The 48,654-nt window shown below is 73.0% G+C and carries 49 protein-coding genes, 1 tRNA gene and 3 pseudogenes; 33 read left to right on the top strand and 20 right to left on the bottom strand.

What is annotated here, in order from left to right; all coding sequences use genetic code 11:
- Positions 1–3 precede the first annotated feature (3 nt).
- Positions 4–1,347 (bottom strand): UDP-N-acetylglucosamine 1-carboxyvinyltransferase, encoded by a 1,344-nt coding sequence (gene murA, locus ABTY62_RS37415; protein WP_352133851.1) that lies wholly within the window; start codon positions 1,345–1,347, stop codon positions 4–6.
- A gap of 238 nt (positions 1,348–1,585) precedes the next feature.
- Between murA and ABTY62_RS37410 the strand changes: the two genes are divergently transcribed.
- The 9 genes from ABTY62_RS37410 to ABTY62_RS37370 all read left to right on the top strand — a co-directional run bounded on the left by ABTY62_RS37410 (position 1,586) and on the right by ABTY62_RS37370 (position 13,115).
- Positions 1,586–2,176 carry a YqgE/AlgH family protein gene (locus ABTY62_RS37410; protein WP_311727390.1) on the top strand — a complete coding sequence of 197 codons (591 nt, stop codon included), beginning with the start codon at positions 1,586–1,588 and terminating at the stop codon, positions 2,174–2,176.
- A 92-nt stretch (positions 2,177–2,268) separates the two neighbouring features.
- Positions 2,269–2,553, top strand: coding sequence for a DUF3039 domain-containing protein (locus ABTY62_RS37405; RefSeq protein WP_311727389.1), 285 nt, complete (start codon positions 2,269–2,271; stop codon positions 2,551–2,553).
- Positions 2,554–2,771: 218 nt separating this feature from the next.
- Positions 2,772–3,182: a hypothetical protein gene (locus ABTY62_RS37400; RefSeq protein WP_352133850.1), complete on the top strand. Its 411-nt coding sequence runs from the start codon at positions 2,772–2,774 to the stop codon at positions 3,180–3,182.
- A gap of 79 nt (positions 3,183–3,261) precedes the next feature.
- Positions 3,262–4,965 (top strand): beta-N-acetylhexosaminidase, encoded by a 1,704-nt coding sequence (locus tag ABTY62_RS37395; RefSeq protein WP_352133849.1) that lies wholly within the window; start codon positions 3,262–3,264, stop codon positions 4,963–4,965.
- 275 nt (positions 4,966–5,240) lie between these two features.
- Positions 5,241–6,140 (top strand): FAD binding domain-containing protein, encoded by a 900-nt coding sequence (locus tag ABTY62_RS37390; protein ID WP_311727386.1) that lies wholly within the window; start codon positions 5,241–5,243, stop codon positions 6,138–6,140.
- Positions 6,137–8,371 (top strand): 2Fe-2S iron-sulfur cluster-binding protein, encoded by a 2,235-nt coding sequence (locus ABTY62_RS37385; protein WP_352133848.1) that lies wholly within the window; start codon positions 6,137–6,139, stop codon positions 8,369–8,371. The genes ABTY62_RS37390 and ABTY62_RS37385 overlap by 4 nt, the downstream gene beginning before the upstream one ends.
- Positions 8,368–10,695: a xanthine dehydrogenase family protein molybdopterin-binding subunit gene (locus ABTY62_RS37380; protein ID WP_352133847.1), complete on the top strand. Its 2,328-nt coding sequence runs from the start codon at positions 8,368–8,370 to the stop codon at positions 10,693–10,695. The genes ABTY62_RS37385 and ABTY62_RS37380 overlap by 4 nt, the downstream gene beginning before the upstream one ends.
- 30 nt (positions 10,696–10,725) lie before the next feature.
- Positions 10,726–11,445, top strand: coding sequence for a response regulator transcription factor (locus tag ABTY62_RS37375; protein ID WP_352133846.1), 720 nt, complete (start codon positions 10,726–10,728; stop codon positions 11,443–11,445).
- Positions 11,442–13,115: a sensor histidine kinase gene (locus ABTY62_RS37370; protein ID WP_352133845.1), complete on the top strand. Its 1,674-nt coding sequence runs from the start codon at positions 11,442–11,444 to the stop codon at positions 13,113–13,115. Before ABTY62_RS37375 ends, ABTY62_RS37370 begins: the two co-directional genes overlap by 4 nt.
- 118 nt (positions 13,116–13,233) lie before the next feature.
- On the opposite strand, the gene ABTY62_RS37365 is transcribed toward ABTY62_RS37370, so the two are convergent.
- The 5 genes and pseudogenes from ABTY62_RS37365 to ABTY62_RS37345 form a co-directional block, all read right to left on the bottom strand.
- Positions 13,234–14,466 carry an ABC transporter permease gene (locus ABTY62_RS37365; protein ID WP_352133844.1) on the bottom strand — a complete coding sequence of 411 codons (1,233 nt, stop codon included), beginning with the start codon at positions 14,464–14,466 and terminating at the stop codon, positions 13,234–13,236.
- Positions 14,467–14,897: 431 nt separating this feature from the next.
- Positions 14,898–15,608: pseudogene (locus tag ABTY62_RS37360) on the bottom strand (ABC transporter ATP-binding protein); the annotation flags it as partial.
- The gene (locus ABTY62_RS37355; protein WP_352133843.1) at positions 15,605–16,756 is read right to left on the bottom strand and encodes a peptidoglycan-binding protein; all 1,152 of its coding nucleotides are present in this window, start codon (positions 16,754–16,756) and stop codon (positions 15,605–15,607) included. The gene ABTY62_RS37355 and the pseudogene ABTY62_RS37360, both read right to left, overlap by 4 nt.
- Positions 16,757–16,782: 26 nt before the next feature.
- On the bottom strand, positions 16,783–17,370 hold the full coding sequence (locus ABTY62_RS37350; RefSeq protein ID WP_352133842.1) for a hypothetical protein: 588 nt from the start codon (positions 17,368–17,370) through the stop codon (positions 16,783–16,785).
- Positions 17,371–17,494: 124 nt separating this feature from the next.
- Positions 17,495–18,337 (bottom strand): DUF1963 domain-containing protein, encoded by an 843-nt coding sequence (locus ABTY62_RS37345; RefSeq protein WP_352133841.1) that lies wholly within the window; start codon positions 18,335–18,337, stop codon positions 17,495–17,497.
- A gap of 117 nt (positions 18,338–18,454) precedes the next feature.
- Here ABTY62_RS37345 and ABTY62_RS37340 point away from each other — a divergent pair, with 117 nt between their 5' ends.
- The 7 genes from ABTY62_RS37340 to ABTY62_RS37310 all read left to right on the top strand — a co-directional run bounded on the left by ABTY62_RS37340 (position 18,455) and on the right by ABTY62_RS37310 (position 23,820).
- Entirely contained in the window at positions 18,455–19,048 is a 594-nt protein-coding gene (locus ABTY62_RS37340; protein ID WP_352133840.1) for an RNA polymerase sigma factor, read from the top strand.
- A complete protein-coding gene (locus tag ABTY62_RS37335) occupies positions 19,045–19,992 on the top strand; it encodes a CU044_5270 family protein (protein ID WP_352133839.1) in 948 nt (315 codons plus the stop codon). The genes ABTY62_RS37340 and ABTY62_RS37335 overlap by 4 nt, the downstream gene beginning before the upstream one ends.
- Before the next feature lie 268 nt (positions 19,993–20,260).
- On the top strand, positions 20,261–20,668 hold the full coding sequence (locus ABTY62_RS37330) for a glycosyltransferase (RefSeq protein ID WP_502997594.1): 408 nt from the start codon (positions 20,261–20,263) through the stop codon (positions 20,666–20,668).
- Positions 20,669–20,690: 22 nt separating this feature from the next.
- A complete protein-coding gene (locus ABTY62_RS37325) occupies positions 20,691–20,999 on the top strand; it encodes an immunity protein CdiI family protein (RefSeq protein ID WP_352133838.1) in 309 nt (102 codons plus the stop codon).
- Positions 21,000–21,054: 55 nt separating this feature from the next.
- Positions 21,055–21,495 carry an NUDIX domain-containing protein gene (locus tag ABTY62_RS37320; RefSeq protein ID WP_352133837.1) on the top strand — a complete coding sequence of 147 codons (441 nt, stop codon included), beginning with the start codon at positions 21,055–21,057 and terminating at the stop codon, positions 21,493–21,495.
- 66 nt (positions 21,496–21,561) lie between these two features.
- The gene (gene sigJ, locus ABTY62_RS37315; protein ID WP_352133836.1) at positions 21,562–22,506 is read left to right on the top strand and encodes an RNA polymerase sigma factor SigJ; all 945 of its coding nucleotides are present in this window, start codon (positions 21,562–21,564) and stop codon (positions 22,504–22,506) included.
- 105 nt (positions 22,507–22,611) lie between these two features.
- A complete protein-coding gene (locus ABTY62_RS37310) occupies positions 22,612–23,820 on the top strand; it encodes an NAD(P)/FAD-dependent oxidoreductase (protein ID WP_352133835.1) in 1,209 nt (402 codons plus the stop codon).
- A gap of 22 nt (positions 23,821–23,842) precedes the next feature.
- On the opposite strand, the gene ABTY62_RS37305 is transcribed toward ABTY62_RS37310, so the two are convergent.
- Both ABTY62_RS37305 and ABTY62_RS37300 read right to left on the bottom strand, forming a co-directional pair.
- On the bottom strand, positions 23,843–24,787 hold the full coding sequence (locus ABTY62_RS37305) for a tetratricopeptide repeat protein (protein WP_352133834.1): 945 nt from the start codon (positions 24,785–24,787) through the stop codon (positions 23,843–23,845).
- Between the two features lie 11 nt (positions 24,788–24,798).
- Positions 24,799–25,260, bottom strand: coding sequence for a MarR family winged helix-turn-helix transcriptional regulator (locus ABTY62_RS37300; protein WP_352133913.1), 462 nt, complete (start codon positions 25,258–25,260; stop codon positions 24,799–24,801).
- A 291-nt stretch (positions 25,261–25,551) separates the two neighbouring features.
- On the opposite strand from ABTY62_RS37300, the gene ABTY62_RS37295 reads away from it, so the two are divergent.
- Positions 25,552–26,622 carry an alkene reductase gene (locus tag ABTY62_RS37295; protein ID WP_352133833.1) on the top strand — a complete coding sequence of 357 codons (1,071 nt, stop codon included), beginning with the start codon at positions 25,552–25,554 and terminating at the stop codon, positions 26,620–26,622.
- Positions 26,623–26,728: 106 nt separating this feature from the next.
- On the opposite strand, the pseudogene ABTY62_RS37290 reads toward ABTY62_RS37295, so the two are convergent.
- The 4 genes and pseudogenes from ABTY62_RS37290 to ABTY62_RS37275 form a co-directional block, all read right to left on the bottom strand.
- A pseudogene (locus tag ABTY62_RS37290) lies at positions 26,729–27,010 on the bottom strand (nucleotidyl transferase AbiEii/AbiGii toxin family protein); the annotation flags it as partial.
- Positions 27,007–27,366 carry a hypothetical protein gene (locus ABTY62_RS37285; protein ID WP_352133832.1) on the bottom strand — a complete coding sequence of 120 codons (360 nt, stop codon included), beginning with the start codon at positions 27,364–27,366 and terminating at the stop codon, positions 27,007–27,009. The pseudogene ABTY62_RS37290 and the gene ABTY62_RS37285, both read right to left, overlap by 4 nt.
- Positions 27,279–27,680, bottom strand: coding sequence for a hypothetical protein (locus tag ABTY62_RS37280; protein ID WP_352133831.1), 402 nt, complete (start codon positions 27,678–27,680; stop codon positions 27,279–27,281). Before ABTY62_RS37280 ends, ABTY62_RS37285 begins: the two co-directional genes overlap by 88 nt.
- Positions 27,677–28,147: a MarR family winged helix-turn-helix transcriptional regulator gene (locus ABTY62_RS37275; protein ID WP_352133830.1), complete on the bottom strand. Its 471-nt coding sequence runs from the start codon at positions 28,145–28,147 to the stop codon at positions 27,677–27,679. The genes ABTY62_RS37280 and ABTY62_RS37275 overlap by 4 nt, the downstream gene beginning before the upstream one ends.
- A 135-nt stretch (positions 28,148–28,282) precedes the next feature.
- Between ABTY62_RS37275 and ABTY62_RS37270 the strand changes: the two genes are divergently transcribed.
- Both ABTY62_RS37270 and ABTY62_RS37265 read left to right on the top strand, forming a co-directional pair.
- The gene (locus tag ABTY62_RS37270) at positions 28,283–28,930 is read left to right on the top strand and encodes a nitroreductase family protein (protein ID WP_352133829.1); all 648 of its coding nucleotides are present in this window, start codon (positions 28,283–28,285) and stop codon (positions 28,928–28,930) included.
- A 77-nt stretch (positions 28,931–29,007) separates the two neighbouring features.
- The gene (locus ABTY62_RS37265) at positions 29,008–29,208 is read left to right on the top strand and encodes a hypothetical protein (protein WP_352133828.1); all 201 of its coding nucleotides are present in this window, start codon (positions 29,008–29,010) and stop codon (positions 29,206–29,208) included.
- A gap of 37 nt (positions 29,209–29,245) precedes the next feature.
- Here ABTY62_RS37265 and ABTY62_RS37260 read toward each other — a convergent pair whose 3' ends face one another.
- Entirely contained in the window at positions 29,246–30,055 is an 810-nt protein-coding gene (locus tag ABTY62_RS37260; protein ID WP_352133827.1) for a class I SAM-dependent methyltransferase, read from the bottom strand.
- A 76-nt stretch (positions 30,056–30,131) separates the two neighbouring features.
- Between ABTY62_RS37260 and ABTY62_RS37255 the strand changes: the two genes are divergently transcribed.
- The 4 genes from ABTY62_RS37255 to ABTY62_RS37240 all read left to right on the top strand — a co-directional run bounded on the left by ABTY62_RS37255 (position 30,132) and on the right by ABTY62_RS37240 (position 34,167).
- Positions 30,132–30,728 carry a TetR/AcrR family transcriptional regulator gene (locus ABTY62_RS37255; protein WP_352133826.1) on the top strand — a complete coding sequence of 199 codons (597 nt, stop codon included), beginning with the start codon at positions 30,132–30,134 and terminating at the stop codon, positions 30,726–30,728.
- Positions 30,729–30,911: 183 nt separating this feature from the next.
- Complete coding sequence (locus tag ABTY62_RS37250; RefSeq protein ID WP_352133825.1) at positions 30,912–31,586, top strand: L-2-amino-thiazoline-4-carboxylic acid hydrolase; 675 nt, start codon at positions 30,912–30,914, stop codon at positions 31,584–31,586.
- 101 nt (positions 31,587–31,687) lie between these two features.
- A complete protein-coding gene (locus ABTY62_RS37245; protein ID WP_352133824.1) occupies positions 31,688–33,841 on the top strand; it encodes a HelD family protein in 2,154 nt (717 codons plus the stop codon).
- A gap of 32 nt (positions 33,842–33,873) precedes the next feature.
- The gene (locus ABTY62_RS37240; RefSeq protein ID WP_311727355.1) at positions 33,874–34,167 is read left to right on the top strand and encodes a DUF4193 domain-containing protein; all 294 of its coding nucleotides are present in this window, start codon (positions 33,874–33,876) and stop codon (positions 34,165–34,167) included.
- Positions 34,168–34,236: 69 nt separating this feature from the next.
- Here the strand turns inward: ABTY62_RS37240 and ABTY62_RS37235 are convergent, their stop codons facing one another.
- From ABTY62_RS37235 to ABTY62_RS37215, 5 genes are all read right to left on the bottom strand, one after another.
- On the bottom strand, positions 34,237–35,034 hold the full coding sequence (locus tag ABTY62_RS37235; protein WP_352133823.1) for a polysaccharide deacetylase family protein: 798 nt from the start codon (positions 35,032–35,034) through the stop codon (positions 34,237–34,239).
- Positions 35,035–35,109: 75 nt separating this feature from the next.
- Positions 35,110–35,808 (bottom strand): formylglycine-generating enzyme family protein, encoded by a 699-nt coding sequence (locus tag ABTY62_RS37230; protein ID WP_352133822.1) that lies wholly within the window; start codon positions 35,806–35,808, stop codon positions 35,110–35,112.
- A tRNA-Cys gene (locus tag ABTY62_RS37225) sits at positions 35,808–35,882 on the bottom strand. Before ABTY62_RS37225 ends, ABTY62_RS37230 begins: the two co-directional genes overlap by 1 nt.
- A 111-nt stretch (positions 35,883–35,993) precedes the next feature.
- Positions 35,994–36,866, bottom strand: a complete 873-nt coding sequence (locus ABTY62_RS37220; protein WP_352133821.1) for an alpha/beta fold hydrolase — start codon at positions 36,864–36,866, stop codon at positions 35,994–35,996.
- Between the two features lie 46 nt (positions 36,867–36,912).
- On the bottom strand, positions 36,913–37,755 hold the full coding sequence (locus ABTY62_RS37215; protein WP_352133820.1) for an SDR family NAD(P)-dependent oxidoreductase: 843 nt from the start codon (positions 37,753–37,755) through the stop codon (positions 36,913–36,915).
- A 105-nt stretch (positions 37,756–37,860) separates the two neighbouring features.
- Between ABTY62_RS37215 and ABTY62_RS37210 the strand changes: the two genes are divergently transcribed.
- Positions 37,861–38,487 (top strand): TetR/AcrR family transcriptional regulator, encoded by a 627-nt coding sequence (locus ABTY62_RS37210; RefSeq protein ID WP_352133819.1) that lies wholly within the window; start codon positions 37,861–37,863, stop codon positions 38,485–38,487.
- Here the strand turns inward: ABTY62_RS37210 and ABTY62_RS37205 are convergent.
- A complete protein-coding gene (locus ABTY62_RS37205; protein ID WP_352133818.1) occupies positions 38,435–39,160 on the bottom strand; it encodes a Clp protease N-terminal domain-containing protein in 726 nt (241 codons plus the stop codon). The genes ABTY62_RS37210 and ABTY62_RS37205 overlap by 53 nt on opposite strands.
- Positions 39,161–39,276: 116 nt before the next feature.
- Between ABTY62_RS37205 and ABTY62_RS37200 the strand changes: the two genes are divergently transcribed.
- The 3 genes from ABTY62_RS37200 (at position 39,277) to ABTY62_RS37190 (ending at position 42,074) form a co-directional block, all read left to right on the top strand.
- Complete coding sequence (locus ABTY62_RS37200) at positions 39,277–40,182, top strand: LysR family transcriptional regulator (RefSeq protein ID WP_352133817.1); 906 nt, start codon at positions 39,277–39,279, stop codon at positions 40,180–40,182.
- A 73-nt stretch (positions 40,183–40,255) separates the two neighbouring features.
- Positions 40,256–40,828: a cysteine dioxygenase family protein gene (locus ABTY62_RS37195; RefSeq protein WP_352133816.1), complete on the top strand. Its 573-nt coding sequence runs from the start codon at positions 40,256–40,258 to the stop codon at positions 40,826–40,828.
- Between the two features lie 31 nt (positions 40,829–40,859).
- Positions 40,860–42,074 (top strand): YeiH family protein, encoded by a 1,215-nt coding sequence (locus ABTY62_RS37190; RefSeq protein ID WP_352133815.1) that lies wholly within the window; start codon positions 40,860–40,862, stop codon positions 42,072–42,074.
- A gap of 61 nt (positions 42,075–42,135) precedes the next feature.
- On the opposite strand, the gene ABTY62_RS37185 is transcribed toward ABTY62_RS37190, so the two are convergent.
- Positions 42,136–42,687 carry a hypothetical protein gene (locus ABTY62_RS37185; protein ID WP_352133814.1) on the bottom strand — a complete coding sequence of 184 codons (552 nt, stop codon included), beginning with the start codon at positions 42,685–42,687 and terminating at the stop codon, positions 42,136–42,138.
- A 299-nt stretch (positions 42,688–42,986) separates the two neighbouring features.
- Between ABTY62_RS37185 and ABTY62_RS37180 the strand changes: the two genes are divergently transcribed.
- From ABTY62_RS37180 to ABTY62_RS47620, 6 genes and pseudogenes are all read left to right on the top strand, one after another.
- Entirely contained in the window at positions 42,987–44,492 is a 1,506-nt protein-coding gene (locus ABTY62_RS37180; RefSeq protein WP_352133813.1) for an MFS transporter, read from the top strand.
- 45 nt (positions 44,493–44,537) lie between these two features.
- Positions 44,538–44,735 (top strand): CopG family transcriptional regulator, encoded by a 198-nt coding sequence (locus ABTY62_RS37175; protein WP_352133912.1) that lies wholly within the window; start codon positions 44,538–44,540, stop codon positions 44,733–44,735.
- Complete coding sequence (locus ABTY62_RS37170) at positions 44,736–45,119, top strand: type II toxin-antitoxin system death-on-curing family toxin (protein WP_352133812.1); 384 nt, start codon at positions 44,736–44,738, stop codon at positions 45,117–45,119.
- Positions 45,120–45,227: 108 nt separating this feature from the next.
- A complete protein-coding gene (locus tag ABTY62_RS37165; protein ID WP_352133811.1) occupies positions 45,228–47,027 on the top strand; it encodes a DEAD/DEAH box helicase in 1,800 nt (599 codons plus the stop codon).
- Positions 47,028–47,401: 374 nt separating this feature from the next.
- A complete protein-coding gene (locus tag ABTY62_RS37160) occupies positions 47,402–48,043 on the top strand; it encodes an IclR family transcriptional regulator (protein ID WP_311727342.1) in 642 nt (213 codons plus the stop codon).
- 295 nt (positions 48,044–48,338) lie between these two features.
- Positions 48,339–48,654: pseudogene (locus tag ABTY62_RS47620) on the top strand (hypothetical protein); the annotation flags it as partial.

Genomic DNA, 48,654 nt, shown 5'->3' with positions numbered 1-48,654 from the left:
GGCTCAGGCGGTCTCTTCCGCGCCCGGCAGCTCGACCTTGGCGCCCAGTTCCACGAGCTTGCTCATGAAATTCTCGTAGCCGCGGTTGATCAGGTCGATGCCGTGGACCCGGGACGTGCCCTGGGCGGCCAGGGCCGCGATGAGGTACGAGAAGCCGCCGCGCAGGTCGGGGATGACCAGGTCGGCGCCCTGGAGCCGGGTCGGGCCCGACACGACCGCCGAGTGCAGGAAGTTCCGCTGGCCGAAGCGGCAGGCGGAGCCGCCCAGGCACTCGCGGTAGAGCTGGATGTGTGCGCCCATCTGGTTGAGCGCGGAGGTGAAGCCCAGGCGCGACTCGTACACCGTCTCGTGGACGATGGACAGCCCGGATGCCTGGGTCAGGGCCACGACCAGGGGCTGCTGCCAGTCGGTCTGGAAGCCGGGGTGGACGTCCGTCTCCAGGGCGATGGCGTTGAGCTTGCCGCCCGGGTGCCAGAACCGTATGCCCTCGTCGTCGATGTCGAACGCGCCGCCGACCTTGCGATACGTGTTCAGGAAGGTCATCATCTCGCGCTGGCTGGCGCCGCGCACATAGATGCTGCCCTCGGTCGCGAGCGCCGCGCTCGCCCAGGAGGCGGCCTCCAGGCGGTCCGGCAGGGCGCGGTGGTTGTAGCCGTCGAGCTTGTCGACGCCGGTGATCCGGATCGTGCGGTCGGTGTCCATGGAGATGATCGCGCCCATTTTCTGGAGGACGCAGATCAGGTCTTCGATCTCCGGCTCGACGGCCGCGTTGGAGAGCTCCGTCACGCCCTCGGCGAGCACCGCCGTCAGCAGCACCTGCTCGGTGGAGCCGACCGACGGGTACGGCAGGCGGATCTTGGCGCCGCGCAGCCGCTGCGGGGCCTCCAGGTACTGGCCGTCCGCCCGCTTCTCGATCGTGGCGCCGAACTGGCGCAGCACGTCGAAGTGGAAGTCGATCGGCCGGCCGCCGATGTCACAGCCGCCCAGGCCCGGGATGAAGGCGTGGCCGAGGCGGTGCAGCAGCGGGCCGCAGAAGAGGATGGGGATGCGCGAGGAGCCCGCGTGCGCGTCGATGTCGGCGACGTTCGCGCTCTCCACGTGGGTGGGGTCCAGCACCAGCTCGCCGGCCTCGTCACCCGGGCGTACCGTGACGCCGTGCAGCTGGAGCAGCCCGCGCACCACCCGCACGTCGCGGATGTCGGGGACGTTGCGCAGCCGGCTCGGCCCACTGCCGAGCAGCGCGGCGACCATGGCCTTGGGCACGAGGTTCTTCGCGCCGCGGACACGGATCTCGCCTTCGAGCGGGGTGCCGCCGTGGACGAGCAGGACATCGTTCGAGCGGGTCATCTGGTCTCGCGTTCCTGGGACGGTCAGGGCCAAAAGGCAAGAGTAATAGCCGAGGAGAGCGCCTCCGCATGCCCGAGGCGCCCACGGAACCGACATGAATGTGTCACAACACGTTCGGTTCAGATCAGAAAACGGACGGTTACGTGCGCCGTTCTTGCTGTCGTACGCCCCGACCTGCACTCACTCGGGACTCGTCTTCCACTCCCCCTCCGGGGCAAACATGCGGGATCATGTGTCCATGACCGAGGTGTCCTCGCTCACAGGACGGCTGCTAGTCGCGACACCGGCGCTGGCGGACCCGAACTTCGACCGCGCGGTGGTGCTCCTCCTCGACCACGACGAGGAGGGGTCGCTGGGCGTCGTGCTCAACCGCCCGACCCCGGTGGGGGTCGGCGACATCCTGGAGTCCTGGGCCGCGCTGGCCGGGGAGCCGGGGGTGGTGTTCCAGGGCGGCCCGGTGTCGCTGGACTCCGCGCTGGGGGTCGCCGTGGTCCCCGGCGAGGCCGGGAGAGCCGCCTCCTCGGTGACCGAGGACGGGCCGCTCGGCTGGCGCCGGGTGCACGGCGCGATCGGGCTCGTCGACCTGGAGGCGCCGCCCGAGCTGCTGGCCGCCGCCGTCGGCTCGCTGCGGATCTTCGCGGGCTACGCCGGGTGGGGGCCCGGGCAGCTGGAGGACGAGCTGTCCGACGGCGCGTGGTACGTCGTGGAGTCCGAGCCGGGCGATGTCTCCTCGCCCGCCCCGGAGCGGCTGTGGCGGGCGGTGCTGCGCCGCCAGCGCAGCGAACTGGCGATGGTCGCCACCTATCCCGACGACCCCTCGCTCAACTAGGGGTGGTGCGTGCCGGGTGGCGGCGACACCGGCCGATGCCGCGGGAGGCGCTGATCCGTCGTTCGCTCCGCGCGTGAGTACCCTAGGGCTGTATGAGCACTCTTGAGCCCGAGCGCGGGGCAGGCACGGGGACCCTCGTAGAGCCGACACCTCAGGTGTCGCACGGTGACGGCGACCACGAGCGCTACGCCCATTACGTACAGAAGGACAAGATCATGGAGAGCGCGCTCTCCGGATCTCCGGTGGTGGCACTCTGCGGCAAGGTCTGGGTCCCGGGCCGCGACCCGAAGAAGTACCCGGTCTGCCCCATGTGCAAGGAGATCTTCGACGGCATGGGCGCCGGTGGCGACAAGGGCAAGGACGGCGACAAGAAGTAGCTGACCGGCTCTGCGCCCCGGCGCCACCCGCCGGAGCCCCGCGCGCGTGACACGCCCGGCCCGCGCCCCCTCATCCGGGGGCCGCGGGCCGGGCGTGCCGTGCCGTGTGGGTCCATATGTTTCCTGTGTCCGCATGCCGCGCGGTCATATTTGGCATATGCCGCGCACCTCGCGGAATACCGCGTCGGCGGCGCGGACCGCGCCGCTAGGGTCGCCCTATGAGCGGGCGCGGGGAGAGCGGTGCCGAGCGGGCGGCCTACCTGGTCTTCGGCGCACGGGAGGTCGACGAGCCCGAGACGGAAGCGGCGGGCGGGTACCGCCAGTTCGAGAAGGACTGGGACGCCCAGCTGGACCGGTGCGCGCGGCTGGCCGCCGAGCGCGGCTACCGGCCGGCGGGCAGCTGTGTCGTCTCGGCCGCGCAGCCCACCCTTCCCAGGCTGCTGGAGTGGGCCGACGAGCCGGGCTGTGAGATCGTGCTGGTCGCCGGGCGCGGGGTGCTGGAGCGGATACGGAGCTGCTGGCCGGACTGGGGGCAGGTGGTGGTCCGGCTGGCGGCGGCGGGCGCCCGGGTGGAGGCCGTGCCGGATCCCGAACCGGGTGGCCCGGGCGGGCAGTTGCCGGGCGGCTGAGTACGGGTTCGCCAGGGCAGCGGAACGTTACAAATGGCGTAAAAGGTCGCGAACATCCGCGAAAGGACGCGTCTCGCCCATGAACTCAACGGACCTGATCCCGGCGCCCCACAGCGCGTACGAGCCGCTGTCCGACGCCCGATACCCCCTGGACCACCGGACCCTGCTGGACGCCGGCCCCGGCACCGAGGCCGCCGCGCGCTGGCTGAGGGCCACCGTCGGCGCCGCGACCGGACTGCCGCTGGCGCCAGGCGAGGCCGACGACAACCGCGTCGTGCTGCGCATCGACCCCGGGATCGGGCAGCGGCTCGGCCCCGAGGGCTATCGCATCGCCGTCGACGGTCACGCGATCAGGGTCGACGGCGGCGGCCCGGCCGGCGTCTTCTGGGCCGCGCAGACCCTCCGCCAACTGCTCGGCCCCGACGCCTTCCGGCGGGCGCCGATCGCGGCCCGGGCGGAGTGGACGGTGCCCTGCGGGGTGATCGAGGACGCCCCGCGCTTCGGCTGGCGCGGCCTGATGCTGGACGTGGCGCGGCACTTCATGCCCAAGGGCGATCTCCTCGCGTACCTCGACCTCATGGCCGCGCACAAGCTCAACGTGCTGCATCTGCACCTGACCGACGACCAGGGCTGGCGTCTGGAGATCCGCCGCTACCCCAGGCTCACCGAGGTCGGCTCCTGGCGCGAGCGCACCAAATTCGGGCACCGCGACTCACCGCTGTGGGACGAGCGCCCGCACGGCGGCCACTACACCCAGGACGACATCCGCGAGATCGTCGCGTACGCCGCCGAGCGGCACATCACCGTCATCCCGGAGATCGACGTCCCCGGGCACTCGCAGGCCGCCATCGCCGCTTACCCGGAGCTGGGCAACGCCGACGCCGTCGACACCGCCTCCCTCGGCGTCTGGACGACCTGGGGCGTCAATCCGAACGTACTCTCACCCGCCGACACCACGCTGCGCTTCTACGAGAACGTCCTCGAGGAGGTCCTGGAGCTCTTCCCGGGCACCTTCGTCCACATCGGCGGCGACGAGTGCCCCAAGGAGCAGTGGCGGGCCTCCCCGGCCGCCCAGGCCCGGATCCGGGAGCTGGGCCTGGCCGACGAGGACGAGCTCCAGAGCTGGTTCGTGGGCCACTTCGGCCACTGGCTCGCCGAGCGCGGCCGCCGCCTGATCGGCTGGGACGAGATCCTGGAGGGGACCGCCCTGGAGGCCGACCCGCCGGAAGGCGTCACGGCCGCGACAAAGGAGGCCGTCGGCGCGACCGGCCTGGCGGAGGGTGCCGTCGTGTCCTCCTGGCGCGGCTACGCGGGCGGCATCGCGGCCGCCCGCGCCGGCCACGACGTCGTCATGTGTCCCAAGCAGCAGGTCTACTTCGACTACCGCCAGGCGCCCGGCGACGACGAGCCGGTCCCCATCGGCTACGTGCGCACCCTGGAGGATGTCTACCGCTTCGAGCCGGTTCCCCCCGAGCTCACCGGCGCGGAGGCGGAGCGCGTGCTCGGCGCCCAGGCGAATGTCTGGACGGAGGTGCTGGAGGACCGGCGGCGCGTCGACTATCAGACATTCCCCCGCCTCGCCGCCTTCGCCGAAGCCGTGTGGTCGCCTCTCCCGCCCCCGTTCGAACGGGACTTCGCGGGCTTCGAGGCGCGCATGACGGCCCACTACGCGCGCCTGGACGCGCTCGGCGTGGACTACCGGCCCCCCGGCGGCCCGCGCCCCTGGCAGCGGCGCCCCGGTGTATCCGGACGTCCGATCGACGGGTCGCCCCCGATCGTGTGAGGCGCGCCGGAAGGTACGCCCCCCGGCGGCGCGCCCCTGGGACCGTGGTCCCCCGGCGCAACCCCAAGTCGTACAAGGGTCCCTGAAACGTGGCAATCCACACCTGGCGGAGACGTCGCCCGAAACCCGTACCATCCCCCTGGTCGGGGACGGATCCATGCTTCACGGACCCTCGCGACGGCGGACTCGGAAGATGTGCCAGAGTTGCCACGTCCGGGCTGTCAGCACGTACCGTACGGCGCAACAGCCGGGACACCGGGGAAGGGGCAGCTGGGTTGACCACGCACGCACCGCAGGCGGCGCACACGGTGACGTTGCCGAGCACGCTCGACGAGGCCGTGGCGGCGCTGGCCGCCATGCCCGCCGCCGTGCCCGTCGCGGGCGGAACCGATCTGATGGCCGCCGTCAACTCCGGGCTGCTGCGGCCCGCCGCGCTCGTCGGCCTCGGCCGGATCAGCGAGATCCGCGGCTGGCGCTACCTGGACGGGCACGCCCTGCTGGGCGCCGGACTGTCCCACGCGCGCATGGGCCGCCCCGACTTCGCCGCGCTCATCCCGGCGCTGGCCGCCGCGGCGCGCGCCGCCGGGCCGCCGCAGATCCGCAACGCCGGCACCCTCGGCGGCAACATCGTCACCGCCGCCCCCACGGGCGACGCGCTGCCGGTGCTCGCCGCGCTGGAGGCCACGGTCATCATCGCCGGACCCGAGGGGGCGCGCCGCGAGATCCCGGTCAGCCATCTGCTGGCCGGGGTCGAGATGCTGCGGCCGGGCGAACTCGTCGGGTTCGTGCGGGTGCCGATCCTGCACGCCCCCCAGGCGTTCCTCAAGGCCACCGGGCGCACCGGCCCGGGCCGGGCCACTGCCTCGTGCGCCGTTGTGCTGGACCCGGCGCGGCGGGGGGTGCGCTGCGCGGTCGGCGCGGTCGCGCCCATGCCGCTGCGGCCGCTGGAGGCCGAGCGCTGGGTGGCCTCGCTGATCGACTGGGACGGCGACCGGGGGCGTCTCGACCCGCAGGTGAGCGCGGCTTTCGGGGAGTACGTCGCCGCCGCCTGCATCCCCGACCCGGCTCCAACGGCGGACGGCTCCGAGCCCGTGCCCCTGCCGCCCGCCGCCATCCATCTGAGGCGTACGGTGGCAGCTCTGGCCCGCCGAGCATTGGGGAGGGCACTCGCGTGAGTGACGAACAGCAGCCGCACCGGCCGGAACCGGGGAGCGGGTGGCAGCCGATGCCGCACGGCCCCGAGTACGACGCGGAGGCCACCGCGTTCGTGCAGCTGCCGCCCGACCACTCGCACCACGACCCGGCCGCCCTCGCGGGCGGCGGGTGGGACCCGCTCGCGGCCCCCGGCACCGGCTACACCCCGCCGCCCATGACGGGCACGCCCGCGGCGCCCTCGCAGGGCGGCCAGTGGCAGCCGACGGCCCACGCGCCCGGAGCGCCCGCCGACCAGTCGGGGACCGGGCACTGGACCATGCCGGTGGATGCCGGCGCCGATGCCTCAGGACAGTGGGCGCAGCCCGGCGCGGGCGGTAACGGCGACTCGGGCGAGTACGCCTACGGGGAACACCAGAACCCGCACGCCCAGCACTCCCCGCACGACCAGTGGCAGCCGCAGCAGCCGGGCCGGACCGGCCAGTGGACGATCCCGTTCGCCGCCGACGACGGCGTCGACGAGACCGGCGTGTACCCGGTCAACGACCAGGCGGCCGCGGCCCAGTGGCCCGTGCCCGAGGCCGCGGCCAACGGCCAGTGGACGATCCCGGCCGCGGCCGACGACGGCGTCGACGAGACCGGCGAATACCGGGTCGACGAGCACCCCGGCCCGGCGACGCGCCCGTACGGCGGGCAGGACACCGCGCAGGACACCGCGCAGTGGACGACGCCCTTCGCGGACGGCGCGCCCGGGCAGCACCCGCAGCAGCCGGGCCGGACCGGTCAGTGGCCGGCTCCGGCGGCCGGTGACAACGGCGCCGGGGGCGCCGACGATTCGGGCGAGTACGCGCTCGGCGACCACGCCGTCCGCAGCGGCCCCGCGCCCGCGGCCCCGCCGGCGAACCGCGGCCCCGCCCGGCGGCGGCTGAGGCTGCCCGGCGGCGCCGATGTGCCCGTCGGACACCCCGGCGCGCCCACCCCGGCGGGGGGCACCGAGGTGCCCGAGGTGGACGACTGGCCCGAGGAGTTGACGCACGGCGCCCGGAGCGCCGCCCCCGCGGCCGGACACACGGCCCAGGCGACCCCGCCGCACGGCGTGGCGCCCGTCGGCGGCCGCGGCGGGTTCGTGGACGACGGTTACGACGGCTACGGCGCCCAGGACGGCCCGGTGGGCGGTGGCGCGGTCGGCGTCGACGACCACACCGGCCCGGGGACCCCGCCGCACGGCGTGGCGCCCGTGGGCGGCCATGGCGGGTTCGTGGACGACGGTTACGACGCCGAGGACCACGCGGGCCGGGCGACCCCGCCGCACGGCGTAGCGGCCGCCGCCCCCGAGGCCCCCCGGGCCCCCGTGGCGGACGAGGCCCCCCAGGCCCCGGCGGAGCCCGACCCCGGACAGACCGCCGAATCGGCCGAGTTGGCGCCGGACGGCCACGGCGCGCCCCTGGTCGAGGAGACGGCCCCCGGGGTCGCCGAGCCGGACGCGCCGGACACACCGGAAGCTCAGGCCACGGCGGACACCCTGGAGGCACCGGACACTCTGGAGGCCCTGGAGGCACCGGACCAGGCCGCACCCGAGGCCGCCGACGCCGCCGAGACCCTCCAGACCGACAGCGAGCACCCCAGCGCCTCCTACGTCCTGCACGTCAACGGCGCCGACCGCCCCGTCACCGACGCCTGGATCGGGGAGTCCCTGCTCTACGTGCTGCGCGAGCGCCTGGGCCTGGCCGGGGCCAAGGACGGCTGCTCGCAGGGCGAGTGCGGCGCCTGCTCCGTCCAGGTCGACGGGCGGCTGGTGGCCTCGTGCCTGGTGCCCGCCGCGACCGCCGCGGGCTGTGAGGTCCGTACGGTCGAGGGCCTGGCCGTGGACGGGCAGCCCTCGGACGTGCAGCGCGCGCTGGCCGCCTGCGGGGCGGTGCAGTGCGGGTTCTGCGTGCCCGGGATGGCCATGACCGTGCACGACCTGCTGGAGGGCAACCACTCCCCGACCGACCTCCAGACCCGGCAGGCGATCAGCGGCAACCTGTGCCGCTGCTCCGGCTACCGCGGGGTGGTCGACGCGGTCCGCGAGGTCGTCGAGGGCCGGGAGGCGGCGGCCGCGGCCGCCGCGGAGGAGGACGAGGCGGCGGACGGCGGGCAGGAAGCCGCCGCCCGCATCCCGCACCAGGCCGGCCCGCCGGGGATGAACGGCACCGGCGACGGCGGCTTCGACGGCAGCGGCAGCGGCACGGGCAGTGGGAGGGCTACGGCATGACTGGAATCGCGGACGGCACCGGCGCCGCCACCGCAACCCCCGCCGCCGGAGTCCCCCTCACGCCCAAGGAGCCGCCGGTCATCGGCCTCGGGGTGTCGCTGGAGCCCGTCGACGCGGCGGCCAAGACCTCCGGCACCTTCCCGTACGCCGCCGACCTGTGGGCCGAAGGGCTGCTGTGGGCCGCCGTGCTGCGCTCCCCGCATCCGCACGCTCGCATCGTCTCCATCGACACCGCGCCCGCCGCCCAGATGCCGGGCGTCCGGGCCGTGGTGACCCACGCCGATGTGCCGGGCGACGCCGCGCACGGCCGCCGCGTCGCCGACCGCCCCGTCTTCGCCAAGGACCTGGTCCGCCACCACGGCGAGCCGATCGCCGCGGTCGCCGCCGACCACCCCGACACCGCCCGGCTGGCCGCCGCCGCCATCGCCGTCGAGTACGAGGTGCTGGAGCCGGTCACCGACCCCGAGCAGGCGTTCGCCGCCGAGCCGCTGCACCCCGACGGCAACCTGGTCCGCCACATCCCGCTGCGCTTCGGCGACCCCGACGTCGTCGGCGAGGTCATCGCCGAGGGCCTGTACCGGATCGGCCGTCAGGACCCGGCGCCCATCGGCGCCGAGGCGGGCCTGGCCGTGCCCCGCCCCGACGGCGGCGTGGAGATCTACACCGCCTCCACCGACCCGCACGCCGACCGCGACCTGGCCGCCGCCTGCTTCGGCCTGGAGCCGGAGCGGGTCAAGGTCGTGGTCACCGGCGTGCCGGGCGCCATGGGCGAGCGCGAGGACCCCGGCATGCAGCTGCCGCTCGGCCTGCTCGCGCTGCGCACCGGCCACCCGGTCAAGCTCGCCGCGACCCGCGAGGAGTCCTTCCTCGGCCACGCCCACCGCCACCCCACCCTGCTGCGCTACCGCCACCACGCCGACGCCGAGGGCAAGTTGGTGAAGGTCGAGGCGCAGATCCTGCTGGACGCGGGCCCGTACGCGGACTCCTCCGCGGACTCGCTGGCCGCCGCGGTCTCCTTCGCCTGCGGCCCGTACGTCGTGCCGCACGCGTTCATCGAGGGCTGGGCGGTGCGCACCAACAACCCGCCGTCCGGCCATGTGCGCGGCGAGGGCGCCATGCAGGTGTGCGCCGCGTACGAGGGCCAGATGGACAAGCTGGCGGCGAAGCTGGGCCTCGACCCGGCCGAGATCCGGCTGCGCAACGCCATGGCCACCGGCGATCTGCTGCCCACCGGCCAGACCGTCACCTGCCCGGCCCCGGTCGCCGAACTGCTGCGCGCCGTACGGGACACCCCGCTGCCCCCGCTCCCCAAGGACGACCCCGAGGAGGAGTGGCTGCTGCCCGGCGGCCCCGAGGGCGCGGGCGAGCCGGGCGCGGTGCGGCGCGGCGTCGGCTACGCCCTGGGCATGGTGCACATGCTCGGCGCCGAGGGCGCCGACGAGGTCTCCACCGCCACGGTCAAGGTCACCGGCTCGGTGGCCACCGTCATCTGCGCGGCCGTCGAGACCGGCCAGGGCTTCACCACCCTGGCCCGCCAGATCGTCCAGGAGGTCCTCGGCATCGAGGAGGTGCACGTCGCCCCGGTCGACACCGACCAGCCCCCGGCCGGGCCCGCGGCGCGCGGCCGCCACACCTGGGTGTCGGGCGGCGCGGTCGAGCGGGCCGCGAAGATGGTCCGCACCCAGCTGCTCCAGCCGCTCGCGCACAAGTTCGGCATGTCGACGGAGCTGCTGACCATCGCCGACGGCAAGATCACCTCATACGACGGGGTGCTCAGCACCACCGTCGACGAGGCCCTGGAGGGCAAGGAGCTCTGGGCCACCGCCCAGTGCCGCCCGCACCCCACCGAGCCGCTGGACGAGACCGGCCAGGGCGACGCCTTCGTCGGCCTCGCCTTCTGCGCGATCCGCGCCGTGGTCGACGTCGACATCGAGATCGGCGCGGTGCGCGTGGTGGACATGACGGTCGCCCAGGACGTGGGCCGGGTGCTCAACCCCCGCCAGCTGGCCGCCCGGATCGAGGCGGGCGTCGCCCAGGGCATCGGCGCGGCCCTCACCGAGAACCTCCGCACCTCCCGCGGCGTGATCCGCCACCCCGACCTCACCGGCTACACCCTGCCGACCGCCGTGGACGTCCCCGACATCCACATCGTCAAACTCGTCGAGGAGCGGGACGTGATCGCCCCCTTCGGCGCCAAGGCCGCCAGCGCGGTACCCGTCGTCACCACCCCGGCTGCGGTGGCCTCGGCCGTCCGCTCGGCGACCGCCCGCCCGGTCAACAGGCTGCCGATCCGGCCCCAGGCGGCGGTCGTCAACAAGACCTGATCACAGCCTGAGTCCGAGGGGAGGAGGCTGTTGAGCGCGCGCATCCTGGTCGCCGAGGACGACGAGAAACAGGCGCGGCTGATCCGGATCTATCTGGAGCGGGAGGGGAACGCCGTCCAGACGGTCCACGACGGCCGCTCGGCGATCGACCGCGCCAGGACCACCCGCCCCGACCTCATCGTGCTCGACGTGATGATGCCGCAGGTCGACGGCCTGGACGTGTGCCGCATCCTGCGCACCGAGTCCCAGGTGCCGATCCTGCTGCTGACCGCGCGCGCCACGGAGGAGGACATGCTCCTCGGGCTCGACCTCGGCGCCGACGACTACATGACCAAGCCCTACAGCCCCCGCGAGCTGACCGCCCGCGTCCGGGCCCTGCTGCGGCGGTCCAGGGCCGGCACGGGGGAGCCGGCGGTCATCCGGACCGGCGCGCTGGAGATCGACACCGCGCGCTACGAGGTGCGGCTCGCGGGCGAGTCGATCGCGCTGACCGGTAAGGAGTTCGCCATCCTCGCCCTGCTGGCGGCCGAGCCGGGGCGCGCCTTCACCCGGGCGCAGATCGTCGACCGGGTCTTCGGCTTCGAGCAGAACGTACTGGAGCGCACCGTGGACGCCCATGTGATGAACCTGCGCCGCAAGCTGGAGCGCGGGCCCGGAGCGCCCCGCATGGTGGAGACCGTCTACGGGCGCGGCTACCGGCTGGCGGACCAGGGCCCGGTCCCTGAGCCGGACCCGGGCCCCGTGCGGTGAGCTTCCGGCTGCGGGCGCTCGCCCTCGTCATGCTGCTCGTGATCGCCGCCACCGCGGCCACCGCCTGGCTGACGCTGCGCCAGGTCACCCGGCAGGCGAACGAGACGGCCGCCGCGGACCGGGCCGACATCAACCGGGTCACCGGCGAACTGCGCCAGTACGGTCTGCGGCACGGCACCTGGGACGGCGTCGCGTCCGCCGTGCGCGGGCTGGCCGCCGACACCGGGCAGCGCATCCGGGTCACCGGCACGACCGGCTCCGGTGCCCCGCTGGCCGACTCGGACATCCTGACCGGCCATGAGCCCCGCAAGACCGGCCCGGGTGCCCCGCTGCTGGTGGACCCGCGCCCCGAACTGCGGCTGCCCGACGGGCTGGTCCCGCTGTCGGCGTCCAAGCTCACCGTGACCGAGATCGCCAACTACCGCTCCGGGACGGCGTACGCGGCGTGTCTGACCCGCGACGGCTTCGAGGTGACGGTCGGGCGGGACGATTACGGCGTGCCCACGTACTCGGCGGGCCGGAAGACGGGAGGCGGCGGCACACCGGCGTCGCGCGGGTCCTGCCGGCGGCCGAAGCAGCCACCGGCCCAGTACGCCCGGTACGACCAGGCCGCGCGGCCCTGCCTGTCGCCCACGGACGAGGGCATCACCCCGTGCCTCCAGCGGGTCTTCGCCGAGCAGATCAGCGACGCCGCCCCGCCGCCGCTCCAGGTCCGCCTCGGCGCCCTCGACGAGCCGCCGTCCGCCCTCGCCGCCGCGCCCGCGGTCACGGCGGCCGTGGCCGTCGCCGTGGCGGCCATCCTCGGCGCGCTGCTGCTCAGCCGGACGGTGCTCCGCCCCGTCAGCGCGCTGACCGCGGCCTCCCGCGGCCTCGGCGAGGGCGACCTGGCCCGGCGGGTGCCCGTGACCGGCCGGGACGAGATCGCCGAACTCGGCCGGTCCTTCAACCGCATGGCCGAGTCGCTCCAGGCGAGCGAGGAGCGCCAGCGCAGGCTCGTCGGCGACGTCGCGCACGAACTGCGCACCCCGCTGGCCAATCTGCGCGGCTATCTGGAGGCGCTGCGCGACGGTGTCGTCGATCCGGAACCCGAGCTGCTGGACTCGCTCCATGAGGAAGTCCTGCTCCAGCAGCGGATCGTCGACGACCTCCAGGACCTGGCGCTCGCCGAGGCCGGAGCCCTCACGTACCACCGCGAGTACATCTCCTTGAGCGAACTGCTGGACACCTGCCGCACCGCCCACCGGGCCCGGGCCGAGCGCGCCGGGGTCGCCCTCACCGTCGAGACGCCGCCCGGCGACCCGGTGTACGCGCACGCCGACGCGGACCGGCTGCGGCAGGCCGTCGGCAACCTGGTGAGCAACGCCGTACGGGCCACCGCGCCCGGCGGCACCGTCCGGCTGTCCCTGGCGCGCGGTGACGCGCGGGCCGTGGTGCGGGTGGGCGACACCGGGCACGGCATCCCCGCCGAGCAGCTGCCGCACGTCTTCGACCGCTTCTGGCGGGCCGACGCCGCGCGGGGCAGGGCCACCGGCGGCAGCGGGCTCGGGCTGTCCATCGTCCGGCAGATTGTGAAGGACCATCAGGGGACGGTCGGCGTGGAGAGCGAGGTCGGCGCCGGCACGACGTTCACCCTCGCGCTCCCCACGGCCGCCGCCGACCCCTCTGCCTGACGGGGTGGGCTCAGACCGGGGCCCAGTGAGTCTGCGGTGAGTATGGGACAGCGACACGCCGACGCTACGGCGTGTCGCTGTCCCGTACTCACCGCAACCCAGGCTTCCGGCGCTCCACTCAGGACCCGGCGAGCGCCTGGGCCGGGGCCAGCCGCCCGGCCCGTATCGCCGGATACAGCCCGGCCAGCGCCCCGATGCCCAGCGTCACCCCGACCCCGGCCGCCGTGGCCCACAGCGGCACCTCGGTCGGCCAGCCCCGCACCCCCGCGTACACGGCCGTGATGCCCGTGCCCAGCACGGCCCCGGCCGCCCCGCCCAGCGCGCACAGCAGCAGCGACTCGGTGACGAACTGCCCCCGGATCTGCCCGCTGGTGGCGCCCAGCGCCCTGCGCAGCCCGATCTCCGGGCGGCGCTCCAGCACGGAGATGACCATGGTGTTGCCCACCCCCACGCCCCCCACGAGCAGCGCGACCCCGCCGAGCCCCAGGAGCAGCCCGGTCAGCGCCGACTCGGCCGCCTCGCGCGCGGCCAGCGCGTCGGAGGGCCGCGAGACCACCACCTGGTCCGGGTGCTCGGGGTTCGCGGTCGCCGCGAGCACGTCGCGTACGGCCGTCACCCGGCTGTCCTCGGTGCGGACGTACACGGTCGACGGGTGGCCGTCGAACCCCAGATACCGCTGGGCGGCGGGCCAGCCGACCAGCGCCGCCTGGTCGATCTCGGGCGCCAGCGGCACCCGGTCCACCACGCCCACCACCGAGAACCAGGTGCCGCCCAGCCACACCCGGGTGCCAGGGGCCGCCACATCCAGCCGCCTGGCCGCCTTCCAACCGAGCACCACCCCGGGGTACTCGGCGGTGGCCGAGTCCAGCCACCTGCCGGTACGAACCTTCCCGCCCACCGCCCCCAGCAGCCGCGGCTCGGCCGCGAGCACCTCGATGCTGCCGGTGCGCCCGCTGGGGATGTACTCGTTCCGGTAGACCTTGGCGTCCTCGACGGCGCCCGTCGCCGCGACCTGGCGCACCGGCCCGATGCGCCGGATCATCGTCGTGGCCTCCTCGGGCAGCCGGGCGCTCCCGCCCTGCGCGGACTGGCCGCCCTGGCCGCCCTGACCGGGCACGACGCGCAGGAGGTTGGTGCCCAGCCGGTCGATCCTGCGGTCCACCTCGGCGCGCCCGGACATGGAGATCCCGACGACCGCGAGCATCGCGGCCACGCCGATCGCGATGCCCAGCGCGGACAGCAGCACGCGCAGCGGCCGGGTACGCAGCCCGGTGCCGCCCAGGCGGACGAAGTCCGCAGGCCGCAGCCGGGCGGGCCGCAGCGGTCGGCCTCCTCCCTGCCGCCGGCTCATGGCCGCCTCCCGGAGGAAGCCCCGTCGCCTGCGTCCGCAGCGGCTGACGGCATCGCCGTGGGCGCCGCGCCCGCCGCGCCCGCCGGGCGGGCCGGACTCGCAGCGCCCGCCGGGGGCGCAGTGCCCGCCAGGGGTGCCGCGCCCGCAGTGCCCGCCGCGCGGGCCGCGCGGGCAGTGCTCGCCGGGTCGGCCGCGCCCGCAGCACCCGTCGGGGGTGCCGAGCCCGCCAGGGGTGCCGGGCCCACAGCGCCCGTAGGGCCTGCCGGACTCGCATCGTCCGCCGCCGCGCCCGCCAGGGGTGCAGCGCCCACCGCGCTTGCAGCGCCCACCGCGCCCGTAGGGCCTGCCAGACCCGCCGCGTGGGCAGTGCTCGCCGGGTCGGCCGCGCCCGCAGCGCCCATCGCGTGGGCCGCACCCGCCGGGCTCGCCGCACCCGCCGCACCCGACAGGGGCACCGCGCCCGCGCAGCCTGTCCCGGTGTCGGCGACGATGCGCCCGTCGCGGACCTCAACCCGCCGGTCCAGCGCCGCGGCCAGCTCCCGGTCGTGGGTGATGACCACCACCGTCGTACCGGCCGCGTGCAGCTCTCGCAGCAGCTCAAGCACCGCCGCGCCCGAGGCCGAGTCGAGGTTGCCGGTCGGCTCGTCGGCCAGCAGCAGTGCGGGTTCCCCGACCACCGCCCGGGCCACGGCGGCCCGTTGGCGTTCTCCGCCCGACAGCTGGTGGGGCAGATGGCCGGAGCGGTGGCCAAGACCCACCCGCGCCAGCGCATCCGCGGCCCTGCGGCGGCGCTCCCGCAAGGGCACGCCCGCGTAGAGCAGCCCGTCGGCCACCGTGTCCAGGACCGGCACCCCGACCGCCAGGTGGAACTGCTGGAACACAAAGCCGATCCGCTGCGCCCGCAGCGCGGAGAGCTCCCGGTCGGACAGCCGGGCCACGTCGTGGCCGTCGATCGCGACCCGCCCGGCGGTCGGCCGGTCGAGCGTGCCCATGAGGTGCAGCAGGCTCGACTTCCCGGAGCCGGACGGGCCGACGACGGCGACCAGTTCCCCGGAGTGGATCAGCAGATCCGCGTCACGGACCGCCGTGACCCCGCCCGGGTAGGTCCTGGTCACCCCCTCGAAGACGACGACGGGCCTCATCCGGGGATCCTCACCTTCATGCCCTCGCGCACGGCGGACCCGCTGACCTCGACCTTGCCGTTCGCGAACAGACCGGTCTCGACGGCGACGAAGCGACCGCCCTTCTTCTCCCCGTCGTCGCCGTCGGCGAGTTCGAGCCCGTGACCGCCCTCGGCGAGCGCCACCAGCGCGGCCACCGGCACGGTCAGGACGTTCTCGCGCTTGCGGCCGACATAGCGGACGGTCACCGGCGAACTGTCCAGCCGCCCCAGCGCCTTCTGGTCGCCGATGCGGATGAGCACGGGAACGGTGGCGCTCTTCGCCCCGCCCCCGCCCCCGCCCCCGCCTCCGCCGCCGCTCCCGGCCGCCCCGCCCCCGTCGCCGCCCTCGGCCCCCGCGCCGCTCCCCGCGCCCTGCGACGCCGGGGAGGCGTCCTGGCCGACCTCGGCCACGCGCCCCTTGACCGCATGGTCGCCCGGCAGCTCGACGGTCACCTGACGGCCCCGCTCCGCCCAGCCGGTGTCCCCGGCCGACGCCTCGACGGTCACCACCCGGGAGGTGCTGGTGTAGCTCAGCACATCCCCCGTGGCCTGGCCCCCCACCCGCCCGCTCGTGCGCGCGACCCGGATCGGGCCGGGTACGTACGCCACGTCCCCGATGCCCACCTTGCCGGTCCTGGGCCTGCCCAGGTCCTTCTGCCAGCGCTTGACGGCGTCGGCGGTCAGCTCCGAGTACGTGTCGTCCACGGTGAAGCCGGAGTAGCCGAGCGCGGCCAGGTTGGACTCGAACTGCCGGACGTCCAGCCCCCGGAGGGGCCGGTCCGCGTCCTCGCCGACCGCCAGCTCCCGGTACATCGGCAGATCCCCGTAGAGCAGTACGACGGGCCGCTCGTCCACCCGCAGCAGCGTCCCGCCGCGCGCCACGGTCTTCTCCGGCTTCGGCAGCCAGGTGATGGTCCCCTCCGCCCGCACCTGGAAGGGCACCTCGGCCCCGTGGTCCAGCGTCCCGTCGACCTCCGTCTCGTCGACGAGCGTGCCCCGCGTGACCCGCACCGTGCCGCCCTCGCGCCCGGAGTCCGGCCCGCCGGACCCCGGACCGTCCTCCCCGCCGCCCAGCCCCAGCGCGCCGACCACCGCCACGGCGGTGACCACCACGGCCCCGGCGCCCACGATTACGGACCTGCGCCCGACGCCCATCAGCCCTTGCCTTTGCCGGGGTCGGCCGGGGCCCCGATGATCGGCGCACAGGTGCGGACGGCCCGCTTGGCGCCCGCCGAGGTCTGGTCCCACACCTTCTCGTCGAAGTAGCCCTCGTCGCCGGTGTCCGGGAAGTCCGGGGCCCCGTTCTCCTGCATGCAGGCCGAGTAGCGCTTCTTGGTCGCGATCTCCTTGGCGGACAGCTCCGGGCGCGTCTCCTTCTCCAGCTCCTCGGGCACCGGGAGCGAGTACTCCGAGCACTTCTCCTGTGCCGCGCGGAACTTCGGGTCCGCCTTCAACTCCCGGACGTCGCCGAACTCGATGCGCCCCTTCGCATCGGGGTCGGGGACGTCGAGCCCCTTGCCCCGCAGGCACTCGGCGTACTTGCGCTGCCCCTCGACGTACCGCGCGACCTCGCCGTCACCCGCCTTGGACCCGCCGGACGAGCGCTTGCCGCTCCGGGCCGAGGCCACCTCGTCCCCGTCCCCGCCGCCCCCACCGCACCCGGCCAGCCCCAGTGCCACCACCGACACCATCACGGCGGGCCACGCCCGGGCCGCGAACCGCCGACGCGCACATGCCTTCATGGACACAGATCCCTCAATCGCTCGTGACCGCCCGTCCGCCGGTGCGGCAGGGCGGGCTCGAACGTATGAGGGGCCCTATGAAGAACCTATGAAGAAGCCATCAAGAACCGACCCGGGAGCGTGGTCACCAGATGTCCGGGGTCGGGACCGCCTGGCCGAAGTCGCCGGTCCGCAGCGCGTCGGTGGGGATCGCCCAGTGCATCCAGCCGCCGTCGCCGCCGAGGGCCCACTCGTCGTGCGAGGACAGCTGAAGCAGATGGTGGTAGCGGGTCGGGTCCTTGCCGATCGGCACCATCGGCGAGCTGCCGGTGGGGAACTGGGGCCAGCCGAAGGCGATGTCCTCGGAATCGAGCGCGCCCGGCCGCTGCGACCACTCGGTGAGCCGATTCTCCACATAGTCGCCGGGCATGGCCCTGGCCATGTCGTCGGCGTCGGGCCCCACATCGAAGCCATTCCAGGCCGGGTCCCAGGTGTCGGGGAACGCGAACCCGGGCGTCGCCGCCCACGGAACCGGATCGAAGACGCTGGACCGGGCGGGCGGGTCGGTCTCGACGGCATGCGCGGAGCGGGCCGCGATGACGCTGCTCACCTCCACCCCGTAGTGGCTGTATTTGGACATCAGATCGTAGGAAACGGGGTCGTGCTGCTCGGATTCGGTGTCGAGGAAGAAGAAGTTGAGCAGGCCCGTCCCGGCGGGGAGGACATCGCCGAGCCAGGGGGCCAGCGCGTCGGTGTCGAGGACGGCGATCAGGCTCAGCGGAAAGCCGTCGCAGGTCGGCCACGGCGTGCCCGGTTCGAGCATCGCGCGGCCCCCGAACCGGCTGTGTCCGGCCGCCTTCCCGGGGCCCTCGGCCTCGGTGAGCGCGAAACCGGGCCGGGCGAGTTCGACGAAGCGGGCGGCGAGTTCCGGGCCCAGGCGTTCGGCGCTGAAGTCGCGCAGGGCGGAGAGTGTGCTCTCGGGATCCATGGCCGCAGTCAAACACCCGGCTCCGACAGGCGGGTGCCCCCGGCGCGAACGCTTATCGCTCCGCCCGACAAGTAGGGGGTGTGACCGTCCACTTCGGCGGTCGGAGACGGAGGCCCTGTGATCAGGGAAGTACATACGGACGCGGACGACGAGCTGCTGCTGCGCTCGCAGCGGGACCCGACGGCGTTCGAGCCGCTGGTGACCCGCCACTCGGCGGCGCTGCACGGCTATCTCGTACGGCGCGCCCCGGGCGCGGCGGACGACCTGCTCTCGGAGCTGTGGCTGCGCGCGTACGCGGGCCGGCACGGCTTCGACGCGGCGCGCGGGACGGCCAGAGCCTGGCTGTTCGGGGTGGCCCGACATGTCCTGGCGGCGCACTGGCGGCGGCTGGAGACGGAGGCGCCGCCGGGCTCGGCGCAGTTCGCGGAGGGCATCGCCAGCGACCCGTGGCAGGCCGTCGACCAGCGGCTTGACGCCGCGGCGGTCGCGCCGGCGCTGCGCCACGCGCTGACCAAGCTGCCGGCCGTCGAACGGGAGTTGGTGCTGCTCATCGCATGGGAGCAGCTCACGCCCACCGAGGCCGCCTCGGTCGTCGGCGTCCCCCCGGGCACCGCCCGCTCCCGGCTGCACCGCGCCCGTACCCGGCTGCGCGAGCGGCTCGGCGCCCTCGTCTCCTCCACCCGGATGTCCAAGACAGGAGAGTCCGCATGACCCGCACCGACACCTTCAGCAGCGACCACCTCGACTTCCCCGGAGCGGAGAGCCTGATGGCGGCCGGCCGGGTGGCGCCGCCGAAGGCCGAGACGGTGGCGGCGGCACAGGCCGTCCTCCGCGCGGCGATCGAGCGGGACACCGAGGCCGCCGCCGTCCCCCCGTCGGCCGTGCCCCCCCGCCGCCGCGCGGGCCTCGCCAGGCTGTTCCTCCGCCCCCGCGTCGTGGTCACGGCGCTGGCCGCGGCCGTCGCCGCCGGAGTCGTCGCGTACCCGGCCCTCACCTCGAACGACACCGCACCGGCGCAGCCCCCGCAGGCCGCCTCGGCCAAGGCGTTCCTCAACGACATGGCGCAGGTCGCGGCCTCCGCCCCCGCCACCAGGGCCCCGTACTGGAAGACCAGCCTCACCGTCAACGTCCCGGCGGACGGCGAGAAGGAGCGCACCCACACCAGGTATCTGGACCGGAAGGGAAAGTCCACCGAGGTCAACCCGGACGGATCCCCCAAGGTCGCCTTCACGGCCCGCGCGTACACCGTCGGCGACCGGAGCCTCGACTGGAACCAGCTCGACAAGCTCCCCACCGACCCCAAGGCTCTCGCCTCGCTGCTGCCCTCCGCCAACTCCGCCGACGGCAAGGCCAAGAGCACCTTCGACAATGCCACCGCCCTCCTCGGCGAGTCCCCGGCCGGCCCCGACCTGCGCGCCGGGCTCTACCGAGTCCTGGCCGGTCTCCCCGGCGTCGAGGTCGTCGGCCCCGCCAAGGACACCACCGGCCGCAGGGGCACGGCCCTGGAGTGGAACACCGCCTCCACCACCGTCCGTCTGATCATCAACCCCAAGACGGGAGACCTCCTGGAGGAGACGGAGACGGCCCCCAGGACCGGCGCCCTCCAGGCCCGCTACACCTATCTGTCCAACGCCCCAGCGGACAGCATCGGCTGACCCCGGGGCTCATGGCGCGGTCGGCGGGTCCACGGTGAGCGGGAGGCCGGCGACCTGCCGGTGCAGGGCGGCGAGCGGCGCGGCGAGGTGTCCCGGGACATGTCCCTGGCCGGAGTCGGTGGATCGCGGGGGGATGTCACCGGTGACGGCCAGGGCGTGCCGCCAGTGGCGCAGCGGGAACGAGCCGGGGCGCGCTCCGCGGCGGAACCGGGTGCGCAGGTGCGCGCGGAACGCCGGGGTGTCGTCGTGGCCGCCGATGCGGGTGTAGGTGCGTACGAAGCGGTCGAGCGCCTCGGCGTGCCGGGCCGGGCTCAGCGCGGTCGGCGACGACGTCCTGGCGGCCGGCGACCTTCCGCACGACTGGCTGTTCCCCCGCACGGCCGCCGTCGTCCACCACGCCGGAGCGGGCACCACGGCGGCCGGGCTGCGCGCCGGGGTACCCGCGGTGCCGGTACCCGTCATGGCCGACCAGCCGTTCTGGGCCGCCCGCCTCCACCGCCTCGGAGCCGCCCCCCGGCCGCTGCCGTTCCACGAACTGACCGCCGCATCCCTCAGCGCGGCGATCACGACCTGCCTGACCGACCCGGCCCACCGCCGCCGAGCGGCCCAACTCGCCTCCCACATCGCCACGGAGGACGGCACGGCTCCGGTGCTCGCCCACGTCGGCGCGGCGTGACGCCCTGGTGAGAGAGTGCCCCATGCCGCCTTACCACCTGCGCTTCTTCTTCGAACCCGGCGTCTCGGGCACCCCGCTGTGGCCGTACGACCTCGACAGCCCGTACGGCTACCCCTGCGAGCTGGAACGACTGCCGATCAGCCCGGCCACGCGAGCCGAATTGGAGAGGCTGTGCGAGTGGTACCAGTCGTCCATCGACTGGGATTACCCGCCGGATCCGTCTCCGTGGCCCGCAGAGGAACGGGAGCTGTTCGGGCAGCAGTCGGACGCGGCATTGGGCGCCCTGCGCCGCGAGTTGGGCGACGGTTGGACGGTCGAGGACCGACGCTGACCGTCCGCCCCGCGTCCGCCGTCCGCTGTCCGCTGTCCGCTGGAATGATGGCGGGATGGAGGACCCAAAGATCACGGGAACGGCCGCCATGCTCGTCAGCAGCCGTGGCGAGTACCTGCTCCACCTGCGCGACAACATCCCGGGCATCGCCCAGCCGGGCGCCTGGGGCCTCCTCGGAGGAGGCCCGGAGCCCGGGGAGTCGCCCGACGACGCGATCGTGCGCGAACTGCGCGAAGAGGCCGGGCTCACCATCCCGGGGCTCACGCCGTTCGCTGTCCAGGAGAACACCGGGGCCGACGGCACCGAGCACTACGTCCAGGTGTACGTCGGCCGCTGGGACGGCGACCCGGACGCGCTGCCGCTCACGGAGGGCGTGATGCTCAGGTGGTTCCCCGCCGCGATGATGTCCCGGCTGACCATGTGCCCCGGGACCGAGAAGGTCATCCGGCGGCATCAGCAACTCGTGGGCGAGGGCCCGGACGGGACCGGCGGGTGAGCCCGTCCGGGCCACCGCCGCCGACCGCAGGCCGCCGACCGCGGGCCGCTAGTAGGATCGGGCCCCATGCCCCTGAGCATGAGCGACGTGGATCGGTTCGAGGCCGCCAGGCCCCGTCTGGAGGCCATCGCCTACCGCCTCCTCGGCTCCGCGAGCGAGGCCGAGGACGCCGTGCAGGACACGTTCCTGCGCTGGCAGGCCGCCGACGTCGACCGCGTCGAGGTCCCCGAGGCCTGGCTGACGAAGGTCCTCACCAACCTGTGCCTCAACCAGCTCACCTCGGCCCGCGCGCGGCGCGAGACCTACGTGGGCCGATGGCTCCCCGAGCCGCTGCTCGCCGGGGACGCGATGCTCGGCCCGGCCGACACCGCCGAGCAGCGCGAATCGGTCTCGTACGCGGTCCTCACCCTCTTGGAGCGCCTGTCTCCCAACGAGCGCGCGGTGTACGTGCTGCGGGAGGCCTTCGACTACCCGCACCGGGAGATCGCCGCGATCCTCGACATCACCGAGGCATCCAGCCAGCAGATCTTCCACCGCGCCAAGAAGCACGTCGCGGCCGGCCAGGCCCGTACCGAGGTCGACGAGGCCGCCGCCCGGCGGATCGTCGAGGAGTTCCTCGCGGCCGCCACCAGCGGCCGGCCCGAACCGCTCGTGCGGCTGCTCACCCAGGACGCCATCGCGATCGGCGACGGCGGCGGGAAGGTCCCGGCTCGCGCCAAGGCGTTCGAGGGCGCCCTCGCGGTCGCGAAGTTCATGTGGGGCCTGTTCAAACCCAGCAAGGCCAAGCGCGACATCACCGGCGGCTCACCCGAGATCTACGCCACGACCGCCAACGGCGACCCCGCCATCGTGGCGGTCATGGACGGCCGGGTCGTCGGCGTCGCATGCCTGGAGGTCACCGCCGAGGGCATCGCCGCGTTCCGCAACCAGGTCAACCCCGACAAGCTCGAGCGCGCGACCGAGCAGTGGGGGGCCGTCGACCACGGAGAACCCCTGTTCCACGCCTTCTGACCCGGTGTGAGGTGCTTCACATCGCGTTCCTGTCAGGAAACGGCGGGCCGCCCGGTTCAAGGGGCGACTCGCTGAAGAGAGACAGGAACAGACAGGAGCAGGGACATGCAGCACCGCATCATCGTCCTCGGGGCCGGATACACCGGAGCCATCGCCGCCGGGCGCCTCGCCAAGCGGCTGCACCGCGAGGACGTCGCCATCACCCTCGTCAACGCCGAGCCCGACTTCGTCGAGCGCGTCCGGATGCACCAGCTGGCGGTCGGCCAGGATCTCAGGCCCCGGCCCTTCGACGAGATGTTCGCGGGCACGGGCGTCGAGTTGAAGCTCGCGAGGGTCACCGGCGTCGACGTGGACCGCAAGACCGTTGCCGTCGTCGATGTCCTCGATGTCCTCGACGCGAACGGCGCCGAGGAAGAGGAACTGGAGTACGACACCCTCGTCTACGCCCTCGGCAGCGGCTGGAACGACCAGGGCGTCCCCGGCACCGCCGAGCACGCCCACGAGATCGCCGGCCGCCCCGGAGCGCTCCAGCTGCGCGAGCGCCTGGCCCGCCTGGACGCCGGACAGCCCGTGGTCGTCGTCGGCGGCGGTCTCACCGGCCTCGAGGCCGCGACCGAGATCGCCGAGGCCCGCCGGGACCTCGCCGTCGTCCTCGCCGCCCGCGGCGGCCTGGGCGACTGGCTCTCGCCCAAGGGCCGCCGGCACGTCCGGAAGGTCTTCGACAAGCTCGGCATCACCGTGCACGAGCACACCGCCGTCACCGGCGTCGAGGCCGACCGCGTCGTCACCGCCGACGGCAAGGCCATCCCGGCCGCGGTCACCGTGTGGACCACCGGCTTCGCGGTCCACCCGATCGCGAAGGCCACCACCCTGGAGGTCACCGGCACCGGCCAGATCGTGGTCGACGGGACCATGCGCTCGGTCTCGCACCCGGACGTGTATGCCATCGGTGACGCGGCCATGGCGATGGGCCCCGGCGACAAGCCGCTGCGGATGTCGTGCGCCTCGGGCACCCCCACCGCCTGGCAGGCAGCGGACGCCATCGCGGCGCGCCTGACCGGCGGGAAGCTCCCGAACGTGTCGCCCCGCTACTTCAACCAGTGCATCTCGCTGGGCCGCAAGGAGGGCCTGATCCAGTACGTCACCGCCGACGACCGCGCCGTCCGGTCGGCCCTGACCGGACGGTTCGCCGCCGTCTACAAGGAGCTGGTCTGCAAAGGCGCGGCCTGGGGCGTCGCCAACCCGATGCTCGGGATGCCGACCCGGCGGCGCCGCGTCGTACGGGAGCGGGTCCAGGCGGGATCGGCGGTCTGAGGGGTGGTCCGAAGGCTCCCGGCTACCGAAGGCCGCCGTGGAAGCAGGTCTCACCGTCGATCCGGACCGGCCGGCCGGGCGGCAGGGGTGGGTCCAAGGGCTCGCCCTCCGGAAGTCCCGACCAGTCGATGAGGAACGACGCGTCCAGGGGCTCGACCGGAAATCGGGTGATGGGCTGTCCCGGTCGGTGGATCTCCAGGGTCAGTTTCAGCATGGTCGGGAGGTCTTCAGGGTCGAAGCCCCCGTTGTCACAGGATTTCAGGGTCTCGTCGGCGTCGCGCCGCGCGGCGTCGACGGAGCCGAAAACGCACGCTATCGAGGACCACTCCGAGTTGCTGATCCGGGCCTCTTCGCGGACCAGGGCGAACGCGAAGCGGCTCGGGGACTCGGTGCCGTCGAGGTCGTCCTCTTCGGGCACCTCCTCGCCGAGCTCGGCGAGGCTGTCGCGCGCGACATGGTCTCCGGGGTCGCGCCGCAGGGCCTCGGCGTACGCGGCGACGGCGCCGTCGCGGTCGCCGGACCAGCACAGGGCGTGGCCCAGTTGGAGGGGCACGAGAGGGTCGCCAGGGTCGGCGTCCAGGGCTTCGCGGGCCGCCTCGACCGCCCGGGCGGTCAACTCCTCGCTGAGACCGTCCTCGTCGTACTCCTCCATGTCGCCCAGGTACGGTCCGTCGGTCCCGTCCGTCCAGGACCAGCCGCAGTCCAGCTCGTCGAGGGCGCACTGCTGGAGGGCCAGCGCGGCTGTCGTCGAGCGTCCGACCGCGACGGTGGCGGCGGTGGCGGCGGTCTCGGCGTCGTCGGGGCTCAGCTTGCGCGCGACGGTGTCGTAGCGACGGGTCGCCTCCGCGAGGAGGTGCGGGACCGTGTCCGTGTCTGTCTCGGCGCCGTACGCCAGCCGCTCACTGCTCTCAAGGAGCAGCGAACTGGCCTTGATCAGCGCAGCGTCCGTCGCGTCATCGTCGGTCATGGACCGGCACGTTACTGCTCCGCGGAGGCGTGCCGGGCGGTGGCCTGGACGAGGCTGCGTTCGATCCGGGTCAGGGCGTCGATGGCCTCGGTCTGCTGGTCCGGGGTCAGGCTGTCGGCGACGGAGCTTTCGAGTTCGGCCCAGATCTCCTCGACCTGGCGGCGCAGGGCGAGGCTGGCGGTGGTGGGTTCGATGTTGAAGGCGCGTTTGTCGGTGGCGCAGGGGCTGCGGCGGACGAAGCCGGCGTGTTCGAGGCGCCGGATGGTGCGGGTCATGGTGGCCGCGTCGGAGCCGAGCAGGCGCACCAGATCGGCCTGGCGCTGGGGGCCGAGGTCCCACAGCTGCATCATGACCAGTTCCTGGCCGGGGTGGAGGCCGACGCGGCGCAGCAGCTGCGCGGCGAGCATGCGGTGCAGCCGGGCGACGCGGAAGATCGCGTGGGTCATGGCGCCGGCCTGGACGGAGGGCGGCATCGGCATATCGGCCGATGCCGCGGCTTCGGCGGCGGCCGACTGGCTGCCGGACGTGTCCTTCGGCTGACTCATACGTCCCTCGCTGCGATGTGTAGCTGCTCGAGCAGGTACGAGCCTATCGCGCCCGATGCCGATACGGCGGTGAGCCCATGTGTGCTGGGGATCGCGGCAGGCGGGGTGGATGGTGACGCAGGCCACAGTTTTGCGGGAATGCTCTGCTGAGATTTACTTGTTCGGACAGGCAATGGCGTCACGCCCCGTGGCGCTCCTCCGTGAACAAGGAATGTGATCATGGCGACGGCATTTGATCCGTACGACCTGGGCGGCAAGCCCCTGGCCAACCGCATCGTGATGGCCCCGATGACCCGCAGCCGCGCGTACGGCGCCGGGGCGACCCCGACGGACCTGATGGCGACCTACTACGCGCAGCGCGCCGGCGCCGGGCTGATCGTCACCGAGGGCACGCAGCCGTCGGTGGTCGGGCAGGGCTACCCCGACACCCCGGGCCTGCACTCCACGGAGCAGGTCGAGGCCTGGCGCAAGGTGACCGACGCCGTGCACGACGAGGGCGGGGTGATCTTCGCGCAGCTGATGCACACCGGCCGTATCGGCCACCCCAGCCTGCTGCCGGACGACCAGCTGCCGGTCGGCCCCTCCGCGGTGGCGCCGCAGGGGCAGGTGTTCACCCATGAGGGCCCCAAGGACTTCGTCACCCCCAAGGAGCTGACCGAAGCCGAGATCACCCGGACCGTCGACGAATTCGCCACCGCCGCGCGCAACGCGGTGGCCGCGGGGTTCGACGGCGTGGAGATCCACGGCGCCAACGGCTATCTGGTCCACCAGTTCCTCGCCCCCAACGCCAACCGGCGCACCGACGTCTGGGGCGGCTCGGTCGACGGCCGTATCCGCTTCGCCGTCGAGGTGGCGACCGCGGTGGCCCAGGCCATCGGCGGGGAGAAGGTGGGCTTCCGGATCTCTCCGGGCAACCCCTACAACGACATCGCCGAGGACGACCTCCAGGAGACCTACGGCGCCCTGGTGGCGCAGCTCGCCCCGCTGGGCCTGGCCTACCTGCACCAGATGGAGGCCCCGGGCGTACGCGACCTGACCCTCCGCCTGCGCAAGGAGTGGCCCGGCACCTTCATCCTCAACCCGTTCACCGGCACCGACCCGACCGGCCCGGACGAGCTGGGTCTCGTTGAGGACGGCACGGCGGACCTGATCGCCTACGGCGCGCTGTACCTCGCCAACCCCGACCTCCCGGCCCGCCTCGCCGCCGGCGGCCCGTTCAACACCCCCGACCGCGCCACCTCCTTCGGCGGCGACCACCGCGGCTACACCGACTACCCCAGCCTCGGCTGACTTCCTGCCCGAACAGCTAAGCGTGTCGTGTGCGGCGGGCGCCCGCCGGGTGGCCATTCCCAGAGCGGAACACTTTCGGGCGCCCGCACCCCCGGCACCACGGCAACTGCTCACCGCTGGCAGGGCCCGTGGCAACGAGGCGACCGGACAGCGGATCTATGCCGATCTCCCTCACCTCCCAGCCGCGCGCGGTCAGCCCGGCGGTGACGGTGCGGGTGATCTCCTCCATGGGGGCAGGGTTCTCCGTCGCGACGTCGAGATCCTGGCTGAGGCGGTCGACCAGACCGTGCGCCTGCACGGCGTGCCCGCCGGTGATGACCAGTGGGTAGACGGCGCCGATGGCCAGGACGTCGGATAACAGGCGGCGGTGTAAGTCGCTGAGGTTCACGCCGCGGCTGCCGGGCGAGCGGAGGCCGGCTCGGAGAAGGCGGCCTCCCACACATCGCGGATCGTGCGGCTGATCAGCGTGCGAAGGACGGGCCATTGACCGATCAGGAGGTCCCGGTTCAGCAGGGCGATGAGGTCGTTGTGCTGCCCTTCGGCCAGCACCGTGCGGTACATGTTCATCCGCGACCGCGGCCTGTCGAGATCGAACCGCGTCAGCCCGGACCAGGCCACATGCAACGGCAGCTGAACGGAGCCATGCGCCGGCCCGGTCAGGTCGCTGAGCGAGCCGGGAAGCCTTCTCGTATAACGCTGTCGCAGCACCTCTGCGGCGGGCAGTGGCGGTTCGGCGGCAGACATCGTGGACCCAGGTACGGACCGTCGCTCTCGTGCTCCCAGGACCAGTCGCAGTCCAGCTCGTCGAGGACGCACTGCTGGAGGGCCGGCGCCGCTACCGCCGAGCGTCCGACCGCGACGGTGGCGGCGGTAGCGGCGGTCTGCGCGTCATCGGCACTCAGCTTCCGCGCGACGGCGTCGTAGCAGCGGGACGCCTCCTGAAGCAGGCGCGGGACCGCGTCCGTCTCCGCGTCGTCGATCAGCCGCTCGTTGCTGTCGCGGAGCAGCGAACTGGCCTTGATCAGCAGCGCGTTCGTCGCGTACTCGTCATCCGTCATGGAGCTGCACGGAGGAGTTTGCCGAGGATCGTGCTCAGCTGGCCGCGCTCGTCGGGGGTGAGGGCGCGGAAGGTGTCCTCCAGGAACGCGGGGATCGAGGCCTGGGCCTCGGCGAGCCGTCGGCGGCCCGGGTCGGTGATGGTGACGGCGTAGGAGCGCCGGTCGCGGGGGTTGCGCTCCCTGCGGATGTGGCCCGACTGCTCCAGGTCGTCGCAGATGCTGACCATGACGCTGCGGTCGATCCGCAGTTCCTCGCTGAGTGCCTGCTGGGAGCAGGGGCCGACGGCGTCGAGCATCTGGAGCACGAGGTGTTGCCCGACGCCGAGCCCTTCCCCGGTGGCGTGCGCGTCGGCGGCGCGGGACACGGCGGCCGAGGCCCGGCACAGGGCGATGTCCAGCCGCTCGGCGGCGAGTTGCGCGAAGTACGCGGGCCGGGCGCGGTCGGCCGCTCTGTTCGTCGTCGCCATCGCTCTCCTCTTCCGGTGATCCCTCAGGCTACAGCAGCTTAATCTACCCGAAGATTGTTTGACAGCAGATGATTGACGGCCATACGGTCCAGATCGTCTGCCCGTCAATTGTTTGCATCCAGATGGAGGCACGTCATGACGCTGGATCTCACCCCTGATGAGCTGCTGAGCACGACCCGCGCGGTACGCAAGCGCCTGGACCTCACCCGCCCGGTGCCCCGGGCCCTGATCGAGGAGTGCGTGGACCTGGCCGTGCAGGCGCCCACCGGGCGCAATCGGCAGCGCTGGCACTTCCTCGTCGTCACCGAGCCGGAGCAGCGGCGGGCGGTGGCCGACATCTTCCTGCGCGCCCTGCCGCTGACCACCGGGCAGCCGCTGACCGAGCGCGACATGTGGCGGATGAACTATCACGCGCGCTCCACCGAGCGGGTCTTCGACGGCCTGCGTCACCTGGCCGACAACATCCACCGGGTGCCCGCGTTCGTCATCCCCGGCGTGGAGGGGCGGACCGACCGCGCCCCGGTGGCCGTACAGGCGGGGGCGTGGGGGTCGATTCTGCCCGCGGTGTGGAGCTTCATGCTGGCCGCCCGGGCGCGCGGCCTGGGCACGGTGTGGACCACCGCGCAGGGGCCGCTCGAACGCGAGCTGGCTCAGGTGCTCGGCGTGCCGTACGAGCAGGTCATGCTGGCGGCGTTCATCCCGCTGGCCTTCACCATCGGCACCGACTTCAAGCCCGCGCCGCGCATTCCACGGGAGAAGGTCCTGCACTGGCAGCGGTGGTGAGCGAACAGGCGCCCGGACCGTGGCGGGCCAGCATCGCGGACTGGGAGGATTCGCGGACCACAGGAGAGGGAGGGGGCATGGGTGTGACCGTGCTTGTTTTGTCCGGCATCGTCGTACTCGCCGTCGGAGGGTGCGTCTGCGTCGTGTGGGCGGCGCGGGGCGGCCCGCGCTGGGTGCGCGCGGCGGCTGCCACGACTCTGGCGGCGGGCGAGTTGGTGCGCAAGGCGGAGCGTAAAGACCGGCGCCGGAACCAGAGCGAGAGCTCAGGCGACGAGTAGGGGCACGCGAGGGACCGGCGCCGGACCGTGAGCCGGGTCAGGCGGCGCCGGTTCGCGCCGCGGTGACCACCACCGCGGCGTACCGCATCGTGAAGCCGCCGCCCATCGCGTCGATCGCGGCCCCGGTGCCGGTCAGCAGTTCCTCCAGCTTGCCCGGTGGCATCTGGCTCGCGTCGCCGCCGGTACGGAGCTGATCCAGCCACTCCTCCCGGGTGTAGGCGCGCTCCCAGTCGAACCGCCGCTGCTCCGGCTCGCCGAACGCGCCCGTCTGCCGTATCCCGTCGACCGCCCTGGTGAACAGCGCCGAGTAGGGGTCGAGCGCGGGCTTCGCCCAGGGGTTGCGGGGCGATTCGGGCAGGACCTGGCGGTAGACCTCGGCGAAGGCTTCCGCGTTGTCGGGCGAGGGCTGGAATACGTTCCAGAACACGGCCAGTTGGCCGCCGGGCCGCAGCACCTCGGCTGCCTTGGCCGCTCCGGCGACCGGGTCGATCCAGTGCCAGGTCTGGGCGGCGATGACCGCGTCGAAGGTCCGGCCGGCCGGGTCCCAGGCCTCGAAGGCCGCCACCTCGACATCGAGCCCGCCGCTGCCGCGCGCGAACTCGGCCATGCGGGCGTCCACGTCGACGCCCAGCACCGTGCAGCCGGCCGCCTGGAACTGGCGGGCCGCGATGCCGGTCCCGACGCCGACGTCGAGGACGTCGGGTCCGGGGCTCGCGGCGGTGATCGCTTCCACCATGGCGTCGGGGTAGCGGGGCCGGGCCCGGTCGTAGCGTTCGGCGTCCGAGCCGAATGACTCCGCCATCTCGCGGGCGTGATGGGGCTCGCGTGGTGAATCTTGAGTGGGCATGTGCCCACTATGAGTGGGCGGTCGCCCACTCGTCAACCGGGTACAGTCCCACCGAGGCGAGGAGGAGGTGCGGAGGATGCCGACGGGAGTCGCTCTGCGCGATGCGCGCGAGCAGCTGTTCGGCGCCGCCGAGCGCGTCCTGCTGCGGGACGGGCCCAGCGCGCTGACCAGCCGGGCGGTCACCACGGAGGCGGGCTGCGCCAAGGGGGTCCTGCACCGGCACTTCGCCGACTTCGACGCCTTCCTCGCCGAGCTCGTGCTCGACCGCATCGCCCGGCTCGACCACCAGGCCGCCGCCCTGCGCGAGTCCGCCGGGACCGGCACCGTCGCCGACAACCTCACCCGCGCGCTGACGGAGCTGTTCGGGTCGGTCGCCGTGGCCGTCGTCGGCCTCGTCATCTCCCGCGACGACCTGCGCGCCCGGCTGCGCGAGGCCAGGCCGACCGGGATCCCGTTGCTGACCGAGGCCGCCGCCATGGTCGCCGGCTACCTCGCCGCCGAGCGCGACCTGGGCCGTGTCGTGGCGGACGCGGACGTCGACACGCTCGCCCCCACGCTGATCGGGGCCGCGCATCTGCTGTTCGCCGACCGTAAGGGCACCCCGCCCGAGGCCGACGCCGTCCGCAAGGTCGTGATCACGGTCATCGCCGGGCAACACCGGGCGACTGCCTGAACGTTCGACACGTCAGCCGCGCCTGTGCGACGATCGCCGCGACAGAATCCATGAGGTTCGTCGACGCCAGGTTGGTCGGTGGAGCGCGTCGGCGTGCTCGCTCGTCGCGAGCACGGCCCGGCTCCGCCCTGCGCGTTTGTCAGGTCGTACTCGGGACCGAGCCCGTCCCGAAAAGGACCATTCATGACCACCGACCACTTCGAAATGACCGACGGCGACTACGTTCCCGATCCCGAGCGCGATACGGCGATGCTCATCGCCGGATTCTTCGACCACATCTCCGCGAGGCTGCGGCAGCAGGAGCTTCCCGAGAGCCTCATCTCCGCGATGCGCGAGCAGCACGCGGAGCTGGAGGCGGAGAACGCGCACATGGTCGTCGACGAGCCTTCGCTGTACAACCTCCGCATCACCGTGGCGGTGATCGCGGCGTACGAGGAACTGCTCCCGCACCTGGGCAGCGAAGCCGCCGTCCGCGCGGTGCGGGACGCGCTGGTCGAGCCGCTCGGCGACGCGGTGTACGCGAGCACCCGGGCCATGCTGGACGTCGCGCCGGATCCGTTCCGGGCGATGGTGGACGTGTCGCGGGCCCGTGAGAAGTACGCCTTCGGGAAGACCTTCACGTTCCGGCGCACTGCCGATGACGACCGGCGATATCTGCTGGACATTCACCGGTGCTTCTATCACGACGTGCTCAAGGCGAATTCCGCTTCGGAGCTGACACCTGTCATGTGCGCGTTCGACGGGAACTGGATCGAGGCGATCGACCCGGATCGGCACGGGTTCCGCTTCGAGCGTGACACCACGATCGGCCTGGGCGGTTCCCACTGCCCGTTCCACTTCACCCGCACGGCGCCGTAGGGGGTCTCCGGGGGGCTGATCGGTTCAAGTAAGTCAAGACTTACTATCTCGGGGATTCAACCGCATAGTGGTGCGGCTGAATCCCCGAGAGGAGCCCTGTGTTGTCGCAGGCCATCGACACCGCCGTGCGGCGCCAGGTCGAGTCCGAGCAAACCCATGTGTCCGCCCTGTACGAACTGATCGACAAGCGGATCGCCGAGGCGCAGGCGCAGCTGGCGGAGGTGCTGAAGGCACCGGCCGACAGCGCGGGCGAGGTGTACGAGCGCGAGGTCGCCGCCGCGCGGCTGGCGCGGGAGGTGAGGCGGCTGGAGGGGGCCGATGAGGGGCTGGTCTTCGGCCGGATCGACGGGGCCGACGGCACCGCGCTGCGCATCGGCCGCCTCGGCCTGCACCCGGACACGGACACCGAAACCGAAACCGGCGAGGACGACCTGCCGCTGCTCGTGGACTGGCGCGCACACGCGGCTCGGGCCTTCTACGAGGCGACGCCGATCCACCAGATGGGCCTGCGGCGCCGCCGTCATCTGCGCCTGGAGGGCCGCACGGTGGCCGCGGTGAGCGACGAGCTGCTGGACGGCTCCGAGCCCACCGCCGACGACGTCGTGGGCGACGGCCCGCTGACGGAGGCGCTGCGGGCGCGGCGGACCGGCAGGATGCGGACGGCGGTCGCGACGCTCCAGGCGGAGCAGGACGAGATCGTCCGGTCCCCGCACCGGGGGGTGACGGTGGTGCAGGGCGGCCCCGGCACCGGCAAGACGGTGGTGGCGCTGCACCGGGCGGCGTATGTGCTGTACGCGTTTCCGCGCGCTGCCGAGCGCGGTGTCCTGGTGCTCGGGCCGAACGCGCGGTTCCTGGACTACATCTCCCAGGTCCTGCCCTCACTCGGCGAGAACGATGTCGTCCTCGCCACATCCCAGGAGCTGGCCGGAGCCGACATCGTGCCCAGCGCCGTGGAGCCGCTCGACACGGCCCGCCTCAAGGGCGGCCCCGCGATGGCCGACGCGCTGGCGGACCTGGTGCGCGCCCGGCAGGCTCCGGGCGGTGACTTCACCGTGCGCGTGGGGCAGGAGTGGGTCCGCCTGGCGGACGCGGACGTCGCGAGGGCGCGCGACGCGGCCGTGGCGGCCGGACTGGGGCACAACCCGGGGCGCCAGGTGTTCAAGGAGCTGTTGGCCGACGCCGTCACGGACGAGCTGGAGCGCAGCGGGGCCGAGACCATGGAGCGCATCGATGCCGAGGTGGCGCAGCTCACCGGCCTCGACCTCGACAAGGCCGCCGCGGCCGACCTGCGCCGGCTCGGCCTGGACGACGCACCGGCCGGGGAGTCGGCCGACGAGTTCGACGCGGCCGCCGTCCGGGCGAACCTCCTGGACGACGCCCACTTCGACCGCGCCGTGGAGTCGCTGTGGCCGCGGCTCGCGCCCGACGAGCTCGTACGGGCCCTTCTGTGGCAGGTGCTCGGCGAGTGCGCCGACGACGAGCGGTCCCGGCTGCTGCACGCTCCGGACGCGGACGCGGACGCGGACGCCGACGCCGACGCCGACACGGACGCCGACGGCCGACCGTGGACCGACGCCGACGTGCCGCTGCTGGACGAGGCGGCGAGCCTGCTCGACGGCCCGCCGGAGCGGACGTACGGGCATGTCGTCGTCGACGAGGCGCAGGAGCTGACCGCCATGCAGTGGAGGATGGTCGTACGCAGGTGTCCGGCCAGGTCGATGACGCTGGTGGGAGACTTTGCCCAGGCGGGCCCGGTGTCGACGGCGCGTGACTGGGAGCAGGCGCTGACCCCGCATGTCGGCGCGCGGTTCACCCTGCATACTCTGACCGTCAGCTACCGCACCACGGAGGAGATCCTGGCCACCACCCGGCACCTGCTGGCGCGGATCGCCCCCGGCCAGACGCCGAGCCGGTCGATCCGCCGTGGCGAGGCACCCCGCACCCGCACCGCGCCACCGCACACGCTCGCCGCCACCGTCGCCGACGAGCTCCGGGCCCAGGCCGCGGCGCACCCGGACGAACTGCTCGGGGTGATCTGCGCGGACACCAGGCTGGACGAGCTGACGGCCGTGGGAACCGAGACGGGGGCGCGCCTCGTTCCGGCGTCGGAGGCGCGCGGCCTGGAGTTCGACGCGGTCGTCGTCGTGGGCCCGGAGGAGATCACCGAGGCCCGCCCCGGGGGAGAGCGGGACCTGTACGTGGCCCTCACCCGGGCCACCAAGCGGCTTTGCACGATCGCCATCCGGCCCGTGTGAACCACAAAGCACAACCCATAGAAGAGAGCGAAATGGCAACCGATTACGACAACCCACGCAAGACCGAAGAGGCCGAGGCCGACAGTATCGAGGAGCTCAAGGCCCGGCGGAACGACTCGTCGGCCTCGGCGGTCGACGTCGACGAGTTCGACGCCGCCGAGGGCCTGGTGCTGCCGGGCGCCGACCTCTCGGGCGAGGAGCTGGCCGTCCGGGTGCTGCCGAAGCAGCAGGACGAGTTCACCTGCATGAGCTGCTTCCTGGTGCACCACCGCACCCGGCTGGCCGGCGAGCGGAACGGCGCGCCGATCTGCCGCGACTGCGACTGAGACTGAGACCGAGGGGGGAGGGGGAGGCGGCCATGGCCGGGGGCGAGCCGCCACCCTCCCGGCCGGGGGTCAGGGCTTGTAGATCTTGCCCGCCTCGGGCTTGGCCGGGGCCATCAGCTCGGAGACGGTGACGACCGTGTAGCCGCGCTTCTTGAGCCCGTCGAGGATCCCCGGGACGGCGGGCACGGTCCCCTTGTAGATGTCGTGCAGCAGGATGATGCCGTCGCGGTCAACCTGGTCGAGCACCCGCTTGGTGATGAGCGCGGAGTCTGTCGTCTGGTAGTCCTTCGCGGTGACGCTCCACAGCACCTGGGCGATGCCCAGTTCACGGCAGATCTTGGTGACGCGCTCGTCGGTGCGGCCCTGCGGCGGGCGCATCAGCAGGGGCTCCTTGGAGCCGGTGATCTTGGAGACGGCGTCCTGGGTGCGGGTGATCTCATCACGCACCTCGTCGTCGTCCGCCTTGGTCAGGATCTTGTGCGTCCAGGTGTGGTTGGCCAGCTCATGGCCCTCCGCCGCGATGCGGCGCACCAGGTCGGGGTACTTGACGACATGCTTCTTGCCGAGCATGAAGAAGGTCGCGTGGGCGTTCTCCTTCTTCAGGATGTCCAGCAGGCGGGGGGTGTTCTCGCTGGGCCCGGCGTCGAAGGTGAGCGCGACGCACTTGGCCTTGGAGCAGTCGACGGCCCCGGCCTCGACCTCTTTCCCGTCGACCGAGGCGCGCTCGCGGACGCTGCTCGGCGCGGTGCTGTCGTACGAGGCACCGCAGCCGCCGAGGGCGAGCGTGAGGGAGGCGGCCGCCAGGAGCCCGGCTATCGGCTTGGCTATGCGCTTCCGGTCCGTTGATATGTTTTTACGTCTATACACACGGTGTAGACGCGGCCACCAGCACAAAGGTTCGCGCCGTGATCAAAAAGCGATCAGGCAGCGACCTCCGCGACATCACAGCGATCGGGCCAGCCGGAATCCCAGGTCGTCGATGCGCAGCGTCGGATGGCTCTTGCGGCGGCACGACGCCCGGCATCCGCGGGGCGGGTCGTACGCCCCTCCGCCACGGAAGACCCGGTACGGGCCGTAGACGCCGGGGTCGTACAGGTCCCAGCACCACTCCCACACATTGCCGATCGTGTCGTGGAGGCCCCACGCGTTGGGCGCTCTGGTCGCCACATCGCGCACCCGGTCGCCGGAGTTCCCGCGATACCAGGCGATCTCGTCCAGTTCGCCGTAGCGCACGCCGGGGTCCCCGGCCCGGCAGGCGTACTCCCACTCCGCCTCGGACGGGAGGCGGTAGCCGTCGGCCGACCAGTCGCAGCGCACGTCCCGGGCGTCGGGGTCCCTCTCGTCGCCCAGCGAGTAGCAGGGGGTGAGTCCGCTCACCTCCGAGAGGAGGTTGCAGAACCGGATCGCGTCCGTCCAGGAGACCTCGGTCACCGGCGTCCGCGGCCCCGCCGCACTCGCGGGCGCCTCGCCCCGTACGGCGCGGTACAGCTCGCGGGTCACGGGATGCGGTGCCAGCCGGAAGGCGGGGACCTCGGCGGTCCAGTCCGTCCTGGTTCCCTCGTCCCGCAGGACGATCTCCCCGGCGGGGATCTCCACCATGTTCGCGATCATGTGCAGGCTCAGATTCAGATCCAGATCCATGGAGGCCGTGGCGGGAATCGAACCCACGTAACTCGCTTTGCAGGCGAGCCCCTAAACCACTCGGGCACACGGCCGATGTCGTGCTCGTGTCCTCGACGATAGGGGCGGGTCCGGGGCCCCACAACGGCGTGGCGGGCGCTGCCACGCGACTGACATACGGCGTTCATGAACGGCCCGCGCGGCCCTCAAGGAGCATCGAGGAACTCCTCGACCACCGGGCGGAACAGCTCCGGCTCGTCGACCCACGGGTAGTGCCCGACCCCGTGCAGCGGCCGCACCCGCCCGTGCGGGAAGGACTCCGCGACCAGCTCACCGGCGCGCATGCCGGTCACCGCGTCCCGGTCCCCGGTCACCACCAGCACCGGGCACGGCACCTCGCGCAGCCGCACCAGCACCGCCCGCCGCGCCGCCTCGTCCACGCCCTGCCAGAAGCCCGCGCGCGGCACCGGCCCCAACTGCCCGCCCTCGCTCGCGGCGTGTGCGCGCTGGGGCTCGTCCCAGCGGCCGTACGCCATGGGGGCGGCCTGGAGCAGCAGCTGACGCACCTCGTCCATGTCGGTGGTGTCGGGCAGCAGTTGGACCGCGACATAGGCGTCGGGCCACCACGGCTCGGTGGCGCGGGCCTCGAAGATCTCGCGGGCGTCCTGGGGGAGTTCGCCCTGCATCCGCGCGCCGGGGCAGACCAGGACCAGGTGCGTCAGCCGCTCGGGGTGGGCCGCGGCGTAGGCCTGGGCCGTCGCGGCGGCCGCGTCGTGGGCGAGGAGCGCGAACCGTTCGAGCCCCAGGTGGGCGCGGAGCGCTTCGAGGTCCTCCGCCAGGCCGGGGAAGGAGTAGCCGCTCGGCTCGGCGGCGGGCGGGGAGCCGCCGGTGCCCCGGCTGTCGGGGATGATCAGGGTGCGGTGGCTGTCCAGCCCGCCGAGGTCGCCCAGATACGCGGCGTCCCGCCCCGGCCCGCCGGCCAGGCAGACCAGCGGCGGCCGGGCGGCTCCGTCGCCGGTACGGGCCTCAAGGGCGCGGTAGGCGAGTTCGGCGTCGTCGTACGAGGTGTAGTGGGGCATTGATCCAGCTTGCCCGATTCCCGGTTCATGAGGGCTGACCCCCACGTCACGAGGGCCCGGCCGCCGCCGCGTCGAGCAGATCCCGCGTCAGGTGGTGCAGGCGCAGCGCCGCATCCCGGTCGAACGCGGGGCCGGACAGGGCCAGTCGGCGCTTGGTGCGGTAGGCGGTGAAGGGATCGCCGGGTGGGTCGTCCAGGAGATCGGTCATCGGGACGACGGCTTTGGCGACGGAGGTGGCGAAGACGGCGAATGAGGCCTTCGCCACGGGGCGGATCGGCCGGGGGAGGTGGGCCGGCATTCCGGTCGACACGACGCCCGGGTTGTAGCCGATGTAGCGGATCGGGGTGTCGGGGTACAGCGCGGCGAAGGCCACACCGAGCAGGTCGTTGGCGCGGAAGGACTGGAGGGTGGCCTTGGTTCCGCTGTAGCGGCGGGCCAGTTGCGGGTCGTCCCAGTGGATCCGGCCCAGGGGGACGCCGGGGGTGCCGACGTTCATGACGACCGGCCATGGCGCGGGCTCCAGGAGCTTGCGCAGGCCATGGCTGAGGACGTGGCGGCTGAGGTACGCGAGCGCGAAGCTGTGCTCGAACCCCTCGTGGGTGGTGGTGCGGGGGCCGAAGAGGCGGTAGCGCTGGGCGCACAGGATCAGCTTGTCCACGGTGGGACAGATGTCCTCGAGCGTGGCGACGAGGTCCATGGTCGCCCGTACGGAGGTCAGGTCGGCGCGCAGGAAGGTGGCGCGGTTGCCGTCCGCTGCCTCCGAGAGGAACGCTTCGCCCTTGGCCGGGGTGCTGCCGACCGCGATGACCCGCGCGCCTTCGCGCAGATAGTGCAGGGCGAGCCCCTTGCCGAGCCCATCCGTCCCCCCGGTGATGACGACCGTTTGCATGCCCGACTCCCCTTCGTAGGCGCACCGGCTCCGCTATCCGGATATGACGTATCCGCTTACTCGTGCGACGGGACCGTATCACGAAGCGGATATGCTGTATCCGCTATGGAGAAGGAAACGAGGGACGACGGGGCCCCTGTCGGGGCGGGGGCGCGCCGGCCGCGGCGGGACGCCGAGCTCAACCGGCGGCGCATCATGCAGGCCGCGCGGGAGGTCTTCGCCGCCCGGGGGCTCCAGGCCACCCTCAATGACGTGGCCCACCACGCCGGGCTCGGCGTCGGCACCGTCTACCGCAAGTTCCCCGACAAGGAGACGCTCGCGGTGGCCGTCTTCACCGGCGAACTCGACGAGATCGCGGAGATGGCGCGCGCGGCGCTGGCCCAGGACGACGCCTTCGCCGCCCTGGCCGGATTCATGGAGGGGGCGCTGGAGCGGGCCGCGCACAACCGCGGGCTGCGCGAGCTGATGCGCCGCGGGGAGTTCGGGGGCGAGGGGTTCGCGCGCGCCCGGCGGGAGATCGCCGGGCACTGCGAGAGCCTGATCGACCGGGCCCGCGCGCAGGGCGCGCTGCGCGAGGGTGTCACCGCGGCCGATATCGCGCCGATCGCCGCGATGATCGACGCTGTGATGGCCCTTCCGGAGTCAGGGTCTTCCGCGCTGTGGCGGCGCTACTTGGCGATCATCCTCGACGGACTGCGCGCCCGGCCGGCGGGGCAGCCACCGCTTCCCTGAGGGTTTCCGCGTCCAGGCCCGCCTCGTCGAGCACCGCCGCGGCCACTCCGCGGCCGATCCGGGCCAGGCCGAGGAGCAGATGGTCGCAGTCGATGTGCGCCGAGCCCGCCTCCTCGGCCTGCTCCTCCGCGAGGGCGATGGCCTTGCGGGAGTAGGGGGTCCAGGCGATCCGCTCGGCCGCCTGCGACGCCCCCATGCTCAGCCGGTCCCCGACGGTCCGGTGCAGGGCCTCGGGTGAGGCGCCGGCGGCGCCCAGGAGGCGGGTGGCGCTGTTGTCCTCGGCGGTGAGGCCCCACAACAGGTGCTCGGTGCCGATGTAGTTGTTGCGGTGCTGCACCGCGGCCCGCTTGACGTGCGTCATGGCCTGGCGGAGGTCTTCGCTCATCGTCTCGGGGTCGTACCGCTTGTGCGGAGCGTGGAAGCGCTGCTGCGCCGCCTGCCGGGTGACGCCGAGGGCCGTTCCGATGTCCGTCCATGAGCGGCCGTGCATCCGGCAGTGCTCGACATAGTCCTCGACCAGGTCGTCGGCCAGGGCCTGAAGCCGCCCGGCCAGGTCCGCCGCGGTGGACAGGAGGGCCAGCCAGTCGGGCTGTTCCTGCCCGCCGGGACGGTGGGCGGTGGCGCAGGTGCGGTCGACTTCCGCGATGAGATCGTCCAGATCTGGAACCGTCATGAGGCAAGTACGCCTTGACAATTCAAGATTGTCAAGGCGTACTTGCGTTGATGGAAGATCCAAAAGCGGGGGAGCGGAGATGTCCTCGGGGTCCAAATTCCGCTTATGATTCGAGCGTGTTCGATTCCCGGCACATCAGGACCTTCCGCGAGGTGATCCGCGCCGGCTCGTACTCCGCGGCCGCCCGCGCCCTCGGCTATACGCAACCGGCGATCACCCAGCAGATGAAGGCGCTCGAACGGGACGTCGGCAGCCCGCTCTTCGTCCGCGTCGGGCGCGGCATGCGGCTCACCGAGGCCGGGGAGACCCTGTCCCGCCACGCCGACGTCATCCTCGACTCCATCTCCGCCGCCCGGCAGCAGCTGAACGCCATCACCCGGCTGCGCACCGGCCACGTACGCCTCTGCGGCTTCCCCAGCGCCAACGCCACCCTCATACCCGAGGCGATGGCCCGGCTCGCCGCCGCGCACCCCGGGGTGCGCGTGGAACTGCTCGAAGGCGAGCCGCCGGAGTCGCTGGGGCGGGTGGCGCGCGGCGAGTGCGACATCACGCTCGCCTTCACCTACCCCGGCCTGCGCGAGGAGGTCCCTCCCGAACTGGTCGAGATCCCGCTGCTCGAGGACCAGCTGACGGTGCTGCTGCCCACCGGCCACCCGCTGGCCCGGCGGCGGGCCGTCAAACTCGCCGACCTGAGCGGGGAGCGGTGGATCGCGGGCTGTCTGCGCTGCCGCGCCAACTTCCTGCACGAGTGCGCGGAGCAGGGGTTCGCCCCCGACATCGCCTTCACGACGGACGACAACCTGGTCATCCAGAGCATGGTCGCGGCCGGGCTCGGCGTCGCGATGATGCCCGGCCTCGTCCTCTCCTTCCTCTGCCACCAGAAGGTCACCGGCCGTGCCCTGGAGCCCGCGTCGCGCCGCCATGTCTCGGCGTATGTGCTGCGGGAGCACCTGCGGGTGCCGGCCACGGAGGTGGTGCTGGAGGAGCTGAAGGCGGTGGCGGCGAACCGGGTCGGCTGCTGATATAAGCAGAGGTTGAGGTTTGCGAAGAAACCGTCGTTGGACGTGATGGATCGGGCGGCAGGACGCTGCGTCCATGACCACTCCGACCGCCCCCGCACCACCGGCCATCCGCCGCACCCCGCGCGCCGGCGCGTTCGTCGACGAGGTGCGCGAGGCCGTCGGGCGCGGCCTGGCGCCGGAGCTGACGGCGCATCTGGTGGCCGAGCGCCTCGCGCCCCACCTCGGCGCGCCCGATCTGCTCACCGCGGAGCAGCGGCGGGGCGACCCCGCGAGCTACCGCCAGCACCTGCTGCACGCCGAGCCCGACGGCAGCTTCTCCGTCGTCGCCCTCGTCTGGCTGCCCGGCCAGCACACCGCCATCCACGACCACGTCTCGTGGTGCGTGGCCGGTGTCCACGAGGGCCAGGAGCGCGAGCGCCGCTACCACCTCGTCCCCGACGGCGTCGGCTCCCGCCTGGTCGCGGTGGCGGAGGTGACCAACCCGCAGGGCTCGGTGGCCGGGTTCGCGCCGCCGGGAGATATCCACAGGGTGTGGAACGCGGGCGCGGGTGCGGCGATCTCCCTCCACGTGTACGGCGCGGATGTCGGGCGGCTGGGCAGCAGCGTCCGGCGCGTGTACGCGCCCCCGAAGGGCGAGGCGCTGTGAGGCCGCGCGGCCGACGCGGGTGGGCCGGGCCATGGCGCTGACGGACGAGCGCGGCGGCTCGCCGGGCGGGTTGCCGGGCGGTTCGCGGGGCGGTTCGCCGGGCGCCCCCGACCTGGGCACCCCGGTCCAGGCCCCGGCTCCGGTCCAGGCCCCGGCCCCGGCCTCGGCCCCGGTCCCGGCGACCGCGCCCCCGGCGCGGCGCCGCGCGGCGCGGATTCGTGCCCTCTTGCCCGGGTTCGGGCTCGGTGGGCTCGGGGTGGGCGCGGCGTGGGCGGCGCATCTGGCGCTGCCAGGGGTGCCGATGCTGACCTTCGCCGTCGTGCTGGGCATCCTCGCCGCGCATCTGCCGGGCGCGCGCGGGCTCGTACGGGGTGCCGGGCGGGCCGGGCTGTCGTTCGCCGGGAAGCGGCTGATGCGCCTCGGCGTGGTGCTGCTCGGGCTCAAGCTCAGCCTGGACGACGTGCTGGGCCTCGGCTGGGCGAGCGTGGCGATGGTGTGCGCGGTGGTCGCGGCCACCTTCTTCGGCACGTGGTGGCTCGGCCGCCGGATCGGCCTGCGGGGCGATCAGCCGCTGCTGATCGCCACCGGCTATTCCATCTGCGGCGCGTCCGCGATCGGCGCGGTCAGCGAGGTGTCGGACAGCGACGAGCGCGACGTCGCGACATCCGTGGCGCTGGTGACGCTGTGCGGCACGCTGGCCATCGCCGTACTGCCGCTGCTCCAGCACCCGCTGGGGCTGGGCGACGCGCAGTTCGGCCGGTGGGTCGGGGCGAGCGTGCACGACGTGGGGCAGGTCGTGGCCGCCGCGCAGACGGCCGGGCCGTCCGCGCTCGGCGAGGCGGTGCTGGTGAAGCTGATGCGGGTGGCGCTGCTCGCGCCGCTCGTCGCGGCGGTGGCCGTCTCGGTACGGGCCCGGCGGGCCCGGGCGGCCCAGGCGGCCCAGGAGCAGGACGAGGATGCCGGAGGCCGCGGCGGCCGCGCGCGGCGGCCACCCCTGGTGCCGCTGTTCGTCCTCGGCTTCCTGGCCATGGTCGCCCTGCGCAGTACGGATCGGCTTCCGTCCGCCGCGCTCGACACCGCCGCGACCACCCAGGAACTGCTGCTCGCCGCCGCCCTCTTCGGTCTCGGCAGCGCGGTGCACCTGCCCTCGCTGGCCCGTACGGGCGGGCGCGTGGCGGCGCTCGGGCTGTGCGCGTGGGTGGTGGTCGCGGGGGTCGGCTACGGCGGCGTACTGCTGACGACGTAGCGCTTCACGAGGAGATCGCGGGGGCCGGGCCCACGAGGGACCCCACGAGCCTCGGGCCGCCTCACGACGCGTAGATCTCGGTCATCTCCGTGATCTTGCCGTTGGAGTCGACCTTGACCTCGTAGAAGTTCAGGCCCCAGCAGTCGCCGGCGTCCGCCTTCGCCTGCCCGCCGTCGTACTGCCTGCCCTTCGGGTCCGCACAGGTCTTGATGTGCGCGATGCCGCCGTTCTGGGCGGTGAGGGCCTTCTGCGCGGAGTCCTTCCTGCTGATGATCGTCACCTTGGAGCCGGCCGAGGCGACGGAGTAGGTGTGCAGCGCCCCGACCGCCTGGTACGCGCCCTGCTGCGAGGTCGTGTTGCAGCGCCGCTTGGCGTTCTTGGCGATGATGTTGTTCATCGCGCCTTCGACGTTGTTGACCCAGATCACCTTGCGGCCGTTGGTGCTCGTCGAGCAGCCACTGTTGCTCGTCCTGCTGCTCCTCTTGATCCTCTTGCTGTACTTCCCCTTCTTCGTGCTGCCGGACTTCTTCGCGGAGTGGCTCCTCGAGGAGTGCGAGCTGCCGCTGCTGCCGCCGCTGCAGGCGGTGAGGGTGAGTGCTGCGGCGACAAGCATGGCAGTGGCGAAAACTGGGCGGATAGAAGACACAATTCCCCCGTGGTGCGGGCCTGGACGTCCGCGACCAGGCACGGAGTGAGGCTGAGGTCGGGCGTCGCGAAAAGGCGGTGTGACGATCTGGCCGAAAGTCTATGAGCGTGGGCATGGCGGGCCGATGGGGCTTACCGAATCCTGGGTGTCCGGTTTCCAATCTGTGACGATGATCGCGGCGGGTTGCCGAGCCTAGGGCCGAGGGCGGACCGCATCTCCGTCCCGCGCCAGGTGTGTCCCTTGGAAACGCCTCTTACGCTGGCGTAATGACCGCTATCGACCCGTGCGACCGCGACACCGACGTCGCGGACAGCCCCTCCGTACCAGCCGGAACCAGTGCCCATGCCCATGCCCATGCCCATGCCGAAGCCGAAGCCGACGGCGGGGGCTCCGTACTCGGCAAGCGCTACCGCGCCCTCACCCTCGGCATTGTGTCCGTCGTCTCCCTGATCGCCTTCGAGGCGAGCGCGGTCAACACGGCGATGCCGGTCGCGGCCCGCGCCCTCGACGGGGTCGAGCTGTACGCGTACGCCTTCTCCGCGTACTTCACCGCGAGCCTGTTCGCGATGGCGCTGTCGGGGGAGTGGTGCGACCGCCGGGGGCCGCTCGTCCCGCTGTTCGCCGGGATCGCGGCCTTCGGGGCCGGTCTTGTGGTGTCCGGCTCGGCGAGCGAGATGTGGATGTTCGTGGGCGGGCGCGGGGTGCAGGGGATCGGCGGCGGGCTGGTGATCGTCTCGCTGTACGTCCTGGTCGGCCGGGCCTATCCACAGCGGCTCCAGCCCGCCGTGCTGGCGTCCTTCTCCGCCGCCTGGGTGCTGCCGGTGATCATCGGCCCGCTGATCGCCGGGACGGTCACCGAGCGGGTCGGGTGGCGCTGGGTCTTCCTGTCCATCCCGGTGCTGATACTGCTGCCGCTCGCCGTGATGCTCCCGGCCCTGCGCAAGGTGGAGCGGGGCGAGCGTTCCCCGGCCATGAACCGCCGCCGCATCCTCCTCGCCCTCGCGGTCGCGTCCGGCGCGGGGCTGCTCCAGTACGCGGGCCAGGACCTGGCCTGGGTCTCCCTGATCCCCGCCGCGGCGGGCCTGGCGCTGCTCGTCCCGTGCATCCTGCGACTGCTGCCCCGGGGCACCTTCCGGGCCGCCCGCGGGCTGCCGTCCGTGGTGCTGCTGCGCGGCATCGCGGCGGGCGCCTTCCTCGGCGCGGAGAGCTTCATCCCGCTGATGCTGGTCACCGAGCGCGGCCTGTCCGCCACGGCGGCCGGCCTCTCGCTCACCGGTGGCGGCCTGACCTGGGCCCTCGGCTCGTACACCCAGAGCCGCCCGCGCCTGGAGCCCTACCGCGAGCGGCTGATGGCGGGCGGCATGGTGCTGATCGCCACATCCATCGCCCTGGTCCCGCTGGTGCTCGCCGACTCCGTCCCGGCGTGGCTGGTCGCGGTGGCGTGGGTGCTCGGCGGCTACGGGATGGGGCTGGTCATCTCCAGCGGCAGCGTGCTGCTCCTCAAGCTCTCCGGCCCCAAGGAGGCGGGCAGCAACTCCGCCTCCCTCCAGGTCTCCGACGCGCTCGGCAACATCACGCTGGTGGGGCTGAGCGGGGTCCTGTTCGTGGGCTTCGGCGGCGGCTCGGTGGCCGCAGCGGACCACACGGCCGCCGCGTCCGCCACGGCGGGGACGGGGCACGCGGGGGCGTTCGCGGCGGTGTTCGTCGCGATGGCGGCGGTGGCCCTGCTGGGAGCGGTGGTGACGACGCGGCTGCGGCCCGCCGCGGAATAGTCTGGTACCACTTTGGCCCCATCGCGGTACCGTCCTGGTATGGCAATGAATCTCCGTCTGCGCGACGACCAGCAAGAGGCGCTCAAGCGGCGGGCTGAGGAGGAGGGCCGCAGCATGCACGCCATAGTGCTTCGGGCGGTCGACCGGTATCTGGAGCAAGAGGCTGACCGGGAATCCGTCCGGCGCCTGGGGGCGAAGTACGCGGCACGCCACGCGGACCTGCTGCGGAGGCTGGGGGAGTAGGTGAAGTACCTGGCGGTCCAGGAAGTGCTGGACCTCACGGAAATGGCCTGTGGCGGGCAGCAGGTCGCCGTGCGCGACCTGGGGTTGCTGAGCTCGGCGGTGCACCGCCCGCAGTCGCAGATGTTCGGCATCGAGGCGTACTCCGACCTGTTCGAGAAGGCGGCCGCGCTGTTTCAGTCGCTCGCTGTCAACCACCCGTTGGTGGACGGCAACAAGCGGATGACGTGGATGTCCACGGTCGTCTTCCTCGACATCAACGGCACGGAGATGCTCGACGTCGACCAGGACGAGGCGTACAAGCTCGTCGTCGGCGTAGCCTCGGGTGCGATCGAGGACGTCGACGACATCGCGGCCGGACTGCGCGCGCTGCACGCGGCGATGTGAGCTGAATCCCACCTCCGGGTGGACCCGGGGCGTAGCCCCCAAGTGTGAAGGACGGCACCGGTAGGCTGACGCGGTCCCACCCCCCGCCGACCCAGCCCGACGGAGCCCGTGACTACCACCGCCGCCTCCACCACCAGCCATCACCTCTCGCCCGCCTTCCCCGGCCGCGCCCCCTGGGGCACCGCGAGCAAGCTGCGCGCCTGGCAGCAGGGCGCGATGGAGAAGTACGTACAGGAGCAGCCCCGCGACTTCCTCGCGGTCGCCACGCCCGGCGCCGGCAAGACCACCTTCGCGCTGACGCTCGCCTCCTGGCTGCTGCACCACCACGTCGTGCAGCAGGTGACCGTCGTCGCGCCCACCGAGCACCTGAAGAAGCAGTGGGCGGAGGCCGCGGCCCGGATAGGGATCAAGCTGGACCCGGAGTACAGCGCCGGGCCCGTCGGGCGGGAGTACCACGGCGTCGCCGTCACCTACGCGGGTGTCGGCGTCCGCCCGATGCTGCACCGCAATCGCTGTGAGCAGCGCAAGACGCTGGTCATCCTCGACGAGATCCACCACGCGGGCGACTCCAAGTCCTGGGGCGAGGCGTGCCTGGAGGCGTTCGAGCCGGCGACCCGCCGGCTCGCGCTGACCGGCACCCCCTTCCGGTCCGACACCAACCCCATCCCCTTCGTCATCTACGAGGAGGGGAACGACGGCATCCGGCGCTCGTCCGCCGACTACACGTACGGATACGGCAGCGCCCTGAACGACGGCGTCGTCCGGCCGGTCATCTTCCTCTCCTACAGCGGCAACATGCGCTGGCGGACCAAGGCGGGCGACGAGCTCGAGGCCCGGCTGGGCGAGCCGATGACCAAGGACGCCGTCTCGCAGGCCTGGCGCACCGCGCTCGACCCGCGCGGCGACTGGATGCCGAACGTGCTGCGCGCCGCGGACCAGCGGCTCACCGAGGTCCGCAAGTCCATCCCGGACGCGGGCGCGCTCGTCATCGCGACCGACCAGGACTCGGCGCGCGCCTACGCCAAGCTGATCCGCGAGATCACGGGCACCAAGGCCACGATCGTGCTGTCCGACGACTCGGGCGCCTCGCAGCGCATCGAGGACTTCACCCACTCCGAAGACCGGTGGATGGTCGCGGTCCGCATGGTGTCGGAGGGCGTGGACGTGCCGCGCCTGGCCGTCGGCGTCTACGCCACCACCATCTCCACCCCGCTCTTCTTCGCGCAGGCCGTCGGCCGCTTCGTGCGGTCCCGGCGGCGCGGCGAGACCGCCTCCGTCTTCCTGCCCACCATCCCCATGCTGCTCGGCTTCGCGAACGAGATGGAGGTCGAGCGCGACCACGTCCTCGACAAGCCCAAGAAGGAGGGCGAGGAGGAGGACCCGTACGCCGAGGAGGACAAGCTCCTCCAGGAGGCCGAGAAGCAGCAGGACGAGGACACCGGCGAGCAGGACATGCTGCCCTTCGAGGCGCTGGAGTCGGACGCGGTCTTCGACCGGGTGCTCTACGACGGCGCCGAGTTCGGCATGCAGGCGCACCCGGGGAGCGAGGAGGAGCAGGACTACCTGGGCATCCCCGGGCTCCTGGAGCCCGACCAGGTGCAGATGCTGCTCCAGCGGCGGCAGGCGCGGCAGATCGCGCACAGCCGCAAGAAGCCGGACGCCGAGGCCGATCTGCTGGAACTCCCGGCGGAGCGGCGGCCGGTGGTCACCCACAAGGAGCTGCTCGAACTGCGCAAGGAGCTCAACTCCTTGGTCGGGGCCTACGTCCACCAGAGCGGCAAGCCGCACGGGGTGATCCACACCGAGCTGCGCCGGGTGTGCGGCGGGCCGCCGAGCGCGGAGGCGACGGCCGGGCAACTCCGGGAGCGGATCAAGAAGGTCCGGGAGTGGGCCACGCGGATGAGGTGACGGCGGTACGGCGGTGACGGCGGTATGCCTGCGGAAGGGCTTCTCCGTATCCGTAAGCCCTTCCGTCTCACCCTTCCGCCTCGCCGTGGGCCGCGTCGGCCCTGACCTTTTTTCGCCCGTCAAACCAGGGCAAACGCGTACCGTCCCGGCGTGCGCGAGGCCCTCCGCCCGGCAGCCTCGCTCGGATTCTGGACAAACTCTTCCGCTTAGCGGACCGGCTCGCTACCGTTCCGGCCAACGCACACGCCCCGTGGCAGTGCCGCCGCGGAGCGCAGCCGGTGTGCGACCACGACCGGCGGCCTCTGGCGCGCCGTCGTCGGGACCGGCGGCGCCCCACCGCGAAGAGCCGCCACTCATACGGAGGAGGGGGCGTCGTGACCGCGGAGACCTCACAGACGCTCGACCGGGGACTGCGCGTCCTCAAACTGCTCGCCGACACCGACCACGGGCTGACCGTGACCGAGCTGTCCAACAAGCTCGGCGTCAACCGCACCGTGGTGTACCGCCTGCTGGCCACGCTCGAGCAGCACTCCCTCGTACGCCGCGACATCGGCGGCCGCGCGCGGGTCGGGCTCGGCGTGCTCCAGCTCGGCCGCCAGGTCCATCCGCTGCTGCGGGAGGCGGCGCTGCCCGCGCTGCGCGCCCTCGCCGACGACATCGGCGCCACCGCGCACCTCACCCTGGTCGACAGCACGGAGGCGCTGGCCGTCGCGGTCGTCGAGCCGACCTGGACCGACTACCACGTCGCCTACCGGGCCGGCTTCCGGCACCCCCTGGACCGCGGCGCCGCGGGGCGGGCGATCCTGGCCGCCCGCTCGGGCCGCGACGGCGACCCCGGCTATGTGCTCACCCACGGCGAGCTGGAGGCGGGCGCGAGCGGCGCGGCCGCTCCGCTGGTCGGGGTGACCGGGATCGAGGGCAGCGTCGGGGTGGTGATGCTCTGCGACGCGGTGCCGGAGCGGGTGGGGCCGCGGGTGGTGGACGCGGCGCGCGAGGTCGCGGACGCCCTGCGCTGACGGTCTGCGCCGCTGCTTGGTGCCGGACCCGCCTGGCGCCAGCGGCCTGGTCGCGGGACGCCGGCTGTTGATCGGTGACGGCGCCTACCGCGGCGCACCGGAGGTCATCACCAGCCGGAACTTGCCGAATGCGGGGTAAGCCTGACGTTTAACGTCCCCGTCCGAAATCGGACTTGAACTTGGTCGCTCACCTGGGCATTCGCCGGACGTGGCGGTAGACCCGGCCTGATCCTGTGCTCCGACCAAGGATGCACGTGATCAGACCGGGGCCATGAGATGAGTGTGCTGCGACAGCCGGATATGCTGTTCAACCCTTGGCTGGACGAAGCCGCGGCTGCGCAGTCCAAAAGCGGCCGACCGCTGGACCTGGCTGGTCATCACCGCCCACACCCAGATTCGCCTTGCCCGGCCCATGGCCGTCGATCTGCGCCGTCCGTGGGAGAAGCCGACCGAGCCGCACAGGCTCACCCCGGCGCGTGTCCGCAGAGGGTTTCGGAACCTCCACGCGAAGACCCCGAGGCTGTCGCACGACTCCCGGCCCCCGAAGGTCAAGAGCGATTCGCTGTTCGGTTCCGAAGTCCTTGGGGGCAACGGAATCTTGCCTAGTGGGG

Source organism: Streptomyces sp. NPDC097640 (assembly GCF_040302705.1).
Classification (GTDB): Bacteria; Actinomycetota; Actinomycetes; order Streptomycetales; family Streptomycetaceae; genus Streptomyces.
The sequence above is the reverse complement of the archived record's forward strand: the minus strand, read 5'-3'. Positions and strand labels throughout refer to the sequence as shown.

Excerpts from the sequence above, each read along its gene's own strand:
- murA (WP_352133851.1), bottom strand. The coding sequence starts at position 1,347 with ATGACCCGCTCGAACGATGTCCTGCTCGTCCACGGCGGCACCCCGCTC.
- ABTY62_RS37410 (WP_311727390.1), top strand. The coding sequence starts at position 1,586 with ATGACCGAGGTGTCCTCGCTCACAGGACGGCTGCTAGTCGCGACACCG.
- ABTY62_RS37405 (WP_311727389.1), top strand. The coding sequence starts at position 2,269 with ATGAGCACTCTTGAGCCCGAGCGCGGGGCAGGCACGGGGACCCTCGTA.
- ABTY62_RS37400 (WP_352133850.1), top strand. The coding sequence starts at position 2,772 with ATGAGCGGGCGCGGGGAGAGCGGTGCCGAGCGGGCGGCCTACCTGGTC.
- ABTY62_RS37395 (WP_352133849.1), top strand. The coding sequence starts at position 3,262 with ATGAACTCAACGGACCTGATCCCGGCGCCCCACAGCGCGTACGAGCCG.
- ABTY62_RS37380 (WP_352133847.1), top strand. The coding sequence starts at position 8,368 with ATGACTGGAATCGCGGACGGCACCGGCGCCGCCACCGCAACCCCCGCC.
- ABTY62_RS37365 (WP_352133844.1), bottom strand. The coding sequence starts at position 14,466 with ATGAGCCGGCGGCAGGGAGGAGGCCGACCGCTGCGGCCCGCCCGGCTG.
- ABTY62_RS37350 (WP_352133842.1), bottom strand. The coding sequence starts at position 17,370 with ATGAAGGCATGTGCGCGTCGGCGGTTCGCGGCCCGGGCGTGGCCCGCC.
- ABTY62_RS37345 (WP_352133841.1), bottom strand. The coding sequence starts at position 18,337 with ATGGATCCCGAGAGCACACTCTCCGCCCTGCGCGACTTCAGCGCCGAA.
- ABTY62_RS37335 (WP_352133839.1), top strand. The coding sequence starts at position 19,045 with ATGACCCGCACCGACACCTTCAGCAGCGACCACCTCGACTTCCCCGGA.
- ABTY62_RS37325 (WP_352133838.1), top strand. The coding sequence starts at position 20,691 with ATGCCGCCTTACCACCTGCGCTTCTTCTTCGAACCCGGCGTCTCGGGC.
- ABTY62_RS37320 (WP_352133837.1), top strand. The coding sequence starts at position 21,055 with ATGGAGGACCCAAAGATCACGGGAACGGCCGCCATGCTCGTCAGCAGC.
- sigJ (WP_352133836.1), top strand. The coding sequence starts at position 21,562 with ATGCCCCTGAGCATGAGCGACGTGGATCGGTTCGAGGCCGCCAGGCCC.
- ABTY62_RS37310 (WP_352133835.1), top strand. The coding sequence starts at position 22,612 with ATGCAGCACCGCATCATCGTCCTCGGGGCCGGATACACCGGAGCCATC.
- ABTY62_RS37305 (WP_352133834.1), bottom strand. The coding sequence starts at position 24,787 with ATGACCGACGATGACGCGACGGACGCTGCGCTGATCAAGGCCAGTTCG.
- ABTY62_RS37300 (WP_352133913.1), bottom strand. The coding sequence starts at position 25,260 with ATGCCGCCCTCCGTCCAGGCCGGCGCCATGACCCACGCGATCTTCCGC.
- ABTY62_RS37295 (WP_352133833.1), top strand. The coding sequence starts at position 25,552 with ATGGCGACGGCATTTGATCCGTACGACCTGGGCGGCAAGCCCCTGGCC.
- ABTY62_RS37285 (WP_352133832.1), bottom strand. The coding sequence starts at position 27,366 with ATGTCTGCCGCCGAACCGCCACTGCCCGCCGCAGAGGTGCTGCGACAG.
- ABTY62_RS37280 (WP_352133831.1), bottom strand. The coding sequence starts at position 27,680 with ATGACGGATGACGAGTACGCGACGAACGCGCTGCTGATCAAGGCCAGT.
- ABTY62_RS37275 (WP_352133830.1), bottom strand. The coding sequence starts at position 28,147 with ATGGCGACGACGAACAGAGCGGCCGACCGCGCCCGGCCCGCGTACTTC.
- ABTY62_RS37270 (WP_352133829.1), top strand. The coding sequence starts at position 28,283 with ATGACGCTGGATCTCACCCCTGATGAGCTGCTGAGCACGACCCGCGCG.
- ABTY62_RS37265 (WP_352133828.1), top strand. The coding sequence starts at position 29,008 with ATGGGTGTGACCGTGCTTGTTTTGTCCGGCATCGTCGTACTCGCCGTC.
- ABTY62_RS37260 (WP_352133827.1), bottom strand. The coding sequence starts at position 30,055 with ATGCCCACTCAAGATTCACCACGCGAGCCCCATCACGCCCGCGAGATG.
- ABTY62_RS37255 (WP_352133826.1), top strand. The coding sequence starts at position 30,132 with ATGCCGACGGGAGTCGCTCTGCGCGATGCGCGCGAGCAGCTGTTCGGC.
- ABTY62_RS37250 (WP_352133825.1), top strand. The coding sequence starts at position 30,912 with ATGACCACCGACCACTTCGAAATGACCGACGGCGACTACGTTCCCGAT.
- ABTY62_RS37240 (WP_311727355.1), top strand. The coding sequence starts at position 33,874 with ATGGCAACCGATTACGACAACCCACGCAAGACCGAAGAGGCCGAGGCC.
- ABTY62_RS37230 (WP_352133822.1), bottom strand. The coding sequence starts at position 35,808 with ATGGATCTGGATCTGAATCTGAGCCTGCACATGATCGCGAACATGGTG.
- ABTY62_RS37220 (WP_352133821.1), bottom strand. The coding sequence starts at position 36,866 with ATGCCCCACTACACCTCGTACGACGACGCCGAACTCGCCTACCGCGCC.
- ABTY62_RS37215 (WP_352133820.1), bottom strand. The coding sequence starts at position 37,755 with ATGCAAACGGTCGTCATCACCGGGGGGACGGATGGGCTCGGCAAGGGG.
- ABTY62_RS37210 (WP_352133819.1), top strand. The coding sequence starts at position 37,861 with ATGGAGAAGGAAACGAGGGACGACGGGGCCCCTGTCGGGGCGGGGGCG.
- ABTY62_RS37205 (WP_352133818.1), bottom strand. The coding sequence starts at position 39,160 with ATGACGGTTCCAGATCTGGACGATCTCATCGCGGAAGTCGACCGCACC.
- ABTY62_RS37195 (WP_352133816.1), top strand. The coding sequence starts at position 40,256 with ATGACCACTCCGACCGCCCCCGCACCACCGGCCATCCGCCGCACCCCG.
- ABTY62_RS37190 (WP_352133815.1), top strand. The coding sequence starts at position 40,860 with ATGGCGCTGACGGACGAGCGCGGCGGCTCGCCGGGCGGGTTGCCGGGC.
- ABTY62_RS37185 (WP_352133814.1), bottom strand. The coding sequence starts at position 42,687 with ATGCTTGTCGCCGCAGCACTCACCCTCACCGCCTGCAGCGGCGGCAGC.
- ABTY62_RS37180 (WP_352133813.1), top strand. The coding sequence starts at position 42,987 with ATGACCGCTATCGACCCGTGCGACCGCGACACCGACGTCGCGGACAGC.
- ABTY62_RS37175 (WP_352133912.1), top strand. The coding sequence starts at position 44,538 with ATGAATCTCCGTCTGCGCGACGACCAGCAAGAGGCGCTCAAGCGGCGG.